Annotated in this window: 53 protein-coding genes (1 of these 53 cut by a window edge); 29 read left to right on the top strand and 24 right to left on the bottom strand. The window is 61.9% G+C overall.

The window, feature by feature from the left end; all coding sequences use genetic code 11:
* The 21 genes from HBO24_RS24965 to codA all read left to right on the top strand — a co-directional run.
* Positions 1–211, top strand: the 3' portion of a protein-coding gene (locus HBO24_RS24965; protein WP_170045011.1) for a hypothetical protein. 227 nt of this gene lie to the left of the window's left edge; only the last 211 of its 438 coding nucleotides appear in the window; its start codon lies off the left edge, out of view; its stop codon occupies positions 209–211.
* On the top strand, positions 208–399 hold the full coding sequence (locus HBO24_RS24960) for a hypothetical protein (RefSeq protein WP_042560004.1): 192 nt from the start codon (positions 208–210) through the stop codon (positions 397–399). The genes HBO24_RS24965 and HBO24_RS24960 overlap by 4 nt, the downstream gene beginning before the upstream one ends.
* A complete protein-coding gene (locus HBO24_RS24955; RefSeq protein ID WP_017736470.1) occupies positions 396–617 on the top strand; it encodes a hypothetical protein in 222 nt (73 codons plus the stop codon). Before HBO24_RS24960 ends, HBO24_RS24955 begins: the two co-directional genes overlap by 4 nt.
* Positions 618–775: 158 nt before the next feature.
* Entirely contained in the window at positions 776–1,531 is a 756-nt protein-coding gene (locus HBO24_RS24950; RefSeq protein WP_054898778.1) for a recombinase RecT, read from the top strand.
* Positions 1,528–3,153 carry a YqaJ viral recombinase family protein gene (locus HBO24_RS24945; RefSeq protein WP_170060528.1) on the top strand — a complete coding sequence of 542 codons (1,626 nt, stop codon included), beginning with the start codon at positions 1,528–1,530 and terminating at the stop codon, positions 3,151–3,153. The genes HBO24_RS24950 and HBO24_RS24945 overlap by 4 nt, the downstream gene beginning before the upstream one ends.
* Positions 3,150–3,392 (top strand): hypothetical protein, encoded by a 243-nt coding sequence (locus tag HBO24_RS24940; RefSeq protein WP_017736466.1) that lies wholly within the window; start codon positions 3,150–3,152, stop codon positions 3,390–3,392. The genes HBO24_RS24945 and HBO24_RS24940 overlap by 4 nt, the downstream gene beginning before the upstream one ends.
* The gene (locus HBO24_RS24935; RefSeq protein ID WP_170045007.1) at positions 3,389–3,859 is read left to right on the top strand and encodes a hypothetical protein; all 471 of its coding nucleotides are present in this window, start codon (positions 3,389–3,391) and stop codon (positions 3,857–3,859) included. Before HBO24_RS24940 ends, HBO24_RS24935 begins: the two co-directional genes overlap by 4 nt.
* Before the next feature lie 69 nt (positions 3,860–3,928).
* Complete coding sequence (locus tag HBO24_RS24930; protein WP_170060527.1) at positions 3,929–4,243, top strand: hypothetical protein; 315 nt, start codon at positions 3,929–3,931, stop codon at positions 4,241–4,243.
* A gap of 43 nt (positions 4,244–4,286) precedes the next feature.
* Positions 4,287–5,813: a DNA cytosine methyltransferase gene (locus HBO24_RS24925; protein WP_170060526.1), complete on the top strand. Its 1,527-nt coding sequence runs from the start codon at positions 4,287–4,289 to the stop codon at positions 5,811–5,813.
* A 181-nt stretch (positions 5,814–5,994) separates the two neighbouring features.
* Positions 5,995–6,441 (top strand): hypothetical protein, encoded by a 447-nt coding sequence (locus tag HBO24_RS24920; protein ID WP_170060525.1) that lies wholly within the window; start codon positions 5,995–5,997, stop codon positions 6,439–6,441.
* A 62-nt stretch (positions 6,442–6,503) separates the two neighbouring features.
* Positions 6,504–6,686, top strand: coding sequence for a hypothetical protein (locus tag HBO24_RS24915; protein ID WP_170060524.1), 183 nt, complete (start codon positions 6,504–6,506; stop codon positions 6,684–6,686).
* A complete protein-coding gene (locus HBO24_RS24910; RefSeq protein WP_170060503.1) occupies positions 6,683–7,225 on the top strand; it encodes a hypothetical protein in 543 nt (180 codons plus the stop codon). The genes HBO24_RS24915 and HBO24_RS24910 overlap by 4 nt, the downstream gene beginning before the upstream one ends.
* A gap of 45 nt (positions 7,226–7,270) precedes the next feature.
* A complete protein-coding gene (locus HBO24_RS24905; RefSeq protein WP_170060523.1) occupies positions 7,271–7,606 on the top strand; it encodes a hypothetical protein in 336 nt (111 codons plus the stop codon).
* Positions 7,607–7,655: 49 nt separating this feature from the next.
* Positions 7,656–7,991, top strand: a complete 336-nt coding sequence (locus tag HBO24_RS24900; RefSeq protein WP_170060522.1) for a hypothetical protein — start codon at positions 7,656–7,658, stop codon at positions 7,989–7,991.
* Positions 7,992–8,398: 407 nt separating this feature from the next.
* Positions 8,399–8,626 (top strand): hypothetical protein, encoded by a 228-nt coding sequence (locus tag HBO24_RS24895; protein ID WP_170060521.1) that lies wholly within the window; start codon positions 8,399–8,401, stop codon positions 8,624–8,626.
* Complete coding sequence (locus tag HBO24_RS24890) at positions 8,623–8,835, top strand: AlpA family transcriptional regulator (RefSeq protein WP_060772666.1); 213 nt, start codon at positions 8,623–8,625, stop codon at positions 8,833–8,835. Before HBO24_RS24895 ends, HBO24_RS24890 begins: the two co-directional genes overlap by 4 nt.
* A 63-nt stretch (positions 8,836–8,898) precedes the next feature.
* Positions 8,899–9,255, top strand: coding sequence for a 6-carboxytetrahydropterin synthase QueD (gene queD / locus HBO24_RS24885; protein ID WP_003190259.1), 357 nt, complete (start codon positions 8,899–8,901; stop codon positions 9,253–9,255).
* A gap of 118 nt (positions 9,256–9,373) precedes the next feature.
* On the top strand, positions 9,374–9,997 hold the full coding sequence (locus HBO24_RS24880) for an NUDIX hydrolase (RefSeq protein WP_057959087.1): 624 nt from the start codon (positions 9,374–9,376) through the stop codon (positions 9,995–9,997).
* 205 nt (positions 9,998–10,202) lie between these two features.
* On the top strand, positions 10,203–11,471 hold the full coding sequence (gene codB, locus HBO24_RS24875) for a cytosine permease (protein ID WP_057959086.1): 1,269 nt from the start codon (positions 10,203–10,205) through the stop codon (positions 11,469–11,471).
* Positions 11,468–12,667 (top strand): PucR family transcriptional regulator, encoded by a 1,200-nt coding sequence (locus HBO24_RS24870; RefSeq protein ID WP_170060520.1) that lies wholly within the window; start codon positions 11,468–11,470, stop codon positions 12,665–12,667. The genes codB and HBO24_RS24870 overlap by 4 nt, the downstream gene beginning before the upstream one ends.
* 28 nt (positions 12,668–12,695) lie before the next feature.
* Positions 12,696–13,931 (top strand): cytosine deaminase, encoded by a 1,236-nt coding sequence (gene codA / locus HBO24_RS24865; RefSeq protein ID WP_057438504.1) that lies wholly within the window; start codon positions 12,696–12,698, stop codon positions 13,929–13,931.
* A 9-nt stretch (positions 13,932–13,940) separates the two neighbouring features.
* On the opposite strand, the gene HBO24_RS24860 is transcribed toward codA, so the two are convergent.
* The 5 genes from HBO24_RS24860 to HBO24_RS24840 all read right to left on the bottom strand — a co-directional run bounded on the left by HBO24_RS24860 (position 13,941) and on the right by HBO24_RS24840 (position 20,995).
* On the bottom strand, positions 13,941–16,091 hold the full coding sequence (locus tag HBO24_RS24860) for a lipase family protein (protein ID WP_170060519.1): 2,151 nt from the start codon (positions 16,089–16,091) through the stop codon (positions 13,941–13,943).
* Positions 16,092–16,105: 14 nt separating this feature from the next.
* Positions 16,106–16,885 (bottom strand): hypothetical protein, encoded by a 780-nt coding sequence (locus HBO24_RS24855; RefSeq protein ID WP_170060518.1) that lies wholly within the window; start codon positions 16,883–16,885, stop codon positions 16,106–16,108.
* A complete protein-coding gene (locus HBO24_RS24850; protein ID WP_170060517.1) occupies positions 16,882–17,712 on the bottom strand; it encodes a DUF4123 domain-containing protein in 831 nt (276 codons plus the stop codon). The genes HBO24_RS24855 and HBO24_RS24850 overlap by 4 nt, the downstream gene beginning before the upstream one ends.
* Positions 17,712–19,733, bottom strand: coding sequence for a type VI secretion system tip protein VgrG (locus HBO24_RS24845; RefSeq protein WP_170060516.1), 2,022 nt, complete (start codon positions 19,731–19,733; stop codon positions 17,712–17,714). Before HBO24_RS24845 ends, HBO24_RS24850 begins: the two co-directional genes overlap by 1 nt.
* Before the next feature lie 290 nt (positions 19,734–20,023).
* Positions 20,024–20,995 (bottom strand): diaminopimelate epimerase, encoded by a 972-nt coding sequence (locus HBO24_RS24840; protein ID WP_170060515.1) that lies wholly within the window; start codon positions 20,993–20,995, stop codon positions 20,024–20,026.
* Between the two features lie 217 nt (positions 20,996–21,212).
* On the opposite strand from HBO24_RS24840, the gene HBO24_RS24835 reads away from it, so the two are divergent.
* Positions 21,213–21,875, top strand: a complete 663-nt coding sequence (locus tag HBO24_RS24835; RefSeq protein ID WP_170060514.1) for a carboxymuconolactone decarboxylase family protein — start codon at positions 21,213–21,215, stop codon at positions 21,873–21,875.
* Positions 21,876–22,134: 259 nt separating this feature from the next.
* The gene (locus HBO24_RS24830; RefSeq protein ID WP_170060513.1) at positions 22,135–23,286 is read left to right on the top strand and encodes an MFS transporter; all 1,152 of its coding nucleotides are present in this window, start codon (positions 22,135–22,137) and stop codon (positions 23,284–23,286) included.
* Positions 23,287–23,298: 12 nt separating this feature from the next.
* Here HBO24_RS24830 and HBO24_RS24825 read toward each other — a convergent pair whose 3' ends face one another.
* The 11 genes from HBO24_RS24825 to HBO24_RS24775 form a co-directional block, all read right to left on the bottom strand.
* Complete coding sequence (locus tag HBO24_RS24825; RefSeq protein WP_057438498.1) at positions 23,299–23,913, bottom strand: hypothetical protein; 615 nt, start codon at positions 23,911–23,913, stop codon at positions 23,299–23,301.
* Entirely contained in the window at positions 23,903–24,277 is a 375-nt protein-coding gene (locus HBO24_RS24820) for a hypothetical protein (protein ID WP_152987925.1), read from the bottom strand. Before HBO24_RS24820 ends, HBO24_RS24825 begins: the two co-directional genes overlap by 11 nt.
* A 145-nt stretch (positions 24,278–24,422) precedes the next feature.
* Positions 24,423–24,659: a hypothetical protein gene (locus HBO24_RS24815; RefSeq protein WP_115128565.1), complete on the bottom strand. Its 237-nt coding sequence runs from the start codon at positions 24,657–24,659 to the stop codon at positions 24,423–24,425.
* A gap of 347 nt (positions 24,660–25,006) precedes the next feature.
* On the bottom strand, positions 25,007–25,849 hold the full coding sequence (locus HBO24_RS29720) for a hypothetical protein (RefSeq protein ID WP_233092104.1): 843 nt from the start codon (positions 25,847–25,849) through the stop codon (positions 25,007–25,009).
* A 306-nt stretch (positions 25,850–26,155) separates the two neighbouring features.
* Positions 26,156–28,552, bottom strand: a complete 2,397-nt coding sequence (locus tag HBO24_RS24805; RefSeq protein WP_170060512.1) for a TonB-dependent receptor — start codon at positions 28,550–28,552, stop codon at positions 26,156–26,158.
* An 84-nt stretch (positions 28,553–28,636) separates the two neighbouring features.
* Complete coding sequence (locus HBO24_RS24800) at positions 28,637–29,605, bottom strand: FecR family protein (RefSeq protein WP_057438509.1); 969 nt, start codon at positions 29,603–29,605, stop codon at positions 28,637–28,639.
* 32 nt (positions 29,606–29,637) lie between these two features.
* Positions 29,638–30,138, bottom strand: a complete 501-nt coding sequence (locus tag HBO24_RS24795) for a sigma-70 family RNA polymerase sigma factor (protein WP_057438495.1) — start codon at positions 30,136–30,138, stop codon at positions 29,638–29,640.
* 82 nt (positions 30,139–30,220) lie between these two features.
* Positions 30,221–31,576, bottom strand: a complete 1,356-nt coding sequence (locus HBO24_RS24790) for an MATE family efflux transporter (protein WP_115128567.1) — start codon at positions 31,574–31,576, stop codon at positions 30,221–30,223.
* 86 nt (positions 31,577–31,662) lie between these two features.
* Entirely contained in the window at positions 31,663–32,958 is a 1,296-nt protein-coding gene (locus HBO24_RS24785; RefSeq protein WP_170060511.1) for an FAD-binding oxidoreductase, read from the bottom strand.
* A complete protein-coding gene (locus HBO24_RS24780; protein ID WP_057438494.1) occupies positions 32,955–34,043 on the bottom strand; it encodes a polyamine ABC transporter substrate-binding protein in 1,089 nt (362 codons plus the stop codon). The genes HBO24_RS24785 and HBO24_RS24780 overlap by 4 nt, the downstream gene beginning before the upstream one ends.
* A gap of 32 nt (positions 34,044–34,075) precedes the next feature.
* Complete coding sequence (locus HBO24_RS24775; RefSeq protein WP_057959098.1) at positions 34,076–35,434, bottom strand: glutamine synthetase family protein; 1,359 nt, start codon at positions 35,432–35,434, stop codon at positions 34,076–34,078.
* A gap of 138 nt (positions 35,435–35,572) precedes the next feature.
* Here HBO24_RS24775 and HBO24_RS24770 point away from each other — a divergent pair, with 138 nt between their 5' ends.
* Positions 35,573–36,469: a helix-turn-helix domain-containing protein gene (locus HBO24_RS24770; RefSeq protein ID WP_128593789.1), complete on the top strand. Its 897-nt coding sequence runs from the start codon at positions 35,573–35,575 to the stop codon at positions 36,467–36,469.
* Positions 36,470–36,583: 114 nt separating this feature from the next.
* Here HBO24_RS24770 and HBO24_RS24765 read toward each other — a convergent pair whose 3' ends face one another.
* From HBO24_RS24765 to HBO24_RS24755, 3 genes are read right to left on the bottom strand one after another with little or no spacing between them, the layout of a single operon-like run.
* Positions 36,584–37,687 carry an acetoin dehydrogenase dihydrolipoyllysine-residue acetyltransferase subunit gene (locus HBO24_RS24765; RefSeq protein ID WP_057438492.1) on the bottom strand — a complete coding sequence of 368 codons (1,104 nt, stop codon included), beginning with the start codon at positions 37,685–37,687 and terminating at the stop codon, positions 36,584–36,586.
* Complete coding sequence (locus HBO24_RS24760; RefSeq protein ID WP_057438491.1) at positions 37,684–38,703, bottom strand: alpha-ketoacid dehydrogenase subunit beta; 1,020 nt, start codon at positions 38,701–38,703, stop codon at positions 37,684–37,686. Before HBO24_RS24760 ends, HBO24_RS24765 begins: the two co-directional genes overlap by 4 nt.
* A gap of 23 nt (positions 38,704–38,726) precedes the next feature.
* Positions 38,727–39,707, bottom strand: coding sequence for a thiamine pyrophosphate-dependent dehydrogenase E1 component subunit alpha (locus HBO24_RS24755; protein WP_057445001.1), 981 nt, complete (start codon positions 39,705–39,707; stop codon positions 38,727–38,729).
* 309 nt (positions 39,708–40,016) lie between these two features.
* Here HBO24_RS24755 and HBO24_RS24750 point away from each other — a divergent pair, with 309 nt between their 5' ends.
* Positions 40,017–41,879: a sigma-54-dependent Fis family transcriptional regulator gene (locus tag HBO24_RS24750; protein WP_170060510.1), complete on the top strand. Its 1,863-nt coding sequence runs from the start codon at positions 40,017–40,019 to the stop codon at positions 41,877–41,879.
* 129 nt (positions 41,880–42,008) lie between these two features.
* Here the strand turns inward: HBO24_RS24750 and HBO24_RS24745 are convergent, their stop codons facing one another.
* Positions 42,009–42,788 (bottom strand): acetoin reductase, encoded by a 780-nt coding sequence (locus HBO24_RS24745; RefSeq protein WP_057438489.1) that lies wholly within the window; start codon positions 42,786–42,788, stop codon positions 42,009–42,011.
* A gap of 192 nt (positions 42,789–42,980) precedes the next feature.
* On the opposite strand from HBO24_RS24745, the gene HBO24_RS24740 reads away from it, so the two are divergent.
* Positions 42,981–45,143, top strand: coding sequence for a TonB-dependent siderophore receptor (locus HBO24_RS24740; protein WP_170060509.1), 2,163 nt, complete (start codon positions 42,981–42,983; stop codon positions 45,141–45,143).
* Positions 45,144–45,229: 86 nt separating this feature from the next.
* On the opposite strand, the gene HBO24_RS24735 is transcribed toward HBO24_RS24740, so the two are convergent.
* The 3 genes from HBO24_RS24735 to HBO24_RS24725 form a co-directional block, all read right to left on the bottom strand.
* The gene (locus HBO24_RS24735) at positions 45,230–45,667 is read right to left on the bottom strand and encodes a carboxymuconolactone decarboxylase family protein (protein WP_170060508.1); all 438 of its coding nucleotides are present in this window, start codon (positions 45,665–45,667) and stop codon (positions 45,230–45,232) included.
* 104 nt (positions 45,668–45,771) lie between these two features.
* Positions 45,772–47,214 (bottom strand): mechanosensitive ion channel family protein, encoded by a 1,443-nt coding sequence (locus tag HBO24_RS24730; protein WP_170060507.1) that lies wholly within the window; start codon positions 47,212–47,214, stop codon positions 45,772–45,774.
* Positions 47,215–47,284: 70 nt separating this feature from the next.
* Positions 47,285–48,160: a pirin family protein gene (locus HBO24_RS24725; protein WP_170060506.1), complete on the bottom strand. Its 876-nt coding sequence runs from the start codon at positions 48,158–48,160 to the stop codon at positions 47,285–47,287.
* A 329-nt stretch (positions 48,161–48,489) separates the two neighbouring features.
* Between HBO24_RS24725 and HBO24_RS24720 the strand changes: the two genes are divergently transcribed.
* Both HBO24_RS24720 and HBO24_RS24715 read left to right on the top strand, forming a co-directional pair.
* The gene (locus HBO24_RS24720) at positions 48,490–49,602 is read left to right on the top strand and encodes an efflux RND transporter periplasmic adaptor subunit (RefSeq protein ID WP_169961234.1); all 1,113 of its coding nucleotides are present in this window, start codon (positions 48,490–48,492) and stop codon (positions 49,600–49,602) included.
* 2 nt (positions 49,603–49,604) lie between these two features.
* Positions 49,605–52,670 (top strand): efflux RND transporter permease subunit, encoded by a 3,066-nt coding sequence (locus HBO24_RS24715; RefSeq protein ID WP_170044811.1) that lies wholly within the window; start codon positions 49,605–49,607, stop codon positions 52,668–52,670.
* A 142-nt stretch (positions 52,671–52,812) separates the two neighbouring features.
* On the opposite strand, the gene HBO24_RS24710 is transcribed toward HBO24_RS24715, so the two are convergent.
* On the bottom strand, positions 52,813–54,048 hold the full coding sequence (locus tag HBO24_RS24710) for a M20/M25/M40 family metallo-hydrolase (RefSeq protein ID WP_170060505.1): 1,236 nt from the start codon (positions 54,046–54,048) through the stop codon (positions 52,813–52,815).
* 278 nt (positions 54,049–54,326) lie between these two features.
* On the opposite strand from HBO24_RS24710, the gene HBO24_RS24705 reads away from it, so the two are divergent.
* Positions 54,327–56,692 (top strand): DUF6531 domain-containing protein (locus tag HBO24_RS24705; protein WP_170060554.1); only part of this gene is annotated, 2,366 nt, incomplete at its 3' end.

The raw sequence follows: 56,692 nt of genomic DNA, 5'->3' as shown, positions 1-56,692 counted from the left end.
GGACCAGCGCGACTCATTCGCCCGGTTATTCCTGTCGTCGATCCTGGGCAGCCAGGCCGACTCACGCGGCCACGCCGCAGACCTGATTGGCGAGCAACGCCCCATTGAATCCGCCGAGCGTATCGCCATGACCCTTCTCAAGCCCTACGCCGCCGACGCGGTTGCAGCCGAGCGGGAAGAGGCAGAAGGCGACGTGGATGCGGACCTATGAGCCCGCACATCCTTATCGATGAAGCGCTGGATAGCCTCTCGCATCCGGACAGTCCGCCCGGTAACAGCATTCTGGTTCAGCAGATCATCACCAACCTGATGACGGATCAGTTGATCACCCTCGAAGAATTCAGCCATTACTGCCAGCGCCTGCTGAAGCATTGCAGGCAGCGCAAGGAGTTCGCATGAGTACCGCACCGGTTAAATCGCTGATCGACGAACAAATTGAAGAACTGCCCGAATTCATGGCGGTACCAAGCGACCGCGTACTGATGGTGTTCAAGGGCGCAACTTGGGAAGACGCTCTACACTCTGCTGAATTAGCCAGCATTGAAAATGTTCACGCTTGGAGCCGCAGGGCCTGCCTGTGTGGTGAGTGGACGATCACATATGAGGTGAAAGCTTGACCTCCTACCAGCGTGCAAAACGTGCCGCCATCCTCCGCGGAAGTTTAATCGCCATCTCCGTCTTCATCTTCCTGATGCTGATCAGCGCCCTCGCTGATCGCGTCACTCAATAACCCCACACCTTCAAACGCTGCGTGCATCGCGGCAAGGATTCTGTCGTGTCCGAATTAACCACAAAGCAAAGTTTCAGCCTGACGCCGTCGTCGCTTACCGAGGCAATGGCCTTTGCCGACATCCTGGCCAAGTCGACGATCGTGCCAAAAGAGTTCCTCGGTAACCCCGGCAACATCCTGGTTGCGATCCAGTGGGGTTTGGAGTTGGGCCTGCAACCGCTGCAAGCGATGCAGAACATCGCGGTCATCAACGGGCGCCCGGCGCTCTGGGGTGACGCAGTGATTGCCCTGGTGCGGGGCTCGCCTCTTTGTGAGTACGTCTACGAAAGCGACGACGGACACGCGGCAACCTGCCGAGTGAAGCGCCGCGGCGAAGACGAGCAGGTCAGAACCTTCGACATGGACGATGCCAAGACGGCGGGATTGATGGGCAAGCAAGGCCCGTGGACCCAGCACCCAAAGCGAATGCGCCAAATGCGGGCCCGAGCTTTCGCCTTGCGTGACGTGTTCCCTGATGTGTTGCGCGGCATGCCGGTCGCGGAAGAGTTGCAGGACATGCCGAAAGACCGCGAGAACGGCCAGCCCCTCGCCAGCGTAGCCAAGATCGCGGCGCCGACGGAGCTTGAGGCGTATCCCGACGAAAAGCTGGCAGAGAACCTGCCGAGATGGCGCAAGGCGATTGAGGACGGCAAGTCATCGCCAGAGCATCTGATCGCCACTGTCAGCAGCAAATACACGCTGACCGCCGAACAAATCGACTCCATCAACCAGCTCAAGCCACTCGAAGGTGCAGCAGCATGAAAATCCATAACGTTGCTCAAGGCTCTGCCGAATGGCATGCCCTCCGCGCTCAGCACTTCACCGCTTCTGAAGCTCCGGCAATGATGGGCGCTTCGAAGTACCAGACCCGCACCGAGCTTCTCACTCTGAAGAAGACCGGCATCGCGCCAGATGTGACGCCTTCGCAGCAGTTCATCTTCGACAAGGGTCACGCGACTGAGGCGCTGGCTCGCCCCCTAGTGGAAGTCATGATCGGCGAAGAGCTGTATCCGGTCGTGGGTACCGAAGGCAATCTGCTGGCCTCTCTGGACGGCGCGACGGAGCTCGGTGAGACGCTGTTCGAGCACAAGCTCTGGAACGAATCACTGGTCGCCCAAGTGAAAGCTGAGGACCTGGCACCGCACTACTATTGGCAGCTTGAGCAGCAGTTATTGGTGAGCGGCGCCGAGCGGGTCATCTTCGTTTGTTCCGACGGCACTGCCGAGAACTTCGTCAGCATGGAATATCGCCCGGTCGCCGGCCGCGCCGAGCAACTGATCGAAGGCTGGAAGCAGTTTGAGGCCGACCTGGCTGAGCACACCCCACATGCCGCTGTTGTTGAAGTTGTCGCGGCCGTTATCGAAACGCTGCCTACGCTCTCCGTCCAACTCGAAGGCGCCGTGAAGTCGTCCAACCTTCCCGCCTTTCAATCTACGGTGATGGCGCGCATCCAGGCCATAAACACTGACCTGCAGACAGATCAGCACTTCGCCGACGCCGAGGAAATGGTCAAGTTCTGCGACAAGGCCGAAAAGAACATCGACCTTGTGAAGGCGAATGCGCTCGCACAGACGGCCAGCATCGACGAGCTGTTCAAGACCTTGGACACCATTCAGGAAGAGCTACGCAAAAAACGCCTGATGCTCGACAAGCTGGTGAAGGCTCGTAAGGTCAGCATCCGTGAAGACATCGCCATGGACGCAGCCAAGGCGCTGCAGGTGCATATCGACCGGATCAACGCATCGCTGGGCGGAAAGGCGCGCATGCCGGCTGTGCCAGCGGACTTCGCCGGCGCCATTAAAGGCAAAAAGACCATTGCCAGCCTGCGCGATGCCGCTGATTCGGAGTTGGCCCGGGCGAAGATCGCTGCCAGCCAGATCGGCGACAGCATCCGGAACAACTTGGCCAGCCTGGACGAGCTCGCCGCCGACTACATGTTCCTCTTCAACGACGTGCAGCAATTGGTGATGAAGGCGAGCGATGATCTGGTAGCGCTGATCAAGGTTCGGATCTCGGAACACCAGAAGGCGGAGCAACAAAAGGCCGACGCGAAGCGTATCGCCGAAGAGCAAGAAGCCCAGCGCCTGGCAGCTATCAAGCCAGAACCGGTCGTGGAGAAGGTGGCGACACCAGAGCCTGTCCGCACCGCTCCGGTCCAGGCGACCGTCGGCCAGGCCACAAAGCCTGTGGCGAGCCACACCGTGGAGCAGGTAGCGCTGCAGGCCAACGTGACAGACTTCGAGGCCCTGGTGAAAGCCGTGGCATATGGTCAGGCGCCGATCACCGTCCTATTGGTCAACCGGGAAGCGCTCGACGCGATGGTCGCGGCGCAGGGGTCGACCTTCAGCATGGCCGGGGTGACGCTGGCCAAGGCGGCAGCATGATCAGCAACCACCTCAACCTGGTTGAGCAGCAGCGTCAGCACGCCGACTCAATATCGGAGCGCACGGCGCAGTTCCTGGCGGCCGGTGGAACGATCTACCTGGGCGAAAGCCCGGCGATCAACCCGCTGCCACCGCCCCGCTCCACCAAGATCGATCCCGAAACCATCCTCAAGCGCCGAAAGCCGCCCATCACAGCGGCAGAACGTAAGGCGCTGCGCAAACTCGCGGAGGCATTATGAGCAAGCGCAAACCCCACAATCTCAAAGCACGCATTGACCGGTCCTGCCGGTCGCTGCTGGCTGCCAACCACGTCGCGGTGGTGAACATCGATCCCAGCGGCCGCCAGGGCATGGTCAATTACAAGTCGCTGAAAAACATCCCGCCCGGGAAGATAGGCCAGGCCGTTTGCGGAATTCCTCACCGATGGACGATCTACCTCAGCGCCCTGTGTATCGACGACCGCGGCGACCGCTACAGCAAGTCGGTGGAGGTGGCGCCCGATGGCGTTTACCTCTCCGACCACCTGGAAGATGTGATCGAGCATTGCTACAAGAAACTGCGCGACGAGGCCAATCAAAGCCAGATGGTGGCTTCGGGCTGGATCGCCATACCTGAAGCGATGTCGCTGGACGAGGCGCACGCCGCGCGGATCTTCGAAGCCGTCGGCGCCTGGCACCAGGTAAAGGTCGACTCATGCGCCGCATAACCCGAATCCAGCAACGCAAACGTCAAACCTGGCTCGCACTGCCGGCCAGCGGAATAGAAGAGGTAGGTCATGGCAGCAGTAACGCAGAAAGAACGCTCGGCCAAGTCTGCCAGGAAGCGTGTAGCACTTGCCGAAGAGGAATTGAGGCTCAGGGTTCGCCCCGGCACGCGCCAGGCCCTGGCCGACCTGATGGAGTGGGCAGGCATTACTGAGCAGGGCGAGGCCATGACGCTGATGATTCACCACCTGCACGGCCTGGGCCCAGCAGGGTCGGCGCAGTTCCTCTCCCCGCCGCGACACGAATACGTGATACCCGAAAACGTGTCGGCAAAATTGCAGCTCGCCTACAACCGCGAAGCCCTTCGCGTTTGTCACGACGAGTAACCATACCCCATCAACGAATCACGCCAGCCGGCGAGGATCCCCTATGCCCGATATCACCTACGGCTCTGTGTGCAGCGGCATCGAAGCCGCGACACAAGGCTGGCACCCGCTGGGCATGCGCGCCGCCTGGTTCGCCGAGATTGAGCCGTTCCCCTCGGCGGTCCTGGCCCATCACTACCCCGACGTGCCGAACTACGGCGACATGACCAAGCTGGCCGCCCTGGTGCTGGCCGGCAAGATCCCGGCGCCGGACGTGCTGGTCGGCGGAACCCCATGCCAGGCCTTCTCGGTCGCCGGTATGCGCGAAGGTCTCACCGACCCCCGCGGCGCCCTCACCATCAAATACGTGGAGCTTGCAGATGCAGTTGACTATGTTCGAGCAGGCCAGCGAAAGCCCGCCAGCGTTATCGTCTGGGAGAACGTCCCCGGCGTCCTCAGTGACAAAGGGAACGCCTTCGGATGCTTTCTTGGCGCGCTTGCTGGGGAAGACTGCGAGCTGCAGCCTCCAGGGAAGAAATGGCAGGACGCTGGTTGTGTGTATGGACCCAAAAGAACAATCGCGTGGCGGGTCCTGGACGCCCAATATTTCGGCCTGGCCCAACGACGCCGTCGTGTGTTCGTTGTCGCAAGTGCTCGAGACGGGTTCGATCCCACCGAGGTACTTTTTGAGCGCGAAGGCTTGCGCCGGGATACTGCGCCGCGCCGAGTCCCGGGGCAGGACGTTGCCGCAACCCTTGATGCTCGCACTGACGCAGGCGGCTTCCCTGGGACAGACGGAGCTTGCGGAGGACATGTAGTCTCTCCACCTGATTGGCCCAAGACCTTTGGCGGCGGCGCCAACTGCCAGCAAACAGCGGTAGCTACCGCGCTCAGCGCGCACCCTGGCGGGACAAGGATGGATGCTGAAACCGAAACGTTCGTGGTTACGGCGCCGCTGACGACAAACCAATACGGTGATCATGAGAGCCGAGAAAGCCTTCTGGTGGTGCACGGCACGCAAGACCCCGGCGTCAGCAACAAGCTCGCCTTTGCCCTGGGCAGAAACAACGGACAGGAGAACGCGGTATTTGCTTTCTCCTGCAAGGATCACGGCGCCGATGCCGGGGAGATCGCCCCTACCCTACGTGCAATGAATCACTCAGGCAGCCATGCAAACGCCGGCGGCCAGGTAGCTGTGTGCATCACTGGCGGTATCAACCACACGGCTAAAGCCGAAGGTTTCGACGGTAGTGAGGACGACACCGGGCGGGGACAGCCAATCGTTACTGCCTACACCACAAAACTGCACCACACCTCCGCGTGCGGCGCAGGAAAGCTCTACGAGGAATACACCGCATCGCTTGATGCATGCAGCCCTCCGCCAGCGCTACTTTTACCTTCTCAGGTTCGGCGCCTCACGCCGAGAGAATGCGAACGCCTTCAGGGCTTCCCCGACGACTACACGTGCATCCCTTGGCGCGGGAGAGTTTTGGGTTTGTGCCCGGACGGCCCCCGCTACAAGGCGATCGGCAACAGCAAGGCAGTCACCGTGGTTCGCTGGATCGGCCGGCGCTTACTCAAACAGCTCTGAATGCGCCGCCAAGCAGCGCCTGGAGAACCCCATGATCCGCCAATACCGATTCAGCGAGCCAATGGCTCGACTGACCAATGCTGAGTGGACGGTCATTCAAGATGACCGAGGCAATTTTGTGTTTATGCCGGTTGCCTACAGAGGCCGTCGGTTGTGATTTCTGATTATTTGGAGGTGGGTCATGAGTGAAATAACGATTAGCACCGGACATCCTGACGCAGGCCGCGCCTACGCAGAAGCACTTGACCGGGTAACCGCCGAGAACTCCGCCCTGCAAGCCCTGCTGACCGCAGCGGATGAAGAAAATGATGCGTTGAAGGGTTTGGCAGTTAAGCAGGCTGCGCTCCTGGATGAGTTGGGCATTCCACTTGATGAGGTTGATGACCTTTTCGGAGAAACGCTCAAGAACGCTAAGCGCTATGAGTATGTGCGTTCGGTCATGGCTGTCGAAAACTTCCCGGCTCCGCACCCAGCGTGGTCTGAGCCGTCGGAAGTCGAGAGCAAGCGTATCGACGATCTTTGCGACGCCGCACTCAAGCCAGCAGAGCCCGCCAAGGATGAACACGTCTGCACTGGCTGCGGCTCCAAGGGCTGGACCGCGAACTGCGCCGAGTGCGTGCCGTACTGAACCCAACTCCCCGCCTAATGCTGGTGCCTGCTGGCACTGGCACAACTGATTTGAGGTGATTTATGCCAACCATCGTGATCCACGGGTACGCCCGCGTGAAATTCAGCAAGACCATTCATGGCGTTGACGCTGACGAGATAGAAGAATTGCGCGGAAACCATGAAAACCTTGAGTGCAATATCGACCTCGAGGACTGCACTGACTTTGAAGAATTCGAAAATATCGAATTGACGGTGAAGCCATGACCACCAACCAAACGATTGACGGCGTGCCGCGTGAGCAGATGATCAGCTTCCCGCGAGAACTCAGCGATGAGCTTGCCGAGCTAATAGCGGAAAAGGCCCGCGTCTGCGGCGGTGGCGCATTCGAAATATGGGAGGCGATTTGCGATCAGTTCGGTACGCAAGCCCAGCACCAGGGCGAACCGGTGGCGTACGCAGCATTTGCCGACAACGGAAACATTCGCTGCTGGTCGTCAAGTTGCGAGGCGGTAGGACTCAAGGTCTTAGCTGAAGGCGGATCTGAGATTGTTCCGCTCTACCGACACCCAGCTGAGCAGATCGCCGCGGACGCTCTGAAGGCATTCGCCAACGAAATGATCAATGCCAGCTTCGAGGGTGGCAGCTTCGACGGCGGTGACATCCAAGACATCGCCGCGAAGCATGGCCTTCTGCGTATCGAGCCTCGCAACGAGGAATGCGGAGAAGTTTGCGCCTGCCGAGAGTACGGCTTCCCTGCCGAGTGCTACCGCAAGACCGATCTGATCGCCAACACCCCGCAGTAACCCCTCCCCCTTCAAAGTCAGCCGCTATAGCGGCAAGGAACCGGCATGTCCCTGGATCGCAACGAGGTTCGGGCTCTGTTCGCGAGCGCGAAGCTCGACTATACGGTGCTCACTCCCAAAAACATGCAGCGCCTGCGCACGCTGATCAATGAGCAGATGAAGGCAAGCGGATGCTTCAAAGACACTTTCCGTTGCCGGCAGCGCTCAACAATCGGAGTCGGTTACGCCGAGCTCCGGTGCAAAGCCTTTTACTTTGACTCAAGGGAGGCAGTGACATTCAACTGCGATGGGTTCATCGGCTTTGCGGGGTGGGCCGACGAGAAGAACGTCCAGCCCGTGCTGGCCGGCTTCAAAGAATGGATCAAGGAGCTGGCGCCATGATCGCCACCCTCTGGTTCGCCTACGTGTTCATCTACAAGGGGCCCAGGACATGACCGAACAAAATACCAAAGAATTTTACTCTGCCGAGCAAGCTTCTAAACATGCCGCCGACTGGTGCAAGCGCCATCCCGCATGGCGCCGGATCTGTGATATCCCGGATCACTCCGCGTTTTATAAAACCTACGATGAGATCCCTAAACGAGAGCGCGCCTACTGGGAAAAGAACGGTGGCGAAGAATGCTGGCGGGAATTCGGGACCGAAGAAAGCAAGGTGCCAACGGGGTTCATCACCGGAAAGGGTGAGTTCTTCGACCACGTTCTCAAAGTCCCCCTCCATCACAACCTGATGATGGTTTTTCGCGTTGGCAAAAGCTGGAAACCGTAACCCTTTAGCCCTAACCCCAATCCCCCTACATGCCTGCCGGTGAGCGAACTCACGATAACTGGCTGTCGATCCATCGCTCCGCTGCGGCCATTGCGTCACCCAGCGCCGCCGGATAGTCAGGCCATGGGCCCGTCAGCTCGGCGGCAACTTCGCCCAATCCTTCAACGGATGCCGGCTCAATGATTCTCGCAAATACGGGTACGTCATCGTTTGGCCGCCTCCATTCGAACTTGAGAAACAACGTATGCCCCCGATAGGCGTGAACGACTGGAACATCGAGATTGTGTGACACGCGCCCTCCCTGACACATGAGCAAGTTGACCAGTATTTGTAGCTCTTTTTCGCCCCCTTCGCCATCGAGGCACTTCGCTATCAACTTCTGCCGCCCAGCGCGGCAAGGACACCCCATGTACGCAACGAAACTCACCCTGCTCATAACGGCCATCGTGTTGTACGTGGCGGGTTCCACATTCTGGTTTTTCTGGAAGGTGCCGGAGCTGCTCTCCACCGGTACCGACCAGACCCTGGTCGCAGCATTCGCCGGCCCAGTCGCCTGGATGCTGCTCACCTTCGGTTTCATCATCCACATCATCAAGACAGCGCGGCCTACAGCGGGCGCAAGGAGAGAGTCATGAACAGAGCAGAAAACATTGATCGCTTCCTACGCCTCGATGAGGTGCTTCACACAACCGGCCTGGGCCGCAATACTGTTTATAGAAGGATCAGGGAGGGCACCTTCCCAAAACAGGTTAGAATAGGCCCAAACTCGGTCGCCTGGCGCCAGTCAGTCATTGCTGAATGGATGGCTGCAACAACCCCCAGCGAAGACCAATCAGTACATTGATCAGTACACCAGCAACCGAAACCCTCATACACCCCGCCAAAATCAAGCCTTACAGGTCATACCGTGGAAATTTTCAAAGAGTTTACATTCGAGTCCGCCCACCGCCTGCCCCACGTCCCCGAAGGCCACAAATGCGGGCGCCTGCACGGCCACTCCTTCAAGGTGGCCATCCACCTGAGCGGCGACCTCGATCCGCATACCGGCTGGATCCGCGATTTCTCGGAGATCAAGGCGATTTTCAAGCCGCTCTATGAGCGCCTCGACCACAACTACCTCAACGACATCCCCGGCCTGGAAAACCCTACCAGCGAAGTACTGGCCAAGTGGATCTGGAATGAGCTGAAGCCGTTGTTGCCGGAACTCAGCGCCATTCGTATCCATGAGACCTGCACCAGTGGCTGTATTTATCGCGGTGAATAAAGCACCTCTATAAAACCGAGGGGACACCTCCCTCGCCATGGATTGCTCCATCCCTGGCTTGCCCTCGACGATAGCAGCGAATAAAACCTGGTTTTGAAGCAAACCAAGGAACCACATCATGGAATCCACCTGGCTGGCACAGGCCAAGCGTTTGCAGGCACTGGCCTCTACCGGGCTGCACTTTTGCACGGATGACTTCGAGCGCGAACGCCTGGAAGAGATCGCCCATATTGCCCACAGCATGCTCGCGCAATTGGGGCAAGTGCCTCTGGAGCGCATTACCGGCCTGGTTTCGGACTTCGCCCAGCGTTATTCAACGCCGATGATTGATGTACGTGGCGCGCTGATTGAAGGCGACCGGATCCTGCTGGTGCGCGAAGCAACGGATGGCTGCTGGGCATTGCCGGGTGGCTACGCCGATATCGGGTTATCCGCTGCGGAAAACATCATCAAGGAACTTCGCGAAGAGGCCGGGTTGAGCGTTACCGCACGGGCGCTGTACAGCGTGACCCACAAAGCCAAGGGCCTGTATCGGCCTGACGTACGCGACTTCTACAAGTTGTACTTCCTTTGCGAGCGCACCGACCAGGCCGCCCCCGTGGCAGGCTTTGAAACCACCGACGTCGGCTTCTTCAGCCTCGACAACCTGCCGCCCCTGTCACGCGGCCGCACCATCGAAAGTGATCTTGAAGCAGCCTTCGCCTTTCACCGTGGGGAAATCACCCAGACCCTGTTCGACTGACACCCTGGACCGGTGATCCCATTTGTATCACCGCCGCACCACTTTAGTGCCGGACTGGGCACAATCCACAAGCCATTCCGCCTCCCTGCCCTACCCACCCCCAAATATTGTGCAACCTGCACAGCGCCCACCGTGCACCCATCACTGCCCGGCAGTTGGCACGGGCGCTGCAACAGGCCCTGCGTCACTCACAGGGGAACGGCACATGACGCAGAACGAACCGGGCAACGATTACCCTCTCAGCGAAGTGCCCATGCATGCACGCAAGGGCCTTGGCTCCACGGCCATGGTGTTGCTGGGCTTCACCTTTTTTACCGCAACCATGTTTGCTGGCGGCAAGCTGGGGGTGGCCTTCAGTTTTACCCAGATGCTCGGGGTCGTGGCCCTTGGTAACCTGCTGTTGGGTATCTACGCCGCAGGCCTGGGGTACATCGCCTTCAAGAGCGGCTTGAACTCGGTGCTGATGGGGCGTTTCTGCTTTGGTGAAGTGGGCAGCAAGTTGAGTGACCTGATCCTGGGGTTCACCCAGATTGGCTGGTACGCCTGGGGCACTGCCACGGCGGCCGTGGTGCTGGGCAAGTATTTCGAGTTGAGCCAGGGCAGCGTACTGGCACTGATGGTGTTGTTCGGCCTGGCGTTCTGCGCCACGGCCTACGTGGGCTATCGGGGGCTGGAAATTCTCTCTTACATTGCAGTCCCGGCCATGGGCCTGCTGTTGTTGCTGTCGATGTGGGTGGCCACGGTAAAAGTCGGCGGGCTGGAAGGTTTGCTCGCCGTGGTGCCCAGCAGTGAGTTGGATTTGTCCACGGCCATTACCCTGGTGTTTGGCACCTTTGTCAGCGGTGCCACCCAGGCCACCAACTGGACGCGTTTTTCCCGCTCGGCCAAGGTGGCGGTGCTGGCCAGCCTGATCGGCTTTTTTGTCGGCAACGGCCTGATGGTGCTGATCGGTGCCTACGGCGCCATCGTCTATCAGCAACCGGATGTGGTGGAGGTGTTGCTGCTGCAAGGTTTCGCCATGGCGGCGATGGCCATGCTGCTGCTCAATATCTGGAGTACCCAGGACAACACCATCTACAACTTTGCCGTCGCCGGCTGCAACCTGCTGCGCACCAGGCGCCGCAAGACCGTGACTCTGGTCGGCGCGGTGATAGGCACCCTGCTTGCCTTGCTGGGTATGTACGACATGCTGGTGCCCTACCTGATTTTACTGGGCACGGTGATCCCACCGATTGGCGGGGTGATCATGGCCGACTTTTTCTATCGCTACCGCGGCCACTATCCACGGCTGGCAGATGTGCGCTTGCCGGCCTTCAATTGGCCGGGGCTGATTGCCTATGCCGTGGGTACGGTGCTGGCCTTCAGCTCACCGTGGGTCGCGCCACTGGTGGGGATTATCGCTGCGGCCGCTACCTACATCGCGCTCACCGCCGTCCTGCGGGTGCGGGTGCCATCGGCTGACGCCCAGGCATGAGCCTGACGGTGGCGGATGTACTGGCCCTGCCTGGGCTGGAGTGCATGAGCCTGCGGGCGGGTAGCGCAGGCCTGGATAATGGCGTGCGCTGGCCTTATGTAGCCGAGAACAGCGGTATTGCCGAGTGGGTGCTGGGCGGCGAACTGGTGTTCGTCACCGGCATCAACCATCCCCGTGATGAGGCCAACCTTTTGCACTTGCTCGACGAAGCCTGCGCGCGGCAAGTCGCTGGCCTGGTGATCCTGACCGGGCCGGCTTACATCCAGGCAATCCCCCCTGGACTGCTGGAAGCTGCCGACGCCGTCGGCATGCCGCTGATCGAACAGCCTTATTCCCTGAAAATGGTCCTGGTGACCCAGGCCATCGGCTCCGCGCTGATCGAGGCCGAGCAACTCGGACGCTCACGGCATGAGGTGCTGGAGCGCCTGTTGGCGGGCGACTATCAGTCCCTCGACCTGCTGCTGCATCGCGCCAGCCAGCTGGGCATGCCGCTGGACGGGGATTGGCAAGTGGTGCAGTTGCAACTGGACGGTGGCGAGGCGCTATTTGCGCAAACCGTGGCCGCGGACGCCGAAGCCCAGTTGGCCCGCCAGCACGATGGCATTACTCGCCGATTGCGCCAGTTCGCCGCCGAGCATCCTTCGCGCCTGCCCGTGCTCGGCAGGGCTGGGCAGTGGACCTTGCTGCTGCCCGCCGGTGACAACCGGCAACGCCTGGCAAACTGGCTCAAGCCCCTGAACCTGCGCCTGGCCCCGCTGAAGCTGTGCATCGGCTTGAGCGCGGCAAAACATCCGCCAGCCGGCCTGGCCCAGGCCCTGGATGAAGCGCGCCAGGCGCTGGCGGTCGCCCGGCGCTTTGGCGAACATGCCGGTATCTGTGTCTACGATGAACTCGGGGTGCTGAAGCTACTGAGCGCAGTGCGCGATCGCGGGTTGCTCGACCAGTTTCTCCAGGAACGCCTGGGGCCCCTGCTGCGCCATGATCAACGTCACGGCCCGAGCCTGATGCCGACCCTGCAAGCGTGGTTCCTGGACAATGGTAACCTTGTGGCTGCTGCCCTGCGGTTGGCGGTCCACCGCAACACCCTGACCCATCGCGTCCAGCGCATCGAGGCCCTGTGCGGGCTGTCGCTGGACAACCCCAATGACCGTCTGGACATCGGCGTCGCGCTGATGATCTGGCGGCTGTCTGCCTGATTGCTTTTTGCCCAAGAGGAACTTGCCCATGCATATCATCAACGCCCGCCTGCGCAACCGTGAAGGCCTGCATGATCTGCACCTGGAACATGGCCGGATCGCCAGCATTACCCCACAAACCGCCGCGCCGACCCTGGGGCCGGACGACTTGGACGCCGCTGGCAACCTGGTGGTACCGCCATTTGTCGAGCCGCATATCCACCTCGACGCCACCCTCACCGCCGGCGAGCCGCGCTGGAATATGAGCGGGACGCTGTTTGAAGGGATCGAATGCTGGGGCGAGCGCAAGGCCACCATCACCCAGGAGGACACCAAGACCCGCGCCAAGCAGACCATCCAGGCCCTGGCGGCCCATGGTATCCAGCATGTGCGCACCCACGTGGATGTCACCGACCCGGACTTGACCGCACTCAAGGCCATGCTCGAAGTCCGCCAGGAGAGCGGCCACCTGATCGACCTGCAGATCGTGGCGTTTCCCCAGGAAGGCATCGAGTCCTACCGCAATGGCCGCGAACTGATGGAAGAAGCCATTCGCCTGGGCGCCGATGTGGTGGGCGGCATTCCCCATTTCGAGTACACCCGCGACCAAGGGGTCAGCTCGGTCAAGTTCCTTATGGACCTGGCCGAACGCACCGGCTGCCTGGTCGACGTGCATTGCGATGAAACCGACGACCCGCACTCGCGCTTCCTCGAAGTGCTGGCCGAAGAAGCCCGCAGTCGCGATATGGGCAGCCGGGTCACCGCCAGCCACACCACGGCCATGGGTTCCTACGACAATGCCTACTGCGCCAAGCTGTTCCGCCTGCTGGGCCACTCGGGCATCAGTTTTGTTTCCTGCCCCACCGAAAGCATTCACCTGCAAGGCCGCTTCGACAACTTCCCGAAACGCCGGGGTGTGACCCGGGTCAACGAACTGTTGGAGGCCGGCATGAACGTCTGCTTTGGCCAGGACTCCATCGTCGATCCCTGGTATCCACTGGGCAACGGCAATATCCTGCGGGTGCTCGAGGCCGGGCTGCATATCTGCCATATGCTCGGCTACAGCAACCTGCAAAGGGCCTTGGACCTGGTCACCGACAACAGCGCCAAAGCCATGGCCCTGGGCGACCGCTACGGCCTGGAGCCCGGGCGACCGGCGAACCTGCTGATCCTGTCGGCAAACAGCGACTATGAAGTCATTCGCAGCCAGGGCCTGGCGCTGTATTCGATCCGCAACGGCAAAGTGTTGATGAAACGCCAGCCAGCGCAGGTGACATTTTTGTAACCCGCGAGGCTAAACGATCGAGTCCAGGTCCAGTGTCTGGCCCTTGTCCCGGTCGCCCTCGAAGGCCGGCGGGATGCTTGCCACCTGGGGCAACTCATGGTTTTCCCGGTGGCTGAACCAACGAGTCAGGCTGGGTTGCAGGTTTGAGGATGAAGCGTGACTGCCGTATACATCGCGCCCTTCCACACGGCGCCAGCGCAGGCTTTCCAGGCGCTGGCGACTGGTTTGCAGTCGGTCGATTTCAGCAGTCAAGGCATCGTAATGCTCATGGCCGCGTCCATTCGCCGGGCTGCGACGGTGCAGCTCAAGCCGCTTGTCCTGCAGTTGTCGGCGCAGAGTGCTCAGCGCGTGGTCGATCAATGCGTACTCCCGTGCCGTCACCAGGGAGCCGCGGGTATCCAGTGTCTGTTGCCAGCGGCGTAACGTGGCCCACGCCGCCGGCACGTAGCTGGCAACCATGAAGTGCTGGCGGGCCTGGAACAGTTGCTTGAGCAGGTTGTCACGCTCGGGCATATCGCCGTGCAAACGCAAAGCGTGATTACACGCCGCCTCCTGCACCGACGCACAACCAGGCTGCCACAGCACCGAGGACTGTGTGCCGTCCGCCAGGAGGATCGGCATGAAGTGTTGCTGCTCACCATGATGCCGATAGGGCTGGCCACCGAGCCGCACCAGCCCCGCAGCAAACAACAGGCCTCCCGGCGCGGGCGCGCCGAATAAGGTCACGGCGCCCGGCACCCATAGCTTGGCCGTGGTGTTCATCCACGTCGCCGGCACGCTGGGGACCGGATCATTGTGGTTGACGATACGATGGTGAACCAGGGCAGCCGCTCCCCCTGTGAATTCAGCATCGGCGGCGCGCGGGGCACCGTAGGTGTACAGCAACACGTTGTAGTCGGCATCCTTGACCCGACGCAGTCCCTCGGCCAGCAACAAAGCGATTGCCCCACCCAGGCTGTGGCCACAAATCACGATGCGTTGGCCGCTGTAGAACTGATCCAGATAGCGCAATACAAAGTCACGCAAGGCACGGTACGCCTGGTAAAAGCCTTCATGGACCTTACCGATGCCGTCCGCGAAAGGTACCTGGTGGGCATTCGCGTCACGCAGGCCATCCGCCGCACTGGCCGTGCCCCGCACCGCAATCAGCACCACTTCATCGTGATGGCTGATAAAGGCCTGGGTATCGGTACCCTGCTCTTCGTCATCGAAAAAATGCAGACGCGCCGGATGCTCCTGCCTCGCCTCCAACTGCGGACTGTTCTGCGGATACAACTGAGGGTCGAAGGGCAGGATCTCGAAACGCCGCGAGTATGGGACATCCTCATACAGCGGGTAAAAACGCCGGACTTGCTCGGCATCAACCCTCCAGGCCTGCTGATACCCCGCGAGTTTTTCAGCAAATAGATGGCCGATGCTGGGGTCCAGAGGAAAATGGACTTCATCTTGCGGGTGAGTGGCCGGCTCCTGGCCAAAACGGCAGTAACTCAAGGTCGCCATCAATGCCAGTTGGTACAGGTTCAAGGCACAGAATTCGTCGTCCCTCGACAGCATCGGGCGCAGTGCCCGCAAGGGTCGGACTTCCAGCGCCGTGTGCTGATTGGGGAACAGCACCACGCCCGACAACTCGGGCTGGGGTGGGCCAAACCCAAGGTCGGCCATCATTTTCAGGGCATGTGGCTGGGGGCCGTGAGACCGTGGCGCCAGCGGTGGCAGGTGGGCAACATGGCGAACCAGATCGCGCACTTCGACTTGGTAGAACCGATCGGCTTGTCGTCTTGCTGGGTTACCCTCGAGACGCTGGCCATCCCCGGTAGAAAACTCGCTGCGTTCGGCGCGAACCTGAAGTTCGGTGATGGGTAGTTTGTAAGTCAGGCGCGTCGCCAGTCGGTGATACGGTGCTTCTGTCCCGGTATAGGGTTCATCCAACGTAAGCACCACAGGACCACAGTAAAAATCCGTTATTTTGGCGAAGCCCTCTCCATTCAATCTACCGCTGTATTGTTGCCCGGCACTGTCATGGAACGAGTACGGCAGCCCCCCATAATTCTTGCCATTGCCGGTTTCATCGACCAAACAAAAACTCACCCAGTGCCCTCGCAATGGGCACGCCGGCATCTTGTCACTGAAAAACTCCTGCTTCCATGCCTCCAACTCCATGACTTCACTCCCTGTTAGTTGCACGTTGGATAAACATCACAGATACGTCCATCAGGCATTTTTATAGGTTTGAAGTCGGTCGTATTGCCCCGGCAGTACGCGAACATATCTTCGAAACTCTCACCCCGGCACCGCCTCCAGCCGTTTGGAACAGCTACCCAGTTATCGTCAAAGGCAGGTAGCTCTTCGTCAGACAGGTTCAACACCAGCCTGAGTTTTTGCCCCGCCAGTCGATTTCGTTGCACAGCGCCGCCTGCCGACGCTTTACCTGAAAGCCCATTTGCGTCCACTGATCTGCACATGAGGATTTTCCTGATCGCATGCACCGGCCCCACTGTGCGAAAGAACCACCTGCATCGTGCTTGCAACTCCAGCGCCCCCGGCTCAGGCCTCCCCGTCCCATCCGCGTCTAAACGATCCTGAATATGGATGGCCGCAATATCTCCGCCAACATCCGTATCGCGCGCGCCCCACCGCGCATAAAAATCAAACTCCACGCTGCGCAATACCAACGGGCAGCCCTCGACTGTTTCAGTCAGGGGCAGCGCCTGGGTCACGCGGCTGGCTACCGGGCTGTAGGGAACACTAAAAATCTTCCGCTCGGGCCTTTTGCCTCGACGCCAAGGCAAGGTGCAACGTTCACCTGCTGCGGGGCTGTAGTTAGCGGCGCTTTTAACGCGGAAATTGGCTGGCAAATCCACCTCCAACGTAAAGCGATCAACGGGCACCACCGCACACCCCGATGTCCAGGCCATACCCAGCACCAGCAGAACTCCACACGCCTGGTTACTCATGCTTGCCCCAACGTGCGCCACTGCTCCGCCACCCGCCTGAAGTGTTCCTCCGGCGCCTCCCCCTTCAGCGGCTGCCACCGAATCACCCTGGGCCCGGTTGCCTCTGCCAAGCGCCGCACCACCAAAAATTCCAGTTGCAGAGCGCCGTGCCATTGCCAACTGCGGGCCTCGTCCAGTACCTGGGCCAGCCATACCCCTGGATCCTGGAACTCGACCAACGCCGCAAGGCTTTCGCTGTGTTCGGCCGCCAGGTAGCGCAGGATATTCGCCTGCAAAATGGCCGAGGCCTGGGGGTTGGGCATGTTGAGCCAAGGAGCGGTGTCGGGTATCGGGTACTTTCCGGGCGCTGGGTTGTTGGCGCAGCACCATTGCTCTTCGTGCCAGTAGCAGACGCTGATCAGTGGCCCGAGATAGGCCGGCCATTGCGCTACCGGCACGCTGGTCAGCGCACGCCCCAGGGTGCGATTGTCATGGAAACGGTACAGGGCCTGATTGCCCGGTGGCCCCACCAGCATCCGCGCCTGCCAATGCTCGATGACGTCGCCCAGGTCCGCGTCGGGCAAGCTGCCCAGCCAGCCCCAGTTCATCTCAGGGTGCTCTAGCAACCCCACAAGCGCAGGCTCATCGAACTGCTCCACCAGCAGGATCACCGGCCCGTCAGCCGCCAGTGCCGCCACTGCACTGCCACCGTAAAGGCTGCAACATTGCCCCAGGTTGCGAGGCGCCATCAGCGGCTGACGGGCGTTGCTGTTTCCCTCAAGAATCAAACACAGCCGGCGTCCTGCCTGCTGCTGTTGGGTCATCCATTGACCTGGTGTACGCAGCATCAGGCCGCCCTCCCGCGGATGTCGCACACGCCTTCGCGGCAGCGTTCACATACCGGGCAGAAGTCCGCATCCAGTTGCCGGGCCATGCTCATGACGACAGCCTGGGCCGCTGAAATTTCCGCACCGCTGACGGCCGCACCCGCAGGGCTGGCCGAGCGCGCAACGGCCGGTTGGCCACCCTGGGTAATCGGGCGGCTGCTGAAGATCCCACCGGCCTGGATCAGCACGTGCTCGCCTCCGGCCTTGAGGCTCAACTGCGCGCCAGCGTCGATCACCAGGCTGGCACCCGCCTTGAGATGAACCTGTTGCCCTGCCTCGATCACCAGGGCCTGGCGAATATAGGCCAGGCTATCGCCCTGCACCTGGAGGTGATCGCTCGCACCCAGGACCACCTTGCGATCACCACTGACATGTCGCTGTTCGGCGCTTTCCAGGCGCACCGTGCTCGGGCCGCGAATGGTTTCCCGCCGCTCCCCGCCGACTTCCAGGTGGCTGTCACGGCCTACCTGCTGCTGCCAGTCCCGCTGGGCCCGCAGGTAGATAAGCTCTTCACCCAGGCGGTCCTCCAGGTGCAGTTCGTTGCCGCCCGCACCACCGGGGGAACTGCGACTGCGCAATACGCTGCAGGTCTTGTGTTGCGGCAGTGGATAAGGCGGCATGTGCCGCGCATTGGGCAGACAACCGTTGATCAATGGCCGGTCCGGGTCGCCCTCCAGGAAGGTCACCAGCACCTCCATGCCGACCCGGGGCGTCATGATCGCGCCAAAACCGTCGCCCGCCCAGCCGGAGGCCACCCGTACCCAACAACTGCTTTTATCACTGGCCTTGTCCAGGCGATCCCAGTGAAAACGCACCTTCACCCGGCCGTAGGCATCGCAATGCACCTCCTCGCCCACCGGGCCCGTCACAGTGGCTGTCTGGCTGCCGGTAATGGTTGGCTTGGGATGCTTGAGCGCCGGGCGGTGGATCGCACGCCAGGGCGTAGCGTTGAAGCGGTTGCGATAGCCCTGGAACCTGTCGCCAGCGGGCATCGCCTCCTCCAGCGCCTGGGGTTGATACCCCTCGTGACGCACCGACGTAAGCAGCCACAAGTCATTGCAGGCAGGCTGCGGGTGATCGTGCAACGGCAGGAAATGACCACTGCACAACGCCGGTTGATCACTCTTGCCCAAGGCCCGGTGACGGTCGCGCTGATGGCGCTCCAGGCTGCGACGCGCCAATTGCACCCCCCGCGCATGGCCGGTAAACCCGGCGGGGTAATGGTAGTCCTCAAGAGGCAGCACCGATGCAGCCCCGGCGTGTTCCTGCAAACGCCGTGAAGGATGCTCGAAGTCGTGATCACGGCGCACTGCCTGGCGGCTGCGCGTCGCCAGGCGCACATCGAAACGCTGGATCACCCGTGCCTCGGCGGCCGGCCCGCTGGCAGGGCGATAAAACTGTGCAGGCAAGCGACGGAACACCGTCTGGTCATCCCCAAAAACCAATACATGGGCGTCCGGGCTGTGGCGAAAGTGGTAGTGAATCCCCTCCTCCTCACACAGCCTCTGGAGGAAATGCAGGTCGGTTTCCGCGTATTGCACACAGAACGTGCGGGGCGGATAGACCACCGGCCCCAACTCGAAGGCATACGCGTCGGCCAGGATGCCATGGTGCTCGAGCACGGCCGCGATGATCTGCGGCACGCTGCGTTGTTGAAAGATGCGCTGGTCGCGCCGATGTTCCAGCCACGCCAGACGCGGCGCCAGGGTCAGGCGATAACGGGTGAGCCGGCCCCCGGGGTCATCACGACCGACGGCATACACCTGCCCGTGCAAACCTTCGCCCATTTCACCGAAGCCTAGATAGGCCGGCTGGTGCATCAATGCTTCTAGGTCAAGGCCGGGGTTTTCGCTGACCAGTTGCACTTCGATGAAGTAGGGCTGGTCAAGGGCTTCGCGGCCTTTGAATGCCAGTACTTGGAAGTCTGTCTCCATGCCTTGAACAATAAAGTTGAAACGTGACGAAACAAACGCACTCACCATCCGTTGTTACCCGCCATCCACTATCTGACTGAAATACTCCCTCCCGCCAAACAAAAAATCTGCGGCCAAAGAAGTGCCTGAACGCTCTAAAGATTAGCGAGATCCACGAGAATTCGGCGCTTTGAAAATAAAAAAGAAGTTTCGTACGGACACAATGGAAGTCTCTTTTACAAGATGAGAAATCCTCAAAACAAAGCAAGCCGTAACAGCAGAAACTTCCTTACGCGACGCTTCAAACAATAACTAAACAATAAAGAAACAACTGACACTTAGTTAAGCCATCACGTACCTCAGCCTTGAAGCATCGCGGTCCCGAACAGGCTGACACCCAGCAGCGCATCTGCCTGAACGTGCAAGCGCACCGGCGCCGTACCGCCCGGCATCACCACGGCCACCTCTCCCGCCTTGACCCAACCCGCCCGCCATGCCGCACAGGCCACTGCGCTGGCACTGGTCCCGGAGGATGCCGTGGGCCCCTCACCGCGCTCGAACACCCGGGCAATCAGCCGATTGGCAGAGTCTCGCGCTGCCCATTGCAGGTTAACCCCGGCCGCACAGGGCCGGCCATCACCTGCGGGAGGAGCGAAGGCAATCGCTTTCAACGGATCGAACAGATCGGGTTGGTGCATCTGCCGATTGTCCGGCAAGGCCGATACGTGTTCGACCAAGGTCACGCAATGGGGGTTGCCGATACGCACAAATTGGCTGCGGGTCCATTGCGGGTTGATCGCAGCCAGCTCATTCACTGGGCCAGTCTCGGCGCTTTCCGGCCCCATCGCTGCCACTGCCTGCGGCCCGAATGCTGGCTGCCCCAGCGCCAGCCAGAACCCATGGATCTGCCCATAGACCGCCGGTTCGACCCCGGTCACCAGCGGCGTCACCCCATCAGGTTGATCGTGGTGTACCCGCAGCTCGCAGGCCTGGGTCATCAGCCCCGCGTCCGTCAGGGCCTGGGCAAAGATCGTCAAGCCATTGCCGCTGCGCTCGGCCAGGGAGCCATCGGTATTGACGATCAGCAGGTCATACGGCGGTGCAGCCTGGAACGGCCCGACCAGCAAACCGTCGCAGCGATAGGCCTTGGCCTCGGCTGGGCGCGGCGACGTCCCCCAGCCACATTCGGACGCTATCGCCAGCCCCGTCCACGCCTGGCGAGTGCTGGCGGCCAGGGCGGCGTTATCGGGCACGGCAATGCCCCGGCTGCGCAACAGGGCCGGGCTGGCCACACCGTAGATATTGCCGCGAGCGTCGTAGAACAGGGTCATTGTGAGATCACCTCAGCATCCGCCGATGGTCAGCCATGGGAAAAGTGCCTGGCGATTGTGGGCGATCTCAGCGTAGGACACCAACAGCGAGCGCGCCGAGCATGGCAAAAAAACCAGCGCGCCCTACACTCCTGTGTCCCTGAATGGACGTTTTCATCAGGCCGAAGTCCGTGCGCAGTCGAGCAAACGCCGTCCTCATTTTCCTGGAGGATGCACCATGAAGACACTTGCCCCGCAGAGCCCCGTTGAAACGCTTTACCGCGCCGGCCGCAAAACATTCATTGAGCGGGTACCGGATGGCGGCGCACGCCTGGATGCGTTGTTCCATACCGCGCCGGCCCTGGGCGAGTTGGCGGTCGGTGTGGTGTACGGCTATCAGCACGAGCGCCCGGGCCTTGATCCGCGCTTACAGGAAGCAGCGATCTTTGCCGCGATCGTCGCCGCCGGTATGGTCGGCCCGCCGTTGAGCGTGCATTTCAAGACCGGCCTGGCCCAAGGCCTGGCGCCTGGGGAGCTGACTGAACTGCTGCTGGTGGCCTCGGCCTTTACCGGTTTCCCCCGTGCCGTCGCCACCGCCGAGCAGCTCAACCTGCTGTTCACCGCAGCCAACCTGCCCTCGCCGCCACCACCGCCGCCACGGGCCGTGGCAGTAGCGTTTTGCGACAGTGTGCGCCGGGGCCAGCCGTCATTCCCGGTGGACGCCCAGGCTCGAAAGCTGCTGCGCAAACCCCATAAGCTATCGCTGCACGCCACGGCTGCGGATCGGGTGCTGGTGGAGAGTTACATCGGCCAGGAAACCACGCCCCGTGGCACCCTCCTGGTGCGGGTCGCTGGCGCCGACGTAGTGCAAGTCAGGGCATATCTCCCAACCCCCAACTGACCCACTCGCAGAAGTGGCCTGGAAGGTGGTAATCCTGTGCAAGCAGCCTGGGGTTCAACGCTACTCACAGGGATTACGCACCCTCCAGGCCACCTCAAGCAGGCCCGATAACCTCTGTGTGGTGATCAACGGTAAAAGTGTTCCGTGTTGTCAGTAAAAACTTCGCGGCCCGCAAGGGAACCTGGCTCGCTCGATAGGGCCTGATGTGCAAGGATGTCGCGCTGGACATCGTTCGCTGAACGCAAAACCAAGGATATTCATGACTGCCATCCCCCCCCAGGCGCCTGTGGTTCCGGGACGCCTGGAACAAATGTCGACCCGTATCGCGTTTTTTATTGCCGGCTTCGGCATCGCGGCCTGGGCACCGTTGGTCCCCTATGCCAAGGCCCGTGCGCAGCTCAACGAAGGCACCCTGGGCCTGTTGCTGTTGTGCCTGGGAGTGGGGTCGATCATTGCCATGCCGATGGCCGGCGCGCTGGCGTCACGCTTCGGCTGCCGCCGCGTGTTGAGCGCCGGGACGCTGCTGCTCTGCGTGGCCTTGCCGATGCTGGCCACGGTCAGCTCGATACCCTTGCTGATGGCCGGATTGTTTCTGTTTGGTGCAGGCCTGGGCACGGTGGACTCCACCGTCAACCTGCAGGCAGTGATTGTTGAGCGGGCCAGTGGCAAAACCATGATGTCGGGCTTCCATGGGCTGTTCAGCCTGGGGGGGATTGTGGGGGCGGCAGGTGTCAGTGCGCTGCTCGGCCTGGGGCTGTCACCGCTTTCGGCCACCCTGGTGGTTATCGTGATTACCCTGGGTGCCTTGCTCAAGGCGGCCCCGCACTTGTTGCCCTACGGCAGCGAAAGCTCCGGCCCGGCCTTCGCCATCCCCCACGGGGTGGTGCTGTTTATCGGCTGCCTGTGTTTTATCGTATTCCTGGCAGAGGGTGCCGTGCTCGATTGGAGCGCGGTGTTTCTCAGTGACGAACGCGGCCTCGACGAAGCCTACGCGGGCCTGGGTTATGCGGCGTTTGCCTTGACCATGACCCTCGGCCGCCTGACCGGCGATGCCATTGTGCGCCGCCTGGGTGCCAAACGGGTGATCGTGATCGGTGGTTTGCTGGCCACCGCCGGCATGCTGCTGGCCACCCTGCTCCCGGCATGGGAAACCACCCTGCTGGGTTATGCCCTAGTCGGTGCCGGCTGTTCGAATATCGTGCCGGTGCTGTACACCGCGGTGGGCAAGCAAACGGTCATGCCGGAGCACATTGCGGTGCCCGCCATTACCACCCTGGGATATGCCGGTATTCTCGCAGGCCCCGCGCTGATTGGTTTTATCGCCCACGGCAGCAGCCTGAGCGTGGCCTTTGTGTTGATCGCCGTGCTGCTGTTGGCGGTGGCGATCAGCGGCAAAATACTGCGGGTGTAAGGCCCCCAGGCGCTACAGGTCTCTAGTGTTTTCAAGCCAGCCGTCAAGGTCTTTGTTGCTCAGCCATCCCTTCTGGTAATGACTACCGTAAATGCGTCGCCAGCCAGAATGGATGCGTTCCAGGGAACTCAAAAGCCTGGGACGGTCCACCAGGTTTTTTGACATATACACCAGTTGTTCGCTGTACATTTTTTTCGGTAGCCCCGTGGCAGGGTCTCGGATAACGGCACCGTTCTGGTCCGTTTCATCCGGATCCTTACTGATTGACACAAGCCGCTCGATCTGGACGTAGCCGACACTCTCAAAAAAGCCCGTGCGGTCCCGGGATCTGTCACGCAGTTCATCAAAAGCGGCCCTGAACGCCAGCACCAACTCGACATTGGTCTTGGCGTGAAAAGGATCCGGACTGAAGGCATTGGGGTCGCTGTTGCCAAACACACCCTGTACCGCCCGCTCCAGGCTTTGCCGCGTTATAAACCCCTCTTCGTCAAGGATCGCGTCGATCAACCGCGGGCGCTGGACCAGTGCCCTGGCCAGCAGAATGGCGTTGTTGAGCGCCGGTGTGTCAGTCATTTTTGCACTGGCAATTCGCCGCAGCGACGACAGTTTCAGTCCTTCATTTTTCATGAAAATTTTCCAGCACGGAAAAATGGTCACCCAGCGCCTTGACTAACTGGCGGTCCGGCAATTGGGTATAGGGGTTCACATTGGGGGTACGCGTCGAGGGTGCGTTTCTCAGCTCCTGATGATGCAGCATGACCTCATCGGGCGTGGCCCACCGCAACGGGCGGCGGAATCCCGAAGAGCGGATAGTGCTGGGCAAAGGTTGATTATCGGCCTGCCAGCCACGCGGCGTGGTCTCGCTTGAAGCAGCATGAGCTTTCTGTTGTGCGTCATCCGGTATCGCTTCATGGCGGCTCGTAACATCGGGCCGCAGGAGAGGTACCCCACCGTCAATTGCCATGTTCATATCCACCTTTTCTAGATCCATACTCAGACCGGCTGCCACCACCGTCAGTGCAAGGGTGGGTTTCCAGCAAGCGCAAAGTATGTGGCCAACCACCGGCAATGGTTCCGGGGCACCCGATCAATTTCGATGTCTGTATGTAAACAATGATCAGTCCTGGGCGCGGCCCTCAGTCAGGTTCTCGGGGCGACAATGCTCCTGATCGAGAACCGCCCAGCAAGGCTTTTATGGCATTGATCAACCCGCTCGTCGTACCCGCAGGCGTCTGCATGGTGGTGGTTGGGACGGCAGTGGCGCGGTAGGACTGCATGCCTTTGGCGAAGTCATCCGCCGCCGGGGCCTTGAAGGTGTACTGGCCGGAAAAATTCCTTACCCGTTGGGCTTCGGCGCCTTCCCCTCCCGGCATAGCCTGATTCTGGGCATCGAAAAGTTGTCTCTGCGTCGTGTTTTCGCAAGGTGGAGCAAGAAGGGATTGCGGCAGGCCGGGAGTTTGAGTTCCAAACGACGTTGAAGTCATGTCAACACCCTCTCTTTGAGTGAAACTGCCGGCGTCATAAAGGCCGTCAGATACACGTTATGTGGCAAACCGCTGAAAACAGTTCCTGATCAGCGAAGTGGCAAGCGATAAGTGGACACGTGCAGCCCCAGCCAGAGCGATCATCCGCAAGACTGGCAACCCTGGCCGAACCGGGAAATACCGCGAAAGACTCGCGGCGCTTCCCGGTTGTGTGCTCCCAGTGCAATACCGGCGGTTTAATGGGACAACTTCTTCAACCCACGCTTGCTGATTCTGCCGTCATAGTCGGGGCTAGCGACGTTGTCCATTTGTTGCAGCAAGTTGGAGCGGTTGAAGACCTCCCTCGCCAGGTGGGTGAGTTGGTCCCGATGAGGGTTACCTGTCAACGGGCGCTGGGCCCTGGCATTGAGATCGGCGACCTTGATGTCTTTGCTCCAGAAACTGCCTTTGAGCTGATTGAAATTCTTCAGCATGTCCTTGGCGAGTTGTTCATCGTCCTTGTACTTCAAGGGGTTGTCAGAGCGGATGACGTCATAGATGTTTTGACGGCTGATCTGAGCATCCAGCCCCCCCGTACGACCATCACGGTCAAGCGCTTTGAGCAGGTCCGGACGCTTCATGATTTCCCTGGCCAGCCGGATGTCCTGATTCTTGTGCGGGTACTTTGTCAGGGGTGTTTCAGCCTTTGCTTTCAACCCCTGCGGCGTAATGTAGTCCGGGTTTTTCGGATCGTTGAACGCCTTGAAATTATCCAGAAGTTGCTGGGCCAACTGATCATGGCTGCGCTTTGAATAGATCGGATCGGGTTGCTGCGGGAACGGCCTTGGCGGCGGGCTCCCAGGGAGCGGGGGCCTGCCCCCCCGGGCAGCATCGGCCTGTACGCCGGCGGCGCCTTGTGCCATCGGCTGCGCAGCCGCAAACACCGGCCCAGACTTGCTCTCTGGCCCGCTGAAACTAGGCCCCTTGGCGGCTGGCCCGGCGGCCGACGCCGCAGCGCCCGTGGTGTTGGCCTCGGCCTCGTGACGCATGGCGTCATTCGGTAGATTGACGACAGGCTGATTGAACGCAGGTACCGACATAATGTTCTCCAGTGCGGCTTGTTGACACGATGTACCTCACCGTCCGAAGCACCCAGGCGATAAATTGATCACCGGATGTCTGTGCACAGTGGGCTAATTGTGTCTGTGGCGGACTGGGGGAGTTCGGTTCCGGAAAGCGACGAAAATCGCCTAAAAAAGGTAGGAAGCCCGCCAACGTCCCCTTCAACCTCGGCTGAAGGATCGTAAGGAGCAAGAGAAAGGCCAAGAGGAAAAGCGCGTGGAAGGGCGTCAGCAGCGACGCCCCCCATCAATAGAAAAATCGTCGCCGGCAGGCGACGATCCCCGTCAGAACCCCACGCTCGCCTGTACAAAGAAGGTGCGTGGCTCACCCAGGTAAATCCCGGCGTTGTTGTCGCTGGAACGGGTGAAGTGCTGCTGGTCAAACACGTTTTTCACCCCGACACCCAACTTCAGGTTCGACAGTTGCGGGCCGAAGTCATAGCCACTGCGCACATTGACGGAAACATACCCCGGGATATCCCCGTACTGGCCGTCGGCGGTCGGTTCGGTGATATAGGTGTTGGTGGTGCCTGGCGCGCGCTGGCCGGACTGGGCATACGCGTCCAGGTTATGGGTCCAGTGATTGACGGCATAACGCAGCCCCAGGGTCGCCACTTGCCGGGAGTACAACGGCAGGTCACGGCCCTTGAACGCCACATCACCTTCAGCGGTCGCCTTGGTGTAGGTAAAGCCGGCATTGGCACTCAGGCCCTCCAGACGCGGGTCGAGGTCGGCCAGGTCGTACTGGGCCGAAGCTTCGATACCCGTGTGTTTGGTCGCGCCCAGGTTGGTCCAGCCCACGTCATTGCTGACGTATTGCAACTCATCGGAGAAGTCGATGTAAAACAGCGTCACTTCGCCGCCCCAGACGTTGTCGTTGTAGCGGGTGCCGATCTCGTAGGTCTTGGCCTTTTCCGGTTGCAGGCCGTTGGCCGTCTGGTCGCCATTTCCGCCCTGGCCCAGCTGGAAATACTGCAGGCTGCCGAAGGATGTTTCATAGTTGGCGAACAGCTTCCAGGCATCGGACACGTGGTACATCACGCTCAGCGCCGGCAGCGGTTCGTTGTTCTTGATCGCGCGGTGCTTCTCCTGGGTGCGGGAACCATTGAGCGCTACCACCGGGCGGTCATGCCATTGGGTGCGGATGCTTTCAAAGCGGATACCGGGGGTAATCGTCCACTTGCCCACGTCGATCTTGTCATCAATATAGAACGCGTTGGCCTCGGTGCCACCGGTGCGGTCCTGGTACACATGGCCGTCACTCTGGCCACCCGGCGTCGGCACGTTGTTGATCAGGTTGAGACTGGCGGCCTGCTCGTGCATGCCTTCTTTCAAGTAGCGATAGCCGATACTGGCTTCCTGGGTGGTCGGGCCCAGCTCGAACACATGGGACACCCGTGGCTCGATGCCGAACGTGTAGTAGGTCCGCGGGTAGGAGCTGAGGGTTTTCAGGTCACGGTTGGCGATGTTGCTGCCCCGGAAACTGTCGGAATAATAGGTCAGCACTTCGGCCTGGGTGCGGTCGTCGATCTGGCGGATGTACTTGAAGGACACATCCTTGCGCCGGCCGCTGAAGTTGTCCCAGTCGCGCACCGACTGGTAAGGGTTGGCGTCGAACTGCTTCTGGGTCAGGCCGCCGGGCATATCGGCGCTGGCGTCGTAGTAATGGAAATTGAGGGTGAAATCGTCTTGATCGGTCGGCGCCCAGTGGGTCTTGAGGATCACATCGTCAATGTCGTTCCCGTTGTTGCTGTCGCGATAACCGTTGCCATTGACCCCGGAATACAGGAGCGCCATGCCAATGCCGTTGTCTGCGGTGCCGCCGATAAATGCGTTGTCGACATGTTTCCAGCCGCCATGGGACGAGGTCTGCAGGGTGGTGCCGACCTCACCGGAAAAGGTCTCGGGGATCGCCCGGGTCACGAAGTTGATCACGCCGCCGACGTTCTGTGGGCCATACCGCACGGAACCGGCGCCGCGTACCACGTCGATGCTCTCCAGGTTACCGGCGGAAATCGGTGCCATCGACAACTGGGGCTGGCCATAGGGTGCGAAAGCCGCAGGAATGCCGTCGATCAACACTGTGGAGCGCGGCGACAAGCGCGATGTCAGACCGCGTACGCCGACGTTGAGGGAAATATCGCTGCCACCGGTACCGTTGGATTCCTGCACCTGCACCCCAGGCACCCGGCGCAGCACGTCACCGACGTTCATCGCGCCCTGCTCTACCATAGCCTCGCGCCGGATCACGGTACGCGCGCCGGGATGGTTCTGCACCACTTCGGCGTTGGCATCGCCCAGCCAGTCGCCCACCACCTGGATCGCGGTCGTGCCAAGTTCCAGGGGTGAACCGGCTTCACCGGTGCCAGTGGCGAGGGGATGCAATGTCACCGAGCCCGAGTCGATCTGGTAGTCCAGGCCGCTACCTTGCAGCAACTGGCGCAGGGCCTGCTCCGGCGACAGGTTGCCATCGACGGCCGGGGCTTGTTTGCCGGCCACCATCTGCGGGCTGAAAAACACTTGCAGTGAGGTTTGCTGGCCCAATTGGCTCAGTGCCGCCCCCAGTGGCTGGGCCTTGATGTGGATGGCATCGTCGGCATAGGCCGCAGTACTGATCGCCAGGGCCAGGGCCAATGGCGCCCAGCGGGCAGTTTGATTGTTGTTCGCAGCGAGTTTTGTCACGTCGTAATCCCAAGAAAGCGCGGCTGTTAATGCAAACCAGTTGCAGTTGGACAAGAAGACGAAGAACTCGGAAAAAACCTGAACCTAGCGTGAAATTATTTCCTGGCTACCGTCGGGCAGCGTGCGCAGGGCCACCGGCAGAATGTGCGGCAGGGCCTTGAGCAAGGCATCGGTGTCATCGGATTTGAACACGCTGGTCAGGCGCAACTCGCTGGCGGCAGCGCTGACCCGCAAGGGTTTTTCGCGGTAGCGCGAGACTTCCCGGGCCACCTCGGCCAGGCTGGCATCGTTGAACACCAGCTTGCCGGTCTGCCAGGCCAGCAGTGCCTGGGCGTTGACCGGGCGGGCCGCCGCGACCGCGCCCTGACGGTCGATCGAGGTACCGAGGCCGGCGGTCAGGGTGACCGCTGGCTGGGCAGCCTGCCCTTGTACCTTGACCGTTCCGGCCTCGACCACCACGCGGGTCTGGTCATCGTCGCGGCGCACGTCAAACCGGGTCCCGGTGACCGTCACCTGCCCTGCCCCGGCCTGCACCACAAAAGGCCGGTGGGTGTCGTGCTCAACGCTGAACAGCGCTTCACCCTGCTTGAGTTCGATCCCACGCCGGCCCTTTTCGTAATGCACCGCCACCACGCTACGGCTGTTGAGGTCCATCAGCGAGCCATCCGGCAACGCCACCTGTCGCCGCTCACCCAACCCAGTGCTGAATTGCGCCTCATAGCCGCGCGGGTGGTCCAGGCCACTGAACAACCCAAGGCCGACGGCCACCGCCAACACGCTGGCCGCCATGGCATAGCCCACGGCCCCGCGACGCTTGCGCGGCACAGGCGTATCGAGCAGGGCCTGCAAACGCACCTTGGGCAGCAGGTCGGCGGCGCTCCACAGCCCCTGCAGCACCTCGAACTCATACTGGTGCGCGGGATGCTCCCTACACCAACTGTCAAAAAGACCCTGGTCCTCAACGCTCAGGGGCGGGTCCTGCAGACGCACAAACCACTGCGCCGCCTCGTCGCGCACCGTTGCACTGCCACAGGCACACTCGCGGGTATCCATCATGGAAGGTCCTGTTTCAAAGCGGGCATTGGTCATGGGGCCAGCGCATCCAGGCGCTCGCGCAGATGCCGCAGGGTGCGGATCATATACTTTTCCACCATGTTTTTAGAAAGCCCCAGGCGCTCGGCGATTTCCTGTTGGGTCATGCCTTCGATTTTTTGCCAGATGAAAATCCTGCGGCAGTTGAGGGGCAATTCGGCCAGGGCCCGCTCGATGGAGTCCGCCAACTGGACGGCGTGCATGAAATGCTCCGGGTCGCCACTGTGCGGCGCACTCTGGTCAAGACCTTGCAGTTCCAGTGCTTCGCGCCGGTCTGCACGCCGATAGGCGTCCACCGCAATATTGCGCGCAGTCTGGTGCAAATAGGCACGCGGCTGCTCGACCCGCGCCGACTTGGACTCCAGTACCCGCACAAACGTATCGTGGGCCAGGTCCTCGGCCTGCTGGCGATTGCGCAAGCGACGCGTCCAGGTCCCGACCAACTCTTCGTAGTACGCGAAAAAGCCTGGTCTGCGGGGCGGCTGGGGAGTCATCGACGGTGCACTGGGTAGGCGGGGCGTGAATAGTAATGCTTCCTATTAATGGGAGCAATTACTGACCGTCGCCTCCCCCTCTCTAGACCAACCGCTTGATCTGCTTATGCCGCCACACCAACCGGTAATACGCCGTCTGCAACCCCAACATCACCAGGTAAGTCACCGGAAACGCCATCCACACCCCTTCCAGGCCAAAGCGTGCATTGAGCAGGTACGCCACCGGCAGTTCCACGCCCAGCACGCAGAAGATCGAGATCGCCACCGGCATCAGCACCACGCCACTGGCGCGCATGATGCCGCCAATCACTGCCTGGAAGCCGAACACCAGAATGCTCCAGAGCATGATGTGCAGCAGGTGTTCGGCCTGGACCCGCGCCTGATCATCGGTGATGAACAGGCCCAGTAGCCAGTGGGACAAGGCGTAGCCCAGCACGATCAGGCCTCCGGTCAGGCACAGGTTGATCGCAAGCCCGGTGCGCAGGATCGGCCCGATGCGTTCCAGGCGTCCGGCGCCAATGGCCTGGGCGCCGAGGATCGAGGCGGTGATGGCGATCGACAGCGCCGGGAACTGCACATAGTTGACGATCTGCGTCACCGCGCCATACGCCGCCGTGGCTTGGGAGCCGTGGCCGTTGACCAGTGCCAGGATCACCAGCTCCGACAACGACAGCACCACCATCTGCAAGCCGGTGGGCAGGCCGATGCGCAGGACTTTGCCGAGGATCGCCCGGTCCAGGCGCAAGGCCGCCAGTAATGCGCGGTCCGGCGCCATCACATGGTTTTTATGGCGCAGGCGCAGCACCAGAAACAGCATGGCCACGGCGTTGGCCACCAGGCCGGCATAGGCCGCGCTCTGGATGCCCATGGGCGCCAGCCCCAGCCAGCCGCGGATCAGGGCCGGGGTCAGCACCAGGCCGACCACCGTTGAAACCATCAGCGCCAGCAACGGCGACACCGTATCGCTCACGCCTCGCAGCAATTGGGTGTAGAGGATGAACACCAGCAGCAACGGCATGATCAGCATCATCACCTGGGCATAGCCGACGGCGTCGTCCAGCACATCCAGCGGCGTGCCCAGCGCGTGCATGGCCGGGCGGGCGAACAGGCTGCCGAGCACGGCGGCGAGAACTCCGATCAACGCCCCCAGGGTCAGGGTCGCGCCGGTGATGACCTTGACCAGTGCGGTTTCCCCCGCGCCCCAGGCCTGGCCGATCAGCACCGAGGCGCCCGCCCCCAGGCCAATCACCAGGGCGATAAAAAAGAACACGATGGGAAACATCCCCGACACCGCCGCCAGCGCCTGGGTGCCGAGCATCTGCCCGACATAAATGCCATTGAGGGTGCCGGAAAAACTCTGGAGGAAGTTGGACAGCACCATCGGCGCAAGAAAGAATAGGTACACCTGCCACAACGGGCGTTGCAAAGGGTTCTGCATGAAAAGCGGGGCCTCGGAATGACACAGCGACCGAGGGGTTATAGCGTATTGGATCCGATCATGCAGTGTTTTAAACCGCTACCCACCTATCCCAGCATTTCCCGAAGCCGGTACCACACCATGCCCAGCGCCAGTAACGACGAGCGTAAAGCCTTGCCGCCGGGAAAGGTCATGTGCGGCACCCGGCTAAATGTGTCCAGGCCCTGGCTGACACCTGCGTGGATCCCCTCGGCCAGCAGCCGCGCGCACCAGTGCGTGACGTTAAGCCCATGCCCGGAATAGCCCTGGGCGTAAAACACGTTGGGGTACTGCTGCAACCGCCCGACCTGGGGAAAGCGATTGGCGGTAATCCCGATCTTGCCGCCCCATTGGAAGTCGATGGCGGTGTTGGCCAGTTGCGGGAATACCTTGAGCATCTTCGGCCGCATGTACGCGGCGATATCGACCGGGTCACGTCCCGAATAATGACAGGCGCCACCGAACAACAGCCGACGGTCGGCGGAAAGCCGGTAGTAGTCCAGGCCGACTTTCTGGTCGCACAGCGCCAGGTTCTGCGGGATCAACTCGTCGGCGAGCGCAGCCGGCAACGGTTCGGTGGCGATGATATAGCTGCCGGCCGGCAGCACCTTGCCGCTCAGGCGCGGCTCCAGTTCGTCGAGGTGCGCATTGCACGCCAACACCAGGCTACCAGCCCGCACGCTGCCGCCGGCGCAGCGCACCTGCACGGTGTCGCCATGGGTCAATTGCAGCACCGCGCTGTGCTCGAAAATCCGCACACCCAGCGCCTCGGCCACACGGGCCTCACCCAGCACCAGGTTCAGCGGATGCAAGTGGCCCGAGCCCATGTCAACCAGGCCCCCGGCGTACAGTTGAGAGCCGACCACCTGCGCCATATCCTGCGCCGCCACCAGGCGGGTTTCAGGCTGGTAACCCAGGGCCGCGAGGCTTTCCTGCTCCCCCTTGAACGCAGCAAATTGCGCCGGTGTATTGGCTAACTCGCAAAAGCCCCAGCGCAGGTCGCAGTCGATCCCATGCTCCCGGATGCGCTCACCGACCAACGCTACCGAGTCGATCCCGGCCCGTTGCAGGTAACGCACGCCCTCCTCGCCCACATGCCGGGCAAAACCCGAGACGTCATGGCCGATCCCCCGGATCAACTGCCCGCCATTGCGCCCGCTGGCGCCCCAGCCGATGCGCCGGGCTTCCAGGAGGATCACCGACAGGCCGCGCTGGGCCAGCTCAATCGCGGTGTTGACGCCGGTAAAGCCGCCGCCGATCACACACACATCAGCGCTCAGGTCCTCGGCCAGCGCCGCGCGCTGGGGCATGGCATTGGCCGACGCCAGGTAATAGGAACGGGCATGGTCTTGGGACTGATTCATCGGTTGGACTTCACTTTGCTCCAGGCCCGGGTCATCACACGCATGATGGCCGGGCTGGGGGTGGTGGAAATGTACAGTTTGTCGAGCACGTCCTGGGGCGGGTACACCTCGGGGTTATTCACCAGTTCCGGCGCCATGAAAGTCTTCGCCGCCAGGTTGGCGTTGGCGTAGCCGACATAGGTGCTGATCTTGGCGATGACTTCGGGGTCCAGCAGGTCGTTGATAAACGCGTGGGCCTGTTTCGGGTTGGTGGCGTCTGCGGGAATCGCCAGCAAGTCGAACCACAGGTTGCTGCCCTCCTTGGGAATTGCATAGGCGATGTTCACGCCATTCTTGGCTTCCTTGGCGCGGTTGGCGGCCTGGAACACATCGCCGGAGTAACCGAAGGCCACGCAGATATCGCCGTTGGCCAGGTCCGAGATGTATTTGGAGGAATGGAAATAGGTGATGTACGGGCGCAGGGTCAGCAGCTTGGCCTCGGCCTTGGCATAATCGCCGACCGTCTCGCTGCGCGGGTCCATGCCCATATAGTTGAGGATCGCCGGGAATGCTTCATCTGCCGAATCGAGGAACGCCACCCCGCATTGCTGCAGTTTCTTCAGGTTCTCGGGCTCGAACATCACCGCCCACGAATCAATGTGGTCGATGCCCAGCACTTGCTTGACCTTGTCGACGTTATAGCCGATGCCATTGGTGCCCCACAGGTAGGGCACCGCATGGGCATTGCCAGGGTCGTTCTGCTCCAGCAGCTTGAGCAACTTGGGGTCCAGGTTCGGGTAGTTGGGCAGTTGCGCGCGGTCCAATTCAAGGAACGCCCCGGCCTTTACCTGGCGCCCCAGGAAGTGATTGGACGGTACCACCACGTCATACCCGGTACGCCCCGCCAGCAGCTTGCCCTCCAGGGTTTCATTGGAGTCGAACACGTCGTAGACCACCTTGATTCCCGTCTTGGCCTGGAAGTCGGCCAGGGTGGTCTCGCCGATGTAATCAGTCCAGTTGTAGACACTGACCGTCGGCGCGGCATGGCTGGCGCTGCTGAACACTGCGGCGAGAGCCAGTGGGAGGAGCTGTTTGACGAGACGCATATCGACACCTTTTTTTATGGTTGATGGTGGAGTCAGACACTCAGCAACAGGAACTCACGCTCCCAGGAGCTGATCACCCGCTTGAAATTCTCATGCTCGGCGCGTTTCACCGCGACATACCCGCGCACGAACTTGTCCCCCAGGTACTGCTTGACCGTGTCGCAGGCCTCCATGCGCGCCAGGGCATCTTCGATGGTGATCGGCAGGCGCAGGTTGCGCCGCTCATAGGCGCGGCCTTCCACCGGGGCGCTCGGTTCGATCTTCTCGATCATCCCCAGGTAGCCGCACAACAGGCTGGCGGCGATGGCCAGGTAGGGGTTGGCATCGGCTCCCGGCAGGCGGTTTTCGACGCGCATCGCGTCGGGGCTGGAGGTCGGCACGCGCAGGCCGACGGTGCGGTTCTCTTCGCCCCACTCCACGTTGACCGGGGCCGAGGTGTCGGGCAGGAAGCGGCGGAACGAGTTGACGTTGGGCGCAAACATCGGCAGCAGCATCGGGATGTATTTCTGCAAGCCGCCAATGTGCTGCAAGAATAACGGGCTCATCTGCCCATCGGCGTCGACAAATACCGGCTTGCCGGTGGCGATCTCCACCACGCTCTGGTGCAGGTGCATGGCGCTGCCTGGCTCGTCGGCCACCGGCTTGGCCATAAAGGTCGCGGCCACATTGTGCTTGAGCGCCGCTTCACGCAGGGTACGCTTGAATACGGTGATCTGGTCGGCCAGGTCGAGGGCGTCGCCGTGGCGGAAGTTGATTTCCATCTGTGCCGGGCCGTCTTCATGGATCAGCGTGTCGAGGTCCAGGCCCTGGGCTTCGCACCAGTCATAGACATCTTCAAACAGCGGGTCGAACTCGTTGGCCGCGTCGATGGAAAACGACTGGCGCCCGGTCTCGGCACGCCCGGACCGACCCACCGGGGTTTTCAGCGGCAGGTCCGGGTCTTCGCAGCGCTGGGTCAGGTAAAACTCCATTTCCGGCGCGACAATCGGCTGCCAGCCCTGGTCGGTATACAGCTGCAGGACTTTTTTCAACACATTGCGCGGCGACAACTCAATGGGGTTGCCCTGCTTGTCGAAGGTGTCGTGGATCACAATGGCGGTGGGCTCGATGGCCCACGGCACCACGTAGGTGGCGTTGGCCACCGGGCGGCAGATCATGTCGATATCGGCCGGGTCCAGCAGGTCGTAGTAGATATCGTCGTCGACAAAATCCCCGGTTACCGTTTGCAGCAACACACTTTCCGGCAGGCGCATGCCGCGCTCATGCAGGAACTTGTTGGTGGGCGCAATCTTGCCGCGGGCAATGCCCGTCAGGTCGCTGATCACACATTCGACTTCGGTAATCTTGTGTTCTTTCAGCCAGGTGGACAGCTGATCGAAAGGGGCATTCATAAAGACCTCGGCATGGGTTGGGTGCTGCGCCGACTTGTACTCCCGGCGCATTGAGGTCTATCTTGGGCCAGCCTTACCCAGGCATCTATCCACTTTGCACGACCCACAACGCACCAATAGAGTGCGCACGGATCACCCATGACACAGGCAACAGCTTTGCGCGTACAGGCCTTCACCACCGGTGATGTGGCCGCCCAATGCAGTGCGACACCCGGTTGGGTACAGCAGTACCAGCAGATGTCCCCGGGGCATTTTGCCGGGCAGATCCGCTACCTCGACCTGCAGGGGGTGCAGGTGTACGAAGAGTGCATGAACACCCGCGTCGAGCAGCACTTCAACGCGCCGCCAGGCGCCCTGGCGTTCTGTTTCGACGGCAGCGACAACGCGCTGTACCTGCTCAATGGCGAAAGCCGCAACACCTGGATCACCCCGGAAAATTACCGGGAAGTGGCCGTGGTGTTCGGCCCGCAGTTCGTGCAACGCCATGGCCTGGATGTGGCCAGACTCGAAGGCCTGTTCATGGCGCCGTTGACCTGCCAACAGAACGCGCTGTTCAGCCGCTGGCTCAGTGGCACCCTGACGCGCTTGTCCAGTGAGATCGACCCGATCAGCCGCGACGCCCTCACCCTGCAACTGCTCGACGATTGCCTGTTTATCCTCGACAACGCTTGCGTGTGCCTGGACCGCTACTCATTGCAGCGGCGCAGTGAAGAACGCCGGCTGATGGCGCGCATCGGCGCGTGGGCGGCGGATGCGCCGGATGAGACCGTCAACCTGCTGCAACTGGCGCAGATTGCCGGCGTGCCGTTGCGCCAGTTGCAACAGGGCTTCAAGACCTACACCGGGATGAGCCCGGCGCAGTGGTTGCGCCTGCGCCGGTTGAACGGCGCACGGCGCGAGTTGTTGAGCTGCGACCAGACCACGGTGGCCGAGGTGGCGATGAATTGGTCGTTCTGGCATCTGGGGCGGTTTTCCAATAGCTACCGCGCGTTGTTCAAAGAACTGCCCAGCGAAACCCTCAAGCGTCATGGTTGATACACGGTCAACCCTGTGGGAGCGGGCTTGCTCGCGAAAGCGGTGTGTCAGGCAATGAATGTCTGACTGACCCACCGCTTTCGCGAGCAAGCCCGCTCCCACATTTGATTGCTATCAGGCTTGAGATTTGAGGAAGAGACTCAGCAACTTATTCACTTGCTCCGCCGCCTCCAACTGCACCATATGCCCCTGCCCCGGCAAGACCTCCACCTGGGCCTGCAACCCCTGGGCATGCCGTACCGGGATAATGGCGTCGTCACTGCCCCAGATCACCAGGCTCGGCTGCTGCCCCACCACCGAACGCAGGTCAAGCATCTGTCGCCCGCCGTCGAACAGCTTGGCATTGAGTTGACGCAACGCCTGATCAACCCCCTCCAGGCGCTTGAACTTGAGCATGTCCTCCAGCATCTGCCGTGTGACCAGCGCCGGGTCGCTGAACAGTTGCACCAGCTGCGGCTTGAGCGCGTTGCGGTTATTGGCCTCGGTGAATCCCTGCAGGTAATCACCGTTGATATCCGCCCCCAGGCCGGCGCTGGCGATCAATACCAGGGAGGCGACCCGCTGCGGTGCCTGGCGCGCCACCGTCAGCGAAACCAATCCGCCCATGGAATGCCCGGCCAGGTGCACCCGGTCGAGCTTGAGGTGATCGAGCAAGGCCAGCACCGCCTGGCTCAATTCCTCGGCATCGCCACTGTGCAAGTGCTTGCCCGACTCGCCATGCCCCGGCAAGTCGAGGGCGATCACTCGGCGCTCGGCGGCCAGGGCCGGATGGTTGAACAGCCAGTTGTTCAAGTCGCCGCCAAACCCGTGGATCAGCACCAGCGGTAGGCCACCCTCGCCAAGGTCGAGGTAGCGCAGCAGGCGCCCGCCCAGCTCGACTTTCTGCGCACTCGGCCCCGACGCCTGCGCCTCGGCGCTGCTGGAGACAAAGCCGGCATTGAAGCTGTCGATCACGCCGTCGATTTCTGCCTCGGTGGCTTCACCCTCCACCACAATCCCCAGTAATGCACCCACCGGTAAGGTCTCATCGCTCTGCGCCAGCACTCGGCGTAACACCCCACTGAACGGCGCCTCGACACTGCTGGAGATCTTGTCGGTCTCCACGTCGAGCACTTCCTCGCCCTTCTCTACCCGGTCGCCCGGCTGCTTGAGCCAGACATCGACCCGGCCTTCAGTCATCGACAGCCCCCACTTGGGCATGGTCAAGGTATGGATCATGCCGCAGTCCTCTTGTCAGCGATCTTGCGCACCGCGGCCTCGATCTTCGCCGCGTCGGGGATGTACAGGTCTTCCAGGGCATCGGAAAACGGCACCGGCGTATGCGGCGCGGTGACCATCTCAATCGGCGCACGCAGGAAGGAAAACCCACGCTGGGCCACCAGGGCGCTGATATCCGTGGCAATCGAGCAGCGTGGGTTGGACTCGTCGATCACCACCAGGCGCCCGGTTTTTTCCACGCTTTCAAGGATGCTGTCTTCATCCAGCGGGCTGGTGGTGCGCAGGTCCAGTACTTCGCAGTCGATGCCCTGGCGCGCCAGGTTGGCCGCAGCTTCCAGGGCCACATGCACCATGCGCCCGTAGGTCACCAGGGTCACGTCGTTGCCTTCGCGCACAAAGTTGGCCTCGCCGAAGGGCACGGTATACAGCTCCTCCGGTACTTCGCCTTGCAGGCTATAGAGCATCTTGTGCTCAAGGAAAATCACCGGGTCGTTGTCGCGGATCGCCTGGATCAGCATGCCCTTGGCGTCATAGGGCGTGGCCGGGCACACCACCTTCAGGCCGGGGATGTGCGTCCACATCGAGGTAAGCATCTGCGAATGCTGGGCCGCAGCGCGCAGGCCGGCGCCGTACATGGCGCGCACCACCAGGGGCGTGGTGGTCTTGCCACCGAACATGTAGCGAAACTTGGCGGCCTGGTTGAGCAACTGGTCGAGACAGCAGCCGATAAAGTCGACGAACATCAACTCGCACACCGGGCGCATGCCCCGGGTGGCGGCGCCGACGGCCATGCCCACGTAACCGACTTCGGACAGCGGCGCATCCAGCACGCGGTCAGGGAACTCCGGGTACAGGCCCTTGGTGACGCCCAGCACGCCGCCCCAGGCATCCTGCTCGCCAGGGGCGCCGGTGCCGCCGGACACATCCTGGCCGATGATAAAGACGCTCTGGTCGCGGCGCATTTCCTGGGCCAGGGCTTCGTTGATTGCCTGCTGATAACTGATTTTACGAGCCATGAAATTCTCTCCGGGTCTTGTTGTTATGAGCGGTAGGCGACGTAGACATCGCTGAGCAGGTCGGCGGCCTGGGGCTTGGGATCGGACTTAGCCAGACGCACGGCGTCGTCGATCAACTGCGCGACTTCGGCGTCGATGCGCTCGAACTGCGCCGCCTGCAACCAGCCTTCGGCACTGCAGCGCTGGCGAAACAGCGCCAGGCAATCCTGGGTTTCGCGCAGGTTTTTCACTTCGTCGCGGCCGCGATAGGTTTGCGCATCGCCCTCAAAGTGGCCGTAAAAGCGGTGCAGCTTGACCTCGACCAGGGTCGGCCCCTCGCCCTGGCGCGCCCGCGCCACCGCCACGCCCAGCGCTGCGTGGACGGCAAAGAAATCATTGCCATCGACAATCACCCCCGGCATGCCAAAACCCACGGCGCGCTCGGCAATGTCCTTGCACGCCACCGACCAGCCGGAACCGGTGGCTTCGGCATAACCATTGTTTTCGGCGACGAACAGGCACGGCAGTTTCATGATCGCGGCCAGGTTCATCGCCTCGAACACCGCGCCCTCGTTGGAACCGCCGTCGCCAAAAAACGCCACGGCCACGCCCTGGCTGCCCTTGAGCTTGGACGCCAGGGCCGCACCGGCCGCCAGCGGCGCACCAGCGCCGACAATGCCGTTGGCGCCGAGCATGCCCTTCTCCTGGTCGGCAATGTGCATGGAGCCCCCCTTGCCACCGCATACCCCGGTTTTCTTGCCGTAGATCTCGGCCATCATGCCGAACACATCCACGCCCTTGGCGATGCAATGGCCGTGGCCACGGTGGTTGGAGGCGATGCAATCTTCATCGTTGAGGTGGGCCATGACCCCGGCGGCGCAGGCCTCCTGGCCGGCATACAGGTGCACGAACCCGGGGATCTCGCCGGTGGCGAATTCCACATGCAGGCGTTCTTCGAAATCACGGATGGTGCGCATCACGGTGTAGGCATGCAGCAGTTGATCGGTGGACAGGTGAGTGGACATCTTGTTGTTCTCCAGGTTGTCTCGACACACAAAAGGCTGGCTGTGGCCAGCTGCAACCTGTTCAGCACAGCCTGTGCCAAGGCCCGCTAAAACCTGGCAAAGCCTTGACCCAGAGCAGTGCCGTGCGGTTGTGCCGGTGCGGCATGCCACCGCACAATGAGACGGCGCATTGCAGCGTGCAGGTTGCGTCTCAGGCAGGATGAGACGCTGCGTCTCAAGGCGGGCAGTTGGTCAGGCCGCCCTTGTCCCCCTGCGCCCCTGGGCGCTTAATGGCGGGCATAACAACAAAGATCGAGAACCGGAGGCCTTATGCTCGCCGCGAACTCCAGAGAACACGTCGACTGCGTCAGTCGCGTGGTCCGCAATGCCGAGCGCCTGCCCCAGGCGCCGGTGCCGTCGCTGATTTTCGATTCATGGCGCCGCTCCATGGAGCAGCACCACCTCGATCCCGGCTCGCTGCAGGGGCCACGGATCCTCACCGAGCCGCTGCTCAAGGAATGCCGCGAACGTGCCGAACTGTTCATGCGCATTGCCAGCGAGCAAGTCAGCCAGTTGCACCACCGCGTGCGCCACGCCGACTACTGCGTGATGCTCACCGATGCCCAGGGCCAGACCATCGACCACCGGGTAGACGCGGCCATCCGCAGCGACTGTCGCAAGGCCGGCCTGTACCTGGGCACTTGCTGGTCAGAGGCCGAAGAAGGCACCTGCGGCGTGGCCACGGTGCTGACCAGCCAGGCGGCGGTGACGGTGCATAAGCGCGATCACTTCCGCGCCGCCTTTATCAACCTGACCTGCTCCGCCGCGCCGATCTTCGACCCCCAGGGCAACCTGCTGGGAGTGATGGACGCCTCGGCGCTGCAATCCCCGGATGACCGCCGCAGCCAGCACCTGTTGCGGCAGATGGTGGCGCAGAGCGCCCAGGCCATCGAAAACGCCTTCTTCATGCACAGCGCTGCGCGGCACTGGGTACTGCAGGCCCACAGCACCCCGGGTTATGTCGACAGCCAACCCGACCTGCTGCTGGCCTGGGACCAGGATGGACGCCTGCAAGCCTTGAACAGCAAGGCACGCCAGGCACTGCGCCGGCGTTTTGGCCAGATGCCAGTGCATATCGGCGAGGTGTTCGACCTCGATGCCCTACGCGCGGTGACCGATCAATCGGTCCAGCAACTGCAGTGGCGCGGCGAAGCCGGGGTGCTCCATGTGCGACTCAACACGCCGCAACGCCAACCGGCGCGGGTGGCGCCCAACCCCCAGGTCGACCCCCGGGTGGAAGAACACCTGCGCCTGGCGGTGCGCGTCAAGGACCGCAACCTGCCGGTGCTGGTGCAGGGTGAAACCGGGGCTGGCAAGGAAGTTTTTGCCCGCCAACTGCACGCCCGCAGCGCACGCCGCGACGCACCATTCGTGGCGGTGAACTGTGCGGCGATCCCGGAAAACCTGATCGAAAGCGAGCTGTTCGGCTACGTCGCCGGGGCCTTTACCGGCGCGTCCAGCAAGGGCATGACCGGGCTGTTGCAGCAGGCCCATGGCGGCACGCTGTTCCTCGATGAAATCGGCGATATGCCCCTGGCCCTGCAGACCCGCTTGCTGCGGGTGATGGCCGAAGGTGAAGTGGCGCCGCTGGGTGCGGCGAAAACCCGCGCGGTGGATATTCAGGTGATCTGCGCCAGCCACCGTGACCTGGCGAGCCTGGTCAGTGAGGGGCGTTTCCGTGAAGATCTGTACTTTCGCCTGGGCTGCGCCCGCGTCACCCTGCCGCCCCTGCGCGAGCGCACCGACAAACTGGCCTTGATCAACCGGCTGCTGGAGCAGGAAGCGCGCAGCAGCGGGGTCACGGTCGGCATCGGCCAGGCTGCGCTGGAGCGGCTGCTGGGCTACGCCTGGCCGGGTAATGTGCGGCAACTGCGCCATGTGCTGGCGTATGCCTGTGCGGTGTGTGACGGCGGCACGATCCAGTTGGCGGACTTGCCGCTGGAGGTGCGTGGTGAACGGCTGGAGGTCGAGGTCGAGCACAGTATGAGCCCGGAGCGGCAGGTGCTGCTGGATGCGCTGGTACGCCATCGCTGGAAGCCATTGCCAGCGGCGCAGGCACTGGGGATTTCCCGCGCGACCCTGTATCGCCGGGTCAAGCAGCTGGGCATTGATATGCCGGGTAAACACCCCTGACACAATGCAATCCAAATGTGGGAGCGGGCTTGCTCGCGAAAGCGGTGTGTCAGGTAGCTTACGTGTTACTGATACACCGCTTTCGCGAGCAAGCCCGCTCCCACATTTTTACCGAGTCGACTCTGGGGTTTAGCGGTAGACGAGGCCACCGTCGATCAGCGGCGCCTGGCCGGTCATGTAGTCCGAATCCGGGCCGGCCAGGTAGGCCACCAGGCCCGCCACATCCTCCGGTGTTTCTGCACGGCCCAGGGCAATGCCATCCACGTACTTCTTATATGTTGCCCCCACTTGCGCGCCGGTAATCTCGGCCATGCGCTTGTCGATCTCGACCCACATATCGGTGCCCACCACGCCTGGGCAATAGGCATTCACCGTCACCCCGGCGCTTGCCAGTTCCTTGGCCGCTGCCTGGGTCAGGGCACGCACGGCAAACTTGGTCGCCGAGTACACCCCCAGCAGTGCAAAGCCTTCGTGCCCGGCAATCGAGCAGGCATTGATGATCTTGCCCTTCTGCTTGAGTGCCTTGAACTTATTGCCCGCCGCCTGGATGCCCCACAATACGCCCTGTACGTTGATACCCAGGGTACGTTCGACCTGTTCCGGGGTCACGTCCAGCAGCGAGTCAATCTGCGCCACCCCGGCGTTGTTGACGATGATGTCAAAGCCACCCAGGGTCTGGTGCGCATGCTCGACCGCCGCGACCACCTGCTCGCGCTTGGACACGTCGGCGGTAAACACCGAGGCCTTGCGCCCGAGTGCCACGACCTCGGCCGCCACGGCTTCGAGCTTGGCGCTATTGATGTCGACCAGGGCGATATCCGCCCCGTCCCGCGCCAGGCGCAGGGCGATGGCCCGGCCAATGCCCTGCCCGGCGCCGGTCACCAGTGCAACTTTTCCAGCGATACCCATGATGATCTCCTGCAACGATAAGCGAAGCCTTGTCTATCGTAGGTGCGGGGTCACGCTGTCGAGGCCCGGATGAATTGGCGCAGGGCTTGAGACGCAACGTCTCAAGTAGCCGGGCTGAGGCGAGTACTTGTAAAGACGCGCACTTATGCCTAGCTTATGCGCCCCCGCCCCGCGCTTTAAGGCCTTGCCCCCATGGTTTTGCGTTTTCGCCCCGTCGTCACCTCACATTTGGCCCTCGGCCTGCTGCTCAGCGGCGGCATCGGCAACAGCCTGGCGGCTGAGCTGGAACTGCCGGCGCTGAACATCCAGGGCCAGGATGAGTCCGGTTATCGTGCGCAAAGCGCGTCGGTCGGCGGCTTCAATGAAGCACCGCTGCTCGACACCCCGGCCTCGATCACCGTGATCAACGCCGCGCTGATCAAGGACCAGCAGGCACGCCTGCTCAGTGAAGTGCTGCGCAACGACGCCTCGGTGGGCGAAAGCTACGCGCCGATTGGCTACTACGAAAATTTCGTGGTCCGGGGTTTTTCCCTGAATGCCGCCAGCAGCTACAAGATCAACGGGCGCACCATCACCGGCGAGCAGAATGTAGCCCTGGAAAACAAGCAGCGGGTGGAGTTGCTCAAGGGCCTGGCGGGCCTGCAAAGCGGGATTTCCGAGCCCAGCGGCGTGATCAACTACGTGACCAAACGCCCGGAAGACGTGCGCTCGGTCACGGTGTCCACCGATGATCGCGGCAGCGGCTATATCGCCACCGATGTCGGCGGCTGGTTTGGCAGCGAGCAGCAATTTGGCTTGCGCGCCAACGTCGCCCATGAAGACCTCAATTCCTATGTCGAACATGCCAATGGCCAGCGGGACTTTGTATCCCTGGCCTTCGACTGGAACATCAGCCCCGACGCCGTGCTGCAACTGGATGCCGAATACCAGGACAAACAACAGCGCTCGGTGCCCGGCTACCAGTTGCTCGGCGGCACCGAAGTGCCCCATGACGCCTCGCCGAAAAAACTGCTCGGCCACCAGAGCGGCTCCAAGCAGGTGGGGATCGACTCGCTGAACCTCAACGGCAAGTTCGAGTACCGCTTCAGTGACCAGTGGAAAGGCAGCGTCAGCGCGGCCCGCAGCAAGGTGGTGATTGATGACTACAGTTCGTTTGCCTGGGGTTGCTACGGCTCCCCCAGTTGCGCCGGCGTCAAAGTGCCGAACTACTTCAGCCCGGAAGGCAACTACGACATCGCTGACTACCGCAGCCCTGACGACACCCGGCGCAATGATGAAATCCAGGCGGCCATGACCGGCCTGTTCAGCACGGCCGGCCTGAGCCATGAACTGACCTTCGGCACCAGCGCCTTCCGCCGGGTGATCGACAAGCGCAAGTCGGTCAATGAATACGTCGGCAGCGGCAATATCAATCAGGACCCGGAAACCTTCCCGCCCACCGACAAGCCCCTGAACGACAGTCACCGGCGTCTCGACAGCCGCCAGTACGGGCTGTTCGTCACCGACCGCATCAGCTTCAACGAGCAATGGCAAACCGTGCTCGGTGGCCGCGAAGTGCGCCTGGATGAAAAATCCTTCGATCAACATGGCGTGCAGGAGCGTCACACCCAGCAGTACGAGTTCCTGCCCAACGCTGCGCTGATCTACAAGCCAGTGGAAAACATCTCGTTGTACACCAGCTACAGCAAGGGCCTGTCACTGGGCGGTGAGGCACCGTGGTATGCGAACAATGATGGGGAAATCCTTGCGCCGACCGTCTCCCGGCAGATCGAAGCCGGGGTGAAATACGACTGGCGCCGCATCAGCTTCGCCGCCGCGGTGTTCCAGACACGCCAGGCCTACCAGTACGCCAAGCCCGACAACGCCGGAGGCTTCACCTACGTGCAGCAGGGCCAGCAGAAAAACACCGGCCTGGAGCTGTCAGCCAATGGCTGGGCCACCGAGCGTCTGCAGATTGCGACCAGCGTGGCGGCGATTCGCGCCCGGGTGAGCGGCAGCGGCACGCCGCAATACGAAGGCCACCAGACGATCAACGTGCCCAAGCTGCGCGCCAGTGTATACGCCGACTACGCCCTGCCATGGGTCAACGGCCTGGCGGTACTCGGCGGCGTGCAATACAGCGCCAGCAAGAACGCCAACCGTACCGGCAATGTGGAAGTGGGGGATTATGCGCTGGTCAACATCGGCAGCCGCTACACCACCCAGGTCGACGGCTATGAAACGGTGTTCCGCCTGAGCGTCGACAACCTGTTCGACAAGCGCTACTGGCGTGATGCGGGCGAATACATGGGCGATGACTACCTGTTCCAGGGTGCGCCACTGACGGCGCGCCTGAGTGCTTCCATCAACTTCTGACCCCGATCCAATGTGAAACCTGGCTTGTGTGGGAGCTGGTTTATGTGGGAGCTCCTACATTGGCCAGCGCCTACCCTTGAATGTCGTTACTTAGGCATCTTGCGAAAGCCCACCGCCAGGCGGTTCCAGCTGTTGATGGTGGCAATGGCCAGACTCAGGTCAACCTGTTCGGCGGCGCTGAACTCGGCATTGAGCAACGCATAGTCTTCGTCCGAGGCGTGGGTCTGGCTGATCAGCGTCAGGCTTTCGGCCCAGGCCAGGGCGGCGCGTTCGCGCGGGGTGAAGAACGGCGTTTCGCGCCAGGCCGACAGGGTGCACAAGCGGCGCTCGGTCTCGCCGCCCTTGCGGGCATCGGCAGTGTGCATATCCAGGCAGAAGGCGCAGCCGTTGATCTGGGAGACGCGCAGGCGCACCAGCTCCAGCAGCGGCAGTTCAATGGACAGTTTGCCGACGGCGGCTTCCAGGGCGAGCATGGCTTTCATCGCATCGGGGGACGCGGTGTAGAAATCAATGCGAGCAGACATGGTGTTACTCCAGGACAGTAGGAATTGGCGCCCAGCTTAATCACCCTACTGCCTCGCACAAATAGCCAATCCTGACGAAGAACAGGTAGCCAATGCCAGGCGCTTCAGGCCCGGCGGCGCAGCCACTGTAAAAAGCCCTTTTTCACCGGCACGATCGGTGCGTCCTGGGTCAGGTGCTGGGCGGTGTGCAGGCGGAAATCCAGGAGGTTCTGCATGGCTTCACTGATATCGTGGCGCGCATCCAGGCACGGCTTGAGGTATTCCTTTTCGATGCGGTAGAGGGTGCAGTAGGTCTTGGCTACAAAGTCCGCCGGCACGCTTTGCGCCCCCAGAATCCCGGCTTCACCAATCACTTCTCCTGGCCCCATGCGCCCGGCTTCGAACGCGTGCCCAGCCTTGACCAGCATCACCGAAACCACCCCGGACTCGATGATAAACAGGTGATCGCTGACCTCCCCCCTCGGCAGGATCATCTCACCGGCGCGGAAGGTGTGCAGGGTCATGTTCTGGCTGAAGGTTTCCTTCTCTTCCTGACGCAAGGTCGAGAAGATACTCGAGCTTTCCAGCAGTGCCCGTGCGGGGGTAGTGGACGGCGAGGTCGGGCTTTCGGCGCTCGACAACAGGCTCACACCGGCCGCCTGCAAGTGCCGGTAGGCCAGGTCATAAAGCTGGTTGCGCACCTCGCGCTTGAGGGCCATGGCCGGCACGAAGCCGCTGATTTCATACTCCACGCCACCACCGGTAGAGGTTTTGAAGGCCACGCTCGGCGCCGGCTTGGCCAGCAATTGCCGGCAACCTTGCATGGCCCGTTCCAGGGCTTCCAATACTGTTTGCGGACGCGCATGGGGGCTGACTTGCAGGCTCACCGCGAGGCCGAACATATCCGCCGGGCGTGAGAAATTGATGATCTTGGCCTTGGCCGCCAGTGAATTGGGGATCACCGCCATGCTGCCCTGGGAGGTTTGCAGGCGCGTGGCGCGCCAGTCGATATCCGTCACCCGGCCTTCGGTGCCGTCGATGGAGATCCAGTCATCCAGTTGGTAGGGCTTGGTGGTGTTGAGCACGATTCCGGAGAACACGTCGCTCAAGGTGCTCTGCAGCGCCAGGCCGACGATGATCGCCACCGCGCCGGAGGTGGCCAGTACGCCCTTGACCGGCAGGTCGAGCACGTAGGCCATGGCCGCGATGATCGCGATCAGGAAAATCACCGCGCCCATCAGGTCTTGCAGCAACCGCCCGGTGTGGCCGACCCGCTGCATCATCAGCGCGCCGAGCAACACCGTCAGGGTGCGCGCGGCAAACAACCACCAGGCGATCTGCAAAGCCGTGGCGGCCAGGTGCAGCGGGGTGTTGTCGGCGTACGGCGCCAGTTGCATGGGGTTCATGCCGTCGTTGAACAGCACGGCGCTGAACACCGCGAAAATCCCCAGCCGCGCAATCAGCTTCCAGTTGCCGGGGCTGGCCGAAAACAGACGCCAGACGACGATATCGATAAGGATCAGCGCCAGGGCGCACAGCATCGGGTGATCGGAGAGAAAAGACAGCATCCAGGCGACTCCAGGGCGAATGCCCTGAAGATCGCATGAAATGCAGTTGGCGGGTATAGGGCGCCGCCAATCAGCGGGAGGCGCCGTGCATTTGGCCGAACTGGCCGGACTGGAAGTCGGCGAAGGCCTGGTGAATCTCTTGCTCGGTGTTCATCACAAACGGACCGTGACCGACGATGGGCTCGTCAATGGGTTCACCACTGAGCAGCAGCACCATGGCGTCGGCGTTGGACTCCAGGCTGAGCTGATCGCCCTCGCGCTCAAACAGCACCAGTTGCCCTTCGCGTGCCAGTTCCTGGCCGTTGACTTGCACGGTGCCTTTGAGCACCACCAGCGCGGTATTGCGCCCGGCATGCAGGTCCAGGGTCACGGCCTTGCCGCCCTTGAGGCGCAGGTCCCACACGTCAATCGGCGTGAAGGTGCGTGCCGGCCCGGTGCGGCCAGCGAACTCACCGGCAATCAGGCGCAGGCTGCCGGCACCGTTGGCCAGGGGCAACGACGGAATATCGCCGTCGAGAATGGTCTGGTAGCCGGCTTCGCTCATTTTGTCCTTGGCCGGCAGGTTGACCCACAGTTGCACCATTTCCAGGGCGCCGCCCCGTTTGGCGAAGGCTTCGGAATGGAACTCTTCATGCAGGATCCCTTTGGCCGCAGTCATCCACTGCACATCGCCCGGGCCGATGGTGCCGCCGGCCCCCGTGGAATCGCGGTGCTCGACTTCGCCTTCGTAGACGATGGTCACGGTTTCAAAGCCGCGATGGGGATGCTGGCCCACGCCACGTCGCTGCGTGGTGGGGGTGAAATCCGCCGGGCCGGCGTGGTCCAGCAGCAGGAACGGGCTGATGTGCTTGCCCATGGTGTCGTAGGAAAATAGCGTGCGAACCGGAAAACCGTCGCCGACCCAATGGCCGCGTAGGCTGGTGTAGATACCAATGATGTTTTTCATGATGGACCTCCAAAGTGCATCCACCTTAAATCCAATACCAATAAGGCACTAGACAGCGGATTTGGCTCGCATCGTTCCATGGATGGGACGACTTAACCGCGGCGCTTCGCAGTCATAGCCCATCCGGTTTCATTGGCGTGGGCGTTGAGACTACAGGCCACCCGCAAAACGCAAAGCAGGCACCTTAATCATCTACGCCCGAACAACCTGGACAACGTGTGACAACCCGATCCAAAGCAAAGGGTGGATTAAATTATATTTCGGTCGTAATATTTGGCCAAATATTACGTTCGTAATTTTTCCTACACCAACGCCACCAGGAGCCTGAAATGAGCCCACGCCCTCCTCTTCACCGCCTTTTTTCGCCCCTGGCGCTGTTGATCCTGCTCAGCGGTTGCAACAGCCAGGCCGACCCCACCGCCAACACCGCCCCACCGCGCCCGGTGCTGGCGGCCAACGTCGAAGCCGCTGCCAGCCAGCAGAATGCCTATACCGGGGTGGTGGCGGCACGCACCGAAAGCGACCTGGGTTTTCGAGTCAGTGGCAAGGTGATCGAACGCAAAGTCGATCCCGGCCAGCACGTTTCCCGGGGCGACATCCTGCTGGTCCTGGATATCGGCGACTTCGAGCTGGCACTGCGCTCGGCAAAAAACCGCGTCAATGCCGCCCAGGCGCAACTGCGTCAGCGCCGTGATGATGCCAATCGCTACCAACGCCTGGCCAGCACCGGCGCGGTGTCACGGCAGATTTTCGACCAGTCCGCGACTAACCTGCGGGTCGCCGAAGCTGAACTCGCCGCCGCCCAGTCGGACGCCAGCCAGATTGAAAACCGTCGCACCTACTCGGTGCTGCGGGCCGATGGCGACGGGGTGATCACCGATGTGCGGGTGGAGCGCGGGCAGGTGGTGGCCGAAGGGCAGATCGTCGCGCGCCTGGCCCACGACGGTGCGCGGGAAGCCATCATCCACCTGCCGGAAAACCAGCGTGACCGCGCCTCGCAAAAAGCCCTGGCCTTGCCGTTCGGTGCGCCGGACCAGGCGGTCACCGCGACATTGCGTGAACTCTCGGCCAGCGCCGATCCCGTCACCCGCACCTACCGCGCGCGCTATGTGCTGCACGGCACGGTCGAGCGTGTCGCCCTCGGTTCCACCATCACCCTGCGCCTGCAAGGCAACGACCAACCGCCACACACCCGCGTGCCGATTGGCGCCCTGCAGGATACCGGCAACGGCAGCGGGGTCTGGCTGATTGGCGCGGATGACAAAGTCAGCTTCGCTGCAGTCACGGTGGCCAGCCTGGGCCAGGAAGAAGCCCTGCTTTCCAGCGGCGTCAGCCCCGGCCAACGGGTGGTCGCCCTCGGCGCGCACCTGCTGCATCAGGGTGACAGCGTGCGCGTGCTGCCCGCCCAGGCACAGCCCCTCAACCGCCGCCAGGAACCTTGAGCATGCATGGCCTGAATCTCTCGGCATTGGCGGTCAAGCACCGTGCCGTCACCCTGTTCCTGATCCTCGCGATCCTCGCTGCCGGGATTTTTTCCTTCGGTAAACTGGGGCGCGCCGAAGACCCGCTGTTCACCGTCAAAGTCATGACCATCACCGCCGCCTGGCCCGGCGCCACGGCCCAGGAGATGCAGGAGCAAGTGGCCGACCGCCTGGAAAAGCGCCTGCAGGAGCTGGACGACTACGACCGCGTCGAAACCATCGCCCAACCGGGGTTTGTGTCGATGCGCATGACCTTCCTCGAGTCCACGCGCCCCAATGAAATCCAGGACCTGTTCTACCAGACCCGCAAAAAACTCAGTGACGAAGCCGCCAAACTGCCCAAGGGCGTGATCGGGCCGTTCTTCAACGATGAATATTCCGATGTGTACTTCGCCCTATACGCCCTGGAAGCCGAACACCTGCCCCATCGCCAACAGGTGCAGATGGCCGAAGCAATGCGCCAGGACTTCCTCAGGCTGCCGGGGGTGAAGAAGGTCAATATCCTCGGCGAACAGGCGCAGCGGGTATTTGTCGAGTTCTCCTATGAGCGCCTGGCGACCCTGGGGATCAAGCCCGAGCAGATCTTCGCCGCCCTCGCCGCGCAAAACGCCGTGGCGCCGTCGGGGTTTGTCGAAACCGCCGGCGCCCGCGCTTATATCCGTATCGACGGCGCCTTTGACAGCCTGGCGCTGATCGAAAACGTGCCGCTGCCGGTGGACGGCAAAGTGCTGCGCATCGCCGATGTCGCCACCGTCAGCCGTGGCTATGAAGACCCGCCCAGCTACCGTATCCGCCACCAGGGCGACCCGGCCTTGATGCTGGGCATCATCATGGAAAAACACTGGAACGGCCTGGACCTGGACCAGAGCCTCAAGGGCCAGGAGGCTAAAATCCAGGCGGACCTGCCCCTGGGCGTCAACTTCGCAAAAGTCTCCGACCAGGCGAAAAACATCAGCCTGGCGGTGGATGAGTTCATGCTCAAATTCTTCGTCGCCCTGGCCGTGGTGATGGTCATCAGCCTGTTGGCCCTGGGTTTTCGCGTCGGTTTGGTAGTAGCGGCGGCGGTGCCGCTGACCTTGTCCATAGTGTTTGTGATCATGCTGCTGACCGGCCGCGAATTTGACCGCATCACCCTCGGCGCGCTGATCATTTCCCTGGGCCTGCTGGTGGACGACGCAATCATCGCCATTGAGATGATGGTGGTGAAACTCGAAGAAGGCTTCGACCGCATCCACGCCGCGACCTTCGCCTGGAGCGCCACTGCCGCGCCAATGCTGACCGGCACCCTGGTGACGATCATCGGCTTTCTGCCGGTGGGTTTTGCCCGTTCGGGTGCGGGCGAATATGCCGGCAATATCTTCTGGATCGTTGGCTTTGCCCTAATCGCTTCGTGGTTGGTGGCGGTGGTGTTTACCCCGTACCTGGGGGTCAAGCTGCTGCCCAATATCAAGCCGGTGCCCGGCGGCCACGACGCGATCTATGCCGGCCCGTGGTACCAGAAACTGCGCCACCTGGTGCAAACCTGCGTGCGCCGGCGCTGGCAGGTGACCGGGCTGGTGGTGTCGGCGTTTGTGCTGTGCGGGTTGGGCATGGGTGTGGTGAAGAAGCAGTTCTTCCCCAACTCCGACCGTTCCGAATTGATCCTGGAGGTGTATATGCCGCCGGGCAGTGCCTTCAAAAGCACCGAGGCGGTGGCGGCGCAGTTGGAAAAGGCGCTGCTGCAAGAGCCGCAGACGCGCATGGTCGACACCTATGTAGGCGGCGGTGCGCCACGGTTTTTCCTGTCGCTTAACCCTGAGTTGCCTGACCCGGCGTTCGCCAAACTGATCGTGCAAACCGCCGACGCCCATGCCCGCGATGCCTTGAAACGGCGCATGCGCGAGCGCATCGCCGACGGCGAATTCCCCGCCGCGCGGGTACGGGTCACGCAATTGCTGTTCGGCCCGCCGGTGCCCTTCCCGGTGGTGTTTCGCGTGTCCGGCCCCGACTTGAGCCTGTTGCGCAGCCTGTCCGAAGAGGTGCGCCAGGTGGTTGCCGCCAACCCTCTGACCAAGGACGCGTTCCTCGATTGGGGCGAACGCAGCAGCGCTTATCGCCTGGTGCTGGACCAGGATCGCCTGCGCCTGCTGGGCTTCACCCCCGACGAGGTGAAATCCCAACTCAACGCCCTGCTCAGCGGGAACCCGATCACCGAAGTACGCGAAGGCAACCGCACGGTGTCGGTGGTGGTCCGTGCCCAGGGCAGCCAGCGTGAAGACCTCGGCAACCTCGACAATATGACCCTGACCAACAGCGCCGGCGTGTCGCTGCCCCTGGCCCAGGTCGGGCATTTCCAGGCCGTGATGGAGGAACCTATCCTCAAGCGCCGCGACCGTACGACCACGGTTGAAGTGCGCGCCGACATCATCGACGGCGTGCAACCGCCCGACGTGGAGATGGCTGTCTACAAAGACCTGCAAGCGTTGATTGCACGATTGCCGGCCGGCTACCGCCTGGACATCGGCGGCCCGGTGGAAGAAAGCGCCAAGGCCAACGTGGCCCTGGCGGCACTGTTCCCGATCATGATCCTGCTGACCCTCACGGTGATCATGTTCCAGGTGCGCTCGTTCGGCGTGATGTTCATGGTCTTCGCCACCGCCCCGCTGGGCTTGATCGGCGCAGTGCCGACCTTGCTGCTGTTCAACCAACCGTTTGGCTTCAATGCGATCCTGGGGTTGATCGGGATTGGCGGGATCCTGATGCGCAACACCCTGATCTTCACCGACCAGATCCGCCAGAACCAGGAACAGGGCCTGGCCACCACCGAGGCGATTGTCGAAGCCACCGTACGCCGCGCACGGCCGGTGATACTGACTGCGCTGGCGGCGGCGTTGGCGTTTATTCCGCTGACCTTGTCGGTGTTCTGGTCGTCCCTGGCGTATGTGCTGATCGGCGGGGTGTTGGTGGGGACATTGTTGACGCTGCTGTTCTTGCCAGCGTTGTGCAGTTTGGTGCTGGGCCGGGACAAGGTGCGGGCGGCAATCTCCTAATGTGTCGGTTTGTGTGGGAGCGGGCTTGCCCGCGATGGCGGCGAATCAGTCAACCAAGATGCCGCCTGACACACCGCTATCGCGGGCAAGCCCGCTCCCACATCAACCCGGTGTCTACCGAGCGATTGATGGTGCTTTCAGATCAGCGCTTGGCCAGCTCCATAATCATCCGACTCAACAGATAAATCCGCGGCGCCACACTCTCCACCTCCGCGTACTCCTGCGCTGTATGGATATTGCCGCCGACAATCCCGAAGCCGTCCAGCGTCGGGGTGCCGACGCCCGCCGACAGGCTGGCATCCGCCGCCCCGCCACTGCCTTCAATGGTCAGCTTGCGCCCAAGTTCGGCGTAGATGCCTTGGGCGATTGCCACCAACTTGTCAGACTCAGGCGTCTGCGGCATCGGTGGCAAACCCCGTTGCAGGCTGGTGGTGACCTGTGTTTCAGGAATCAGCTTATTGGCGGAAACCCGCGCCAGATCCTTCTCGATCCGATCAAACTCTTCCGGCAGCGCCGCCCGCACATCTGCCTTGGCCGTGGCCTGGTCGGGGATCACGTTGGTGCGATCGCCAGCCTTGAGCACGGTGAAGTTGATGGTGGTTTTTTTCTCGTCATCCCCAAGCTTGCCCAGTTGCAGGATCTGGTGGGCCGCCTCCATCGCCGCGTTACGCCCCAGCTCCGGGGCAACCCCGGCGTGAGCGGCCTTGCCCTTGACCTCAACCACCGCTGTGGCACTGCCCTTGCGCCAGACCACCAGGCCATCAGCCGGACGACCGGGCTCCAGGTTCAAGGTGACATCGTGGGCCCTGGCGGTTTTGCGGATCAGTTCGGAGGCGGCCTCGGAGCCGGTTTCTTCGCTGGCATCGAGCAGAAAGGTGATTTGCGCGTAGTCCGTGAAGTGCTGGTTTTTCAGTACTTTCAAGGCATAGATCCCGGCGACGATCCCGCCCTTGTCGTCCATCACCCCAGGGCCATAGGCACGGCCGTCCTTGATATGAAACGGCCGCTCGGCCGCCGAGCCTTCCTTGAACACCGTGTCCATATGCGCCATCAGCAGGATTTTCGCCTTGCCCGTGCCTTTGAGCGTGGCGATTACATGGCTGTTATTGGCTGCCGCGTCTGGCACCTGTTCGATGCTGAAACCCAGTTGTTTCAATTCATCGACGGCGATCTCGCGCACCTGGGTCAGGCCCGGCTCGTAGCCGGAACCCGAGTCGATATTCACCAGACGCTCCAACAGCTTCAAGGCCGGGGCCTTGTACTGCTCGGCATCGGCCTGGATCTGCGGGTGAGGCTGGGCGCTGAAAGCCGGCATGGCGATCCCCAGGGACAACCCCAGGGCAGCGGACAACAGCGTACGGGGGACGTTGAGAGTCATGAACAGATCCTTGTTTTTTATTGGAGAGGGTCTCTCACACCCTACCTGACAAAGGCCACATTGTTCATCCGCAAACCGACAGGGGACTCTTCGCCAGGCACCCCCGAAATATCCCACCCGACTGCCGGATAATCTCTACTTCCAAGCGTTAAAAACCGCTGCAAAGTCCCTCGCCTGATCACACAGCGCAAGGGACCGCCGATGTACTTTCCAATTGATGCCCCGGTCCTGGGGGCAACCTCTTGAATGCCGCCATTGGTTTTATGGTCCTGGCGGCCATGGACTTCAAAACGCGGGACGTCGAAGCGGTTCTCGCCGACTTCCGGCAATGCCTGAACACCTATGACGCCTGGGCCGAGAGTTTCTGGAGCTTTTCGGCGCTGGAGGTCGAGCAGGTCTTCAAGGTGGGCGATGAGGTGGCGCTGGTGGCGCCCATTGCGTCCAAAGCCCCCAGCAGCACCGTCGCGATGTGCAAGGCCAGTGGCTCGTTGACCCTGGTGCATATGTTCGAGAGCACACGTTTTGTGCCCATCGGCAACACCCCGGTGATGCTGCAAGCCATCCCCAAGGACGGTGGCCCGCTGGGCGACCCCCTTTACAAAACCATCGGCCCCAGCGGCATTCTCGAAGTCACCGACTGCACCCGCGACCAGCCGTATCGGATCACCTTCTACCCCAATGTTTCCAAAGCCCACGTCCAGGCGTTGTACGCGTCTTACCAGGCCATCATTGCGCCGCTGGAAAGCCAGTTGCGCAAAGACTGGAGCAGTACATTCGAACCTTTGTGGCAGGGCTACTCCGAAGCCAATTTTGTGCAGCGCTACCGCCTGCTGGACCAAGGCTATGCGCAGGGATTTGGCAACGCACTGCATGAGCTGTGGGACAACATCCAACAGCTGTATCAATGGCTAGCGGACCTCAAGCCCAACAGCGAAAAACTCCTGCACTACCTCTCCCAGGCCGAACTTGATGCCCTACTGGCGTTGAGCCAGGAAGCCATCGCCAATGGCCTGCTGATGCTCAGCGACGAGCCATTGTTGTTTATCTACCTGTCGGCGCTGGTCAGCTGGATGCGCATGCTGCCGCCGCCGTACTTGAACGAACTGCTGGGGCAAATCACCGCCGAAGTGCTGATCAACCTGTTGCTGGTGTGGGTCACCGCCGGCATGGGCGTGACGGTGCGCCTGGGCGCGCAAGTGCTGGGCAAGATCAAGTCGGGTCGGGTCCGCCAGTGGCTCGAGCAGATGGCCCGGCCATTTGCGAAGACCGGCATGGAGCCCCATGCCGAGGCGCTCAGGCCGTTATTGCTGGGTAGCCCTGCAACGCCGATCAAGACGGTGCCCAGCGTGCCGCTGAAAGCCGGCGCAATGGAAGTAACCAACCCGGTGCCCCTGGTGCGGGAAAAATCCGCGCCCAAGACGGCCTTGGTCAAGCATGAGGCGGTCGACGACGCGCCCTCCTCCGCGAAAAACCCCAACGGTGAGGCAACCGCCAGCGCCGACAAAACCGCGACCCACGGTTGCCCGGTGTCCATGGTCACCGGCGAAGAACTGCTGACCCTGACCGATGGCGAACTGGATGGCGTGCTGCCATTTGCCTGGACGCGCCTGTATCGCACCAGTGCCGTGGAGGTGGATTGCGGGCTGGGCTTTGGCTGGAGCCACTCGTTGGCGCAGCGACTGGAGGTGGTCGGCGGGTCGGTGGTGTGGACGGACCATGAGAACCGCAGCACCACCTTTCCCCTGCCCTCCGTTGCCCGCCCGGCGATCAGCAATAGCCTGGCTGAAGCGGCGATTTATCTGGGGGCGACGCCGGATGAGCTGGTGCTGGCGCAGGGGGCACGCTTCTACCACTTTCACGACGGTGTGCTGACGGCGATCAGCGATGGGTATGACAACCGCCTGGGTATTTCCCGCGATGGCTTGGGGCGGATTCTGCGCCTGGATAACGGTGCCGGTCGCGCCTTGCTGTTGCGTTATGACCGCGGGCATATCGTGGCGCTGGACTACCAGGTGTTTCGCGTGGAAAGCGAATCGGATGACGCCTGGGTTACTGAGCAGAACGTTGTTTCCTACCGCTATGACGAACAGTGGCGACTGCTTGAGGCGATCAATGCCGTCGGCGAAAGCGAGCGCTATCAGTACGACAGCCTTGCGGTAATTACTGAGCGGCAGTTGGCCGGTGGGGCGAGTTTCTTCTGGGAGTGGGAACGGTCTGGCAAGGCGGCACGCTGTGTGAGGCATTGGGCCAGTTTTGCGCAGATGGATACGCGCTATAGCTGGGACGACGGCCGCGTCACCCTGCTTAACGCCGATGGCAGCCAGGAAGTCTACGTGCATGACCCGAGGGCACGCCTGGTGCAGCGGGTTGATCCGGATGGCGGCGAGCATTTCAAGTCCTACGACGCACAGGGGCGGCTGACGGTTGAACAGGATCCCCTCGGCGCGATCACGGCCTATCAGTACGACGAGGCTGGGCGCTTGGTGGCGCTGTTTCCCGGGGATGACGAGCCCACAGCCTACGAGTATGAGGATGGCTTCGTACGGGTCATGCGCCGGGGTGAGGCGGTCTGGAAGTACCAGCGTAATGATCAGGGCGCGATCACGCGCCAGACTGATCCTGACGGCAATGTCACCGAGTACAG

It is taken from the genome of Pseudomonas sp. WS 5410 (assembly GCF_012985645.1).
Taxonomy (GTDB): Bacteria; Pseudomonadota; Gammaproteobacteria; order Pseudomonadales; family Pseudomonadaceae; genus Aquipseudomonas; species Aquipseudomonas shahriarae.
The sequence above is the reverse complement of the archived record's forward strand: the minus strand, read 5'-3'. Positions and strand labels throughout refer to the sequence as shown.

What these genes read in the sequence shown, in the direction of transcription:
- HBO24_RS24960 (WP_042560004.1), top strand. Translation starts at nt 208, where the DNA reads ATGAGCCCGCACATCCTTATCGATGAAGCGCTGGATAGCCTCTCGCAT.
- HBO24_RS24955 (WP_017736470.1), top strand. Translation starts at nt 396, where the DNA reads ATGAGTACCGCACCGGTTAAATCGCTGATCGACGAACAAATTGAAGAA.
- HBO24_RS24945 (WP_170060528.1), top strand. Translation starts at nt 1,528, where the DNA reads ATGAAAATCCATAACGTTGCTCAAGGCTCTGCCGAATGGCATGCCCTC.
- HBO24_RS24940 (WP_017736466.1), top strand. Translation starts at nt 3,150, where the DNA reads ATGATCAGCAACCACCTCAACCTGGTTGAGCAGCAGCGTCAGCACGCC.
- HBO24_RS24935 (WP_170045007.1), top strand. Translation starts at nt 3,389, where the DNA reads ATGAGCAAGCGCAAACCCCACAATCTCAAAGCACGCATTGACCGGTCC.
- HBO24_RS24930 (WP_170060527.1), top strand. Translation starts at nt 3,929, where the DNA reads ATGGCAGCAGTAACGCAGAAAGAACGCTCGGCCAAGTCTGCCAGGAAG.
- HBO24_RS24925 (WP_170060526.1), top strand. Translation starts at nt 4,287, where the DNA reads ATGCCCGATATCACCTACGGCTCTGTGTGCAGCGGCATCGAAGCCGCG.
- HBO24_RS24920 (WP_170060525.1), top strand. Translation starts at nt 5,995, where the DNA reads ATGAGTGAAATAACGATTAGCACCGGACATCCTGACGCAGGCCGCGCC.
- HBO24_RS24915 (WP_170060524.1), top strand. Translation starts at nt 6,504, where the DNA reads ATGCCAACCATCGTGATCCACGGGTACGCCCGCGTGAAATTCAGCAAG.
- HBO24_RS24910 (WP_170060503.1), top strand. Translation starts at nt 6,683, where the DNA reads ATGACCACCAACCAAACGATTGACGGCGTGCCGCGTGAGCAGATGATC.
- HBO24_RS24905 (WP_170060523.1), top strand. Translation starts at nt 7,271, where the DNA reads ATGTCCCTGGATCGCAACGAGGTTCGGGCTCTGTTCGCGAGCGCGAAG.
- HBO24_RS24900 (WP_170060522.1), top strand. Translation starts at nt 7,656, where the DNA reads ATGACCGAACAAAATACCAAAGAATTTTACTCTGCCGAGCAAGCTTCT.
- HBO24_RS24895 (WP_170060521.1), top strand. Translation starts at nt 8,399, where the DNA reads ATGTACGCAACGAAACTCACCCTGCTCATAACGGCCATCGTGTTGTAC.
- HBO24_RS24890 (WP_060772666.1), top strand. Translation starts at nt 8,623, where the DNA reads ATGAACAGAGCAGAAAACATTGATCGCTTCCTACGCCTCGATGAGGTG.
- HBO24_RS24880 (WP_057959087.1), top strand. Translation starts at nt 9,374, where the DNA reads ATGGAATCCACCTGGCTGGCACAGGCCAAGCGTTTGCAGGCACTGGCC.
- codB (WP_057959086.1), top strand. Translation starts at nt 10,203, where the DNA reads ATGACGCAGAACGAACCGGGCAACGATTACCCTCTCAGCGAAGTGCCC.
- HBO24_RS24870 (WP_170060520.1), top strand. Translation starts at nt 11,468, where the DNA reads ATGAGCCTGACGGTGGCGGATGTACTGGCCCTGCCTGGGCTGGAGTGC.
- codA (WP_057438504.1), top strand. Translation starts at nt 12,696, where the DNA reads ATGCATATCATCAACGCCCGCCTGCGCAACCGTGAAGGCCTGCATGAT.
- HBO24_RS24860 (WP_170060519.1), bottom strand. Translation starts at nt 16,091, where the DNA reads ATGGAGTTGGAGGCATGGAAGCAGGAGTTTTTCAGTGACAAGATGCCG.
- HBO24_RS24855 (WP_170060518.1), bottom strand. Translation starts at nt 16,885, where the DNA reads ATGAGTAACCAGGCGTGTGGAGTTCTGCTGGTGCTGGGTATGGCCTGG.
- HBO24_RS24850 (WP_170060517.1), bottom strand. Translation starts at nt 17,712, where the DNA reads ATGCTGCGTACACCAGGTCAATGGATGACCCAACAGCAGCAGGCAGGA.
- HBO24_RS24845 (WP_170060516.1), bottom strand. Translation starts at nt 19,733, where the DNA reads ATGGTGAGTGCGTTTGTTTCGTCACGTTTCAACTTTATTGTTCAAGGC.
- HBO24_RS24840 (WP_170060515.1), bottom strand. Translation starts at nt 20,995, where the DNA reads ATGACCCTGTTCTACGACGCTCGCGGCAATATCTACGGTGTGGCCAGC.
- HBO24_RS24835 (WP_170060514.1), top strand. Translation starts at nt 21,213, where the DNA reads ATGAAGACACTTGCCCCGCAGAGCCCCGTTGAAACGCTTTACCGCGCC.
- HBO24_RS24830 (WP_170060513.1), top strand. Translation starts at nt 22,135, where the DNA reads ATGACTGCCATCCCCCCCCAGGCGCCTGTGGTTCCGGGACGCCTGGAA.
- HBO24_RS24825 (WP_057438498.1), bottom strand. Translation starts at nt 23,913, where the DNA reads ATGAAAAATGAAGGACTGAAACTGTCGTCGCTGCGGCGAATTGCCAGT.
- HBO24_RS24820 (WP_152987925.1), bottom strand. Translation starts at nt 24,277, where the DNA reads ATGGATCTAGAAAAGGTGGATATGAACATGGCAATTGACGGTGGGGTA.
- HBO24_RS24815 (WP_115128565.1), bottom strand. Translation starts at nt 24,659, where the DNA reads ATGCCGGGAGGGGAAGGCGCCGAAGCCCAACGGGTAAGGAATTTTTCC.
- HBO24_RS29720 (WP_233092104.1), bottom strand. Translation starts at nt 25,849, where the DNA reads ATGTCGGTACCTGCGTTCAATCAGCCTGTCGTCAATCTACCGAATGAC.
- HBO24_RS24800 (WP_057438509.1), bottom strand. Translation starts at nt 29,605, where the DNA reads ATGGATACCCGCGAGTGTGCCTGTGGCAGTGCAACGGTGCGCGACGAG.
- HBO24_RS24795 (WP_057438495.1), bottom strand. Translation starts at nt 30,138, where the DNA reads ATGACTCCCCAGCCGCCCCGCAGACCAGGCTTTTTCGCGTACTACGAA.
- HBO24_RS24790 (WP_115128567.1), bottom strand. Translation starts at nt 31,576, where the DNA reads ATGCAGAACCCTTTGCAACGCCCGTTGTGGCAGGTGTACCTATTCTTT.
- HBO24_RS24785 (WP_170060511.1), bottom strand. Translation starts at nt 32,958, where the DNA reads ATGAATCAGTCCCAAGACCATGCCCGTTCCTATTACCTGGCGTCGGCC.
- HBO24_RS24780 (WP_057438494.1), bottom strand. Translation starts at nt 34,043, where the DNA reads ATGCGTCTCGTCAAACAGCTCCTCCCACTGGCTCTCGCCGCAGTGTTC.
- HBO24_RS24775 (WP_057959098.1), bottom strand. Translation starts at nt 35,434, where the DNA reads ATGAATGCCCCTTTCGATCAGCTGTCCACCTGGCTGAAAGAACACAAG.
- HBO24_RS24770 (WP_128593789.1), top strand. Translation starts at nt 35,573, where the DNA reads ATGACACAGGCAACAGCTTTGCGCGTACAGGCCTTCACCACCGGTGAT.
- HBO24_RS24765 (WP_057438492.1), bottom strand. Translation starts at nt 37,687, where the DNA reads ATGATCCATACCTTGACCATGCCCAAGTGGGGGCTGTCGATGACTGAA.
- HBO24_RS24760 (WP_057438491.1), bottom strand. Translation starts at nt 38,703, where the DNA reads ATGGCTCGTAAAATCAGTTATCAGCAGGCAATCAACGAAGCCCTGGCC.
- HBO24_RS24755 (WP_057445001.1), bottom strand. Translation starts at nt 39,707, where the DNA reads ATGTCCACTCACCTGTCCACCGATCAACTGCTGCATGCCTACACCGTG.
- HBO24_RS24750 (WP_170060510.1), top strand. Translation starts at nt 40,017, where the DNA reads ATGCTCGCCGCGAACTCCAGAGAACACGTCGACTGCGTCAGTCGCGTG.
- HBO24_RS24745 (WP_057438489.1), bottom strand. Translation starts at nt 42,788, where the DNA reads ATGGGTATCGCTGGAAAAGTTGCACTGGTGACCGGCGCCGGGCAGGGC.
- HBO24_RS24740 (WP_170060509.1), top strand. Translation starts at nt 42,981, where the DNA reads ATGGTTTTGCGTTTTCGCCCCGTCGTCACCTCACATTTGGCCCTCGGC.
- HBO24_RS24735 (WP_170060508.1), bottom strand. Translation starts at nt 45,667, where the DNA reads ATGTCTGCTCGCATTGATTTCTACACCGCGTCCCCCGATGCGATGAAA.
- HBO24_RS24730 (WP_170060507.1), bottom strand. Translation starts at nt 47,214, where the DNA reads ATGCTGTCTTTTCTCTCCGATCACCCGATGCTGTGCGCCCTGGCGCTG.
- HBO24_RS24725 (WP_170060506.1), bottom strand. Translation starts at nt 48,160, where the DNA reads ATGAAAAACATCATTGGTATCTACACCAGCCTACGCGGCCATTGGGTC.
- HBO24_RS24720 (WP_169961234.1), top strand. Translation starts at nt 48,490, where the DNA reads ATGAGCCCACGCCCTCCTCTTCACCGCCTTTTTTCGCCCCTGGCGCTG.
- HBO24_RS24715 (WP_170044811.1), top strand. Translation starts at nt 49,605, where the DNA reads ATGCATGGCCTGAATCTCTCGGCATTGGCGGTCAAGCACCGTGCCGTC.
- HBO24_RS24710 (WP_170060505.1), bottom strand. Translation starts at nt 54,048, where the DNA reads ATGACTCTCAACGTCCCCCGTACGCTGTTGTCCGCTGCCCTGGGGTTG.